Source organism: Verrucomicrobium sp. GAS474 (assembly GCF_900105685.1).
In the GTDB taxonomy this organism is placed as follows: Bacteria; Verrucomicrobiota; Verrucomicrobiia; order Methylacidiphilales; family GAS474; genus GAS474.
The window spans coordinates 399,835-455,425 of record NZ_LT629781.1 but is presented as its reverse complement, the minus strand read 5'-3'; the positions used below and the strand labels follow the sequence as shown (position 1 = coordinate 455,425).

Annotated in this window: 50 protein-coding genes (2 of these 50 running past the window's edge); 24 read left to right on the top strand and 26 right to left on the bottom strand. The window is 67.0% G+C overall.

Annotated elements, in window-relative coordinates; all coding sequences use genetic code 11:
• A protein-coding gene (mscL, locus tag BLU04_RS01975) for a large conductance mechanosensitive channel protein MscL (protein WP_093281545.1) crosses the window boundary here: on the top strand, positions 1-143 show its end. 346 nt of this gene lie to the left of the window's left edge; only the last 143 of its 489 coding nucleotides appear in the window; its start codon lies beyond the left edge, outside the window; its stop codon occupies positions 141-143.
• Positions 144-447: 304 nt separating this feature from the next.
• Here mscL and BLU04_RS01970 read toward each other — a convergent pair whose 3' ends face one another.
• The 8 genes from BLU04_RS01970 to BLU04_RS01935 form a co-directional block, all read right to left on the bottom strand.
• Positions 448-1,167 (bottom strand): ABC transporter ATP-binding protein, encoded by a 720-nt coding sequence (locus BLU04_RS01970; RefSeq protein WP_093281542.1) that lies wholly within the window; start codon positions 1,165-1,167, stop codon positions 448-450.
• Positions 1,168-1,181: 14 nt separating this feature from the next.
• The gene (locus tag BLU04_RS01965) at positions 1,182-2,423 is read right to left on the bottom strand and encodes an ABC transporter permease (RefSeq protein WP_093281539.1); all 1,242 of its coding nucleotides are present in this window, start codon (positions 2,421-2,423) and stop codon (positions 1,182-1,184) included.
• Positions 2,424-2,477: 54 nt separating this feature from the next.
• Positions 2,478-3,647, bottom strand: coding sequence for an efflux RND transporter periplasmic adaptor subunit (locus tag BLU04_RS01960; protein ID WP_157895031.1), 1,170 nt, complete (start codon positions 3,645-3,647; stop codon positions 2,478-2,480).
• A 44-nt stretch (positions 3,648-3,691) separates the two neighbouring features.
• Positions 3,692-5,215, bottom strand: a complete 1,524-nt coding sequence (locus BLU04_RS01955; RefSeq protein WP_093281534.1) for a TolC family protein — start codon at positions 5,213-5,215, stop codon at positions 3,692-3,694.
• Positions 5,212-6,876 carry a TolC family protein gene (locus BLU04_RS01950; protein ID WP_162274611.1) on the bottom strand — a complete coding sequence of 555 codons (1,665 nt, stop codon included), beginning with the start codon at positions 6,874-6,876 and terminating at the stop codon, positions 5,212-5,214. The genes BLU04_RS01955 and BLU04_RS01950 overlap by 4 nt, the downstream gene beginning before the upstream one ends.
• Before the next feature lie 227 nt (positions 6,877-7,103).
• Positions 7,104-8,108: a GDP-mannose 4,6-dehydratase gene (locus BLU04_RS01945; RefSeq protein WP_093281529.1), complete on the bottom strand. Its 1,005-nt coding sequence runs from the start codon at positions 8,106-8,108 to the stop codon at positions 7,104-7,106.
• 9 nt (positions 8,109-8,117) lie between these two features.
• On the bottom strand, positions 8,118-9,137 hold the full coding sequence (gene gmd, locus BLU04_RS01940) for a GDP-mannose 4,6-dehydratase (protein ID WP_093281527.1): 1,020 nt from the start codon (positions 9,135-9,137) through the stop codon (positions 8,118-8,120).
• Between the two features lie 264 nt (positions 9,138-9,401).
• The gene (locus BLU04_RS01935; RefSeq protein WP_093281524.1) at positions 9,402-9,719 is read right to left on the bottom strand and encodes a flagellar biosynthesis anti-sigma factor FlgM; all 318 of its coding nucleotides are present in this window, start codon (positions 9,717-9,719) and stop codon (positions 9,402-9,404) included.
• A 127-nt stretch (positions 9,720-9,846) separates the two neighbouring features.
• On the opposite strand from BLU04_RS01935, the gene BLU04_RS01930 reads away from it, so the two are divergent.
• Entirely contained in the window at positions 9,847-10,896 is a 1,050-nt protein-coding gene (locus BLU04_RS01930; RefSeq protein WP_093281521.1) for a hypothetical protein, read from the top strand.
• Between the two features lie 6 nt (positions 10,897-10,902).
• On the opposite strand, the gene dnaE is transcribed toward BLU04_RS01930, so the two are convergent.
• Positions 10,903-14,451, bottom strand: coding sequence for a DNA polymerase III subunit alpha (gene dnaE / locus BLU04_RS01925; protein ID WP_093281519.1), 3,549 nt, complete (start codon positions 14,449-14,451; stop codon positions 10,903-10,905).
• A 150-nt stretch (positions 14,452-14,601) separates the two neighbouring features.
• Between dnaE and BLU04_RS01920 the strand changes: the two genes are divergently transcribed.
• Complete coding sequence (locus BLU04_RS01920) at positions 14,602-14,775, top strand: DUF3311 domain-containing protein (RefSeq protein WP_093281517.1); 174 nt, start codon at positions 14,602-14,604, stop codon at positions 14,773-14,775.
• Positions 14,776-14,808: 33 nt separating this feature from the next.
• Complete coding sequence (locus BLU04_RS01915) at positions 14,809-16,287, top strand: sodium:solute symporter (protein ID WP_093281514.1); 1,479 nt, start codon at positions 14,809-14,811, stop codon at positions 16,285-16,287.
• Between the two features lie 312 nt (positions 16,288-16,599).
• On the opposite strand, the gene BLU04_RS01910 is transcribed toward BLU04_RS01915, so the two are convergent.
• The gene (locus tag BLU04_RS01910; protein ID WP_197673000.1) at positions 16,600-18,081 is read right to left on the bottom strand and encodes a TonB-dependent receptor; all 1,482 of its coding nucleotides are present in this window, start codon (positions 18,079-18,081) and stop codon (positions 16,600-16,602) included.
• A gap of 175 nt (positions 18,082-18,256) precedes the next feature.
• Between BLU04_RS01910 and pdxH the strand changes: the two genes are divergently transcribed.
• The 3 genes from pdxH (at position 18,257) to rfbA (ending at position 21,047) form a co-directional block, all read left to right on the top strand.
• Positions 18,257-18,946 (top strand): pyridoxamine 5'-phosphate oxidase, encoded by a 690-nt coding sequence (gene pdxH, locus BLU04_RS01905; RefSeq protein ID WP_231964889.1) that lies wholly within the window; start codon positions 18,257-18,259, stop codon positions 18,944-18,946.
• A gap of 68 nt (positions 18,947-19,014) precedes the next feature.
• Positions 19,015-20,112, top strand: coding sequence for a dTDP-glucose 4,6-dehydratase (gene rfbB, locus BLU04_RS01900; RefSeq protein WP_093281512.1), 1,098 nt, complete (start codon positions 19,015-19,017; stop codon positions 20,110-20,112).
• A 26-nt stretch (positions 20,113-20,138) separates the two neighbouring features.
• Positions 20,139-21,047 carry a glucose-1-phosphate thymidylyltransferase RfbA gene (gene rfbA, locus BLU04_RS01895; RefSeq protein ID WP_093281510.1) on the top strand — a complete coding sequence of 303 codons (909 nt, stop codon included), beginning with the start codon at positions 20,139-20,141 and terminating at the stop codon, positions 21,045-21,047.
• An 18-nt stretch (positions 21,048-21,065) separates the two neighbouring features.
• Here rfbA and BLU04_RS01890 read toward each other — a convergent pair whose 3' ends face one another.
• On the bottom strand, positions 21,066-21,803 hold the full coding sequence (locus tag BLU04_RS01890; RefSeq protein ID WP_157895030.1) for an RsmE family RNA methyltransferase: 738 nt from the start codon (positions 21,801-21,803) through the stop codon (positions 21,066-21,068).
• A gap of 105 nt (positions 21,804-21,908) precedes the next feature.
• On the opposite strand from BLU04_RS01890, the gene BLU04_RS01885 reads away from it, so the two are divergent.
• Genes BLU04_RS01885 through BLU04_RS01875 form a run of 4 tightly spaced genes read left to right on the top strand, consistent with a single transcriptional unit; the run spans position 21,909 to position 27,348 of the window.
• Positions 21,909-22,985, top strand: coding sequence for a hypothetical protein (locus BLU04_RS01885; protein ID WP_093281504.1), 1,077 nt, complete (start codon positions 21,909-21,911; stop codon positions 22,983-22,985).
• A gap of 19 nt (positions 22,986-23,004) precedes the next feature.
• A complete protein-coding gene (locus tag BLU04_RS16765) occupies positions 23,005-23,181 on the top strand; it encodes a hypothetical protein (protein WP_173862560.1) in 177 nt (58 codons plus the stop codon).
• Positions 23,182-23,223: 42 nt separating this feature from the next.
• On the top strand, positions 23,224-23,889 hold the full coding sequence (gene deoC, locus BLU04_RS01880; protein WP_093281502.1) for a deoxyribose-phosphate aldolase: 666 nt from the start codon (positions 23,224-23,226) through the stop codon (positions 23,887-23,889).
• Between the two features lie 33 nt (positions 23,890-23,922).
• Positions 23,923-27,348: a CPBP family intramembrane glutamic endopeptidase gene (locus tag BLU04_RS01875; protein WP_093281499.1), complete on the top strand. Its 3,426-nt coding sequence runs from the start codon at positions 23,923-23,925 to the stop codon at positions 27,346-27,348.
• A 71-nt stretch (positions 27,349-27,419) separates the two neighbouring features.
• Here the strand turns inward: BLU04_RS01875 and BLU04_RS01870 are convergent, their stop codons facing one another.
• Positions 27,420-28,532, bottom strand: a complete 1,113-nt coding sequence (locus BLU04_RS01870) for a carbohydrate kinase family protein (protein WP_157895029.1) — start codon at positions 28,530-28,532, stop codon at positions 27,420-27,422.
• Between the two features lie 146 nt (positions 28,533-28,678).
• Here BLU04_RS01870 and BLU04_RS01865 point away from each other — a divergent pair, with 146 nt between their 5' ends.
• Genes BLU04_RS01865 through BLU04_RS01850 form a run of 4 tightly spaced genes read left to right on the top strand, consistent with a single transcriptional unit; the run spans position 28,679 to position 31,097 of the window.
• Positions 28,679-29,059: a DUF423 domain-containing protein gene (locus tag BLU04_RS01865; RefSeq protein WP_093281494.1), complete on the top strand. Its 381-nt coding sequence runs from the start codon at positions 28,679-28,681 to the stop codon at positions 29,057-29,059.
• 19 nt (positions 29,060-29,078) lie between these two features.
• A complete protein-coding gene (locus BLU04_RS01860; RefSeq protein WP_093281492.1) occupies positions 29,079-29,498 on the top strand; it encodes a secondary thiamine-phosphate synthase enzyme YjbQ in 420 nt (139 codons plus the stop codon).
• A gap of 42 nt (positions 29,499-29,540) precedes the next feature.
• On the top strand, positions 29,541-30,542 hold the full coding sequence (locus BLU04_RS01855; RefSeq protein WP_093281490.1) for a zinc-binding alcohol dehydrogenase family protein: 1,002 nt from the start codon (positions 29,541-29,543) through the stop codon (positions 30,540-30,542).
• 39 nt (positions 30,543-30,581) lie between these two features.
• Entirely contained in the window at positions 30,582-31,097 is a 516-nt protein-coding gene (locus BLU04_RS01850; protein WP_157895028.1) for a hypothetical protein, read from the top strand.
• Here BLU04_RS01850 and BLU04_RS01845 read toward each other — a convergent pair.
• Positions 31,094-31,483 (bottom strand): hypothetical protein, encoded by a 390-nt coding sequence (locus BLU04_RS01845; protein WP_093281485.1) that lies wholly within the window; start codon positions 31,481-31,483, stop codon positions 31,094-31,096. The genes BLU04_RS01850 and BLU04_RS01845 overlap by 4 nt on opposite strands.
• 156 nt (positions 31,484-31,639) lie before the next feature.
• Here BLU04_RS01845 and BLU04_RS01840 point away from each other — a divergent pair, with 156 nt between their 5' ends.
• Positions 31,640-32,578 (top strand): DMT family transporter, encoded by a 939-nt coding sequence (locus tag BLU04_RS01840; RefSeq protein WP_093281483.1) that lies wholly within the window; start codon positions 31,640-31,642, stop codon positions 32,576-32,578.
• Positions 32,579-32,594: 16 nt separating this feature from the next.
• Positions 32,595-34,067: a PLP-dependent aminotransferase family protein gene (locus tag BLU04_RS01835; protein WP_093281481.1), complete on the top strand. Its 1,473-nt coding sequence runs from the start codon at positions 32,595-32,597 to the stop codon at positions 34,065-34,067.
• Between the two features lie 7 nt (positions 34,068-34,074).
• On the opposite strand, the gene BLU04_RS01830 is transcribed toward BLU04_RS01835, so the two are convergent.
• Together BLU04_RS01830 and BLU04_RS01825 are read right to left on the bottom strand one after the other, a co-directional pair.
• The gene (locus BLU04_RS01830; protein WP_162274610.1) at positions 34,075-35,046 is read right to left on the bottom strand and encodes a retropepsin-like aspartic protease; all 972 of its coding nucleotides are present in this window, start codon (positions 35,044-35,046) and stop codon (positions 34,075-34,077) included.
• Positions 35,047-35,667: 621 nt separating this feature from the next.
• The gene (locus BLU04_RS01825; RefSeq protein ID WP_093281475.1) at positions 35,668-37,452 is read right to left on the bottom strand and encodes a glycoside hydrolase 43 family protein; all 1,785 of its coding nucleotides are present in this window, start codon (positions 37,450-37,452) and stop codon (positions 35,668-35,670) included.
• 143 nt (positions 37,453-37,595) lie between these two features.
• Between BLU04_RS01825 and BLU04_RS01820 the strand changes: the two genes are divergently transcribed.
• Both BLU04_RS01820 and BLU04_RS01815 read left to right on the top strand, forming a co-directional pair.
• On the top strand, positions 37,596-38,282 hold the full coding sequence (locus BLU04_RS01820; RefSeq protein ID WP_093281472.1) for a glycosyltransferase family 2 protein: 687 nt from the start codon (positions 37,596-37,598) through the stop codon (positions 38,280-38,282).
• A gap of 28 nt (positions 38,283-38,310) precedes the next feature.
• A complete protein-coding gene (locus BLU04_RS01815; RefSeq protein ID WP_093281468.1) occupies positions 38,311-39,072 on the top strand; it encodes a phosphatase PAP2 family protein in 762 nt (253 codons plus the stop codon).
• On the opposite strand, the gene BLU04_RS01810 is transcribed toward BLU04_RS01815, so the two are convergent.
• Genes BLU04_RS01810 through BLU04_RS01800 form a run of 3 tightly spaced genes read right to left on the bottom strand, consistent with a single transcriptional unit; the run spans position 39,069 to position 41,103 of the window.
• Positions 39,069-39,431, bottom strand: a complete 363-nt coding sequence (locus tag BLU04_RS01810; RefSeq protein WP_093281465.1) for an EamA family transporter — start codon at positions 39,429-39,431, stop codon at positions 39,069-39,071. The genes BLU04_RS01815 and BLU04_RS01810 overlap by 4 nt on opposite strands.
• Positions 39,428-39,865, bottom strand: a complete 438-nt coding sequence (locus BLU04_RS01805) for an EamA family transporter (protein ID WP_093281463.1) — start codon at positions 39,863-39,865, stop codon at positions 39,428-39,430. The genes BLU04_RS01810 and BLU04_RS01805 overlap by 4 nt, the downstream gene beginning before the upstream one ends.
• Entirely contained in the window at positions 39,862-41,103 is a 1,242-nt protein-coding gene (locus tag BLU04_RS01800) for a GNAT family N-acetyltransferase (protein WP_093281460.1), read from the bottom strand. Before BLU04_RS01800 ends, BLU04_RS01805 begins: the two co-directional genes overlap by 4 nt.
• Before the next feature lie 218 nt (positions 41,104-41,321).
• On the opposite strand from BLU04_RS01800, the gene BLU04_RS01795 reads away from it, so the two are divergent.
• Both BLU04_RS01795 and BLU04_RS01790 read left to right on the top strand, forming a co-directional pair.
• Positions 41,322-41,939: an aromatic acid exporter family protein gene (locus BLU04_RS01795; RefSeq protein ID WP_157895027.1), complete on the top strand. Its 618-nt coding sequence runs from the start codon at positions 41,322-41,324 to the stop codon at positions 41,937-41,939.
• Positions 41,940-42,047: 108 nt separating this feature from the next.
• Positions 42,048-44,342 (top strand): ATP-binding protein, encoded by a 2,295-nt coding sequence (locus tag BLU04_RS01790; RefSeq protein ID WP_093281453.1) that lies wholly within the window; start codon positions 42,048-42,050, stop codon positions 44,340-44,342.
• 96 nt (positions 44,343-44,438) lie between these two features.
• Here BLU04_RS01790 and queA read toward each other — a convergent pair whose 3' ends face one another.
• Complete coding sequence (gene queA, locus BLU04_RS01785) at positions 44,439-45,494, bottom strand: tRNA preQ1(34) S-adenosylmethionine ribosyltransferase-isomerase QueA (protein ID WP_093281450.1); 1,056 nt, start codon at positions 45,492-45,494, stop codon at positions 44,439-44,441.
• Positions 45,495-45,583: 89 nt separating this feature from the next.
• On the opposite strand from queA, the gene BLU04_RS16795 reads away from it, so the two are divergent.
• Positions 45,584-46,378 carry a type II secretion system protein gene (locus BLU04_RS16795; RefSeq protein ID WP_093281447.1) on the top strand — a complete coding sequence of 265 codons (795 nt, stop codon included), beginning with the start codon at positions 45,584-45,586 and terminating at the stop codon, positions 46,376-46,378.
• A gap of 183 nt (positions 46,379-46,561) precedes the next feature.
• Positions 46,562-47,293, top strand: coding sequence for a hypothetical protein (locus BLU04_RS01775; protein WP_157895026.1), 732 nt, complete (start codon positions 46,562-46,564; stop codon positions 47,291-47,293).
• Between the two features lie 337 nt (positions 47,294-47,630).
• Here BLU04_RS01775 and BLU04_RS01770 read toward each other — a convergent pair whose 3' ends face one another.
• On the bottom strand, positions 47,631-48,452 hold the full coding sequence (locus BLU04_RS01770; protein WP_093281442.1) for a hypothetical protein: 822 nt from the start codon (positions 48,450-48,452) through the stop codon (positions 47,631-47,633).
• Positions 48,453-49,215: 763 nt separating this feature from the next.
• Positions 49,216-49,965 (bottom strand): hypothetical protein, encoded by a 750-nt coding sequence (locus BLU04_RS16210; protein WP_157895025.1) that lies wholly within the window; start codon positions 49,963-49,965, stop codon positions 49,216-49,218.
• A 109-nt stretch (positions 49,966-50,074) separates the two neighbouring features.
• Here BLU04_RS16210 and BLU04_RS01755 point away from each other — a divergent pair, with 109 nt between their 5' ends.
• A complete protein-coding gene (locus tag BLU04_RS01755; RefSeq protein ID WP_093281437.1) occupies positions 50,075-50,863 on the top strand; it encodes an SDR family oxidoreductase in 789 nt (262 codons plus the stop codon).
• Between the two features lie 56 nt (positions 50,864-50,919).
• On the opposite strand, the gene BLU04_RS01750 is transcribed toward BLU04_RS01755, so the two are convergent.
• The 5 genes from BLU04_RS01750 to waaF form a co-directional block, all read right to left on the bottom strand.
• Positions 50,920-51,204: a hypothetical protein gene (locus tag BLU04_RS01750; RefSeq protein ID WP_093281434.1), complete on the bottom strand. Its 285-nt coding sequence runs from the start codon at positions 51,202-51,204 to the stop codon at positions 50,920-50,922.
• A gap of 17 nt (positions 51,205-51,221) precedes the next feature.
• Complete coding sequence (locus tag BLU04_RS01745; protein ID WP_157895024.1) at positions 51,222-51,653, bottom strand: nuclease-related domain-containing protein; 432 nt, start codon at positions 51,651-51,653, stop codon at positions 51,222-51,224.
• A 97-nt stretch (positions 51,654-51,750) separates the two neighbouring features.
• A complete protein-coding gene (locus BLU04_RS01740; protein WP_093281429.1) occupies positions 51,751-52,887 on the bottom strand; it encodes a lactonase family protein in 1,137 nt (378 codons plus the stop codon).
• 31 nt (positions 52,888-52,918) lie between these two features.
• Positions 52,919-54,592, bottom strand: a complete 1,674-nt coding sequence (murJ, locus tag BLU04_RS01735) for a murein biosynthesis integral membrane protein MurJ (protein WP_093281426.1) — start codon at positions 54,590-54,592, stop codon at positions 52,919-52,921.
• Positions 54,589-55,591, bottom strand: the 3' portion of a protein-coding gene (waaF, locus tag BLU04_RS01730; protein ID WP_093281423.1) for a lipopolysaccharide heptosyltransferase II. It continues 41 nt past the right edge of the window; only the last 1,003 of its 1,044 coding nucleotides appear in the window; its start codon lies off the right edge, out of view; the stop codon is at positions 54,589-54,591. Before waaF ends, murJ begins: the two co-directional genes overlap by 4 nt.

The following is a 55,591-nucleotide window of genomic DNA, read 5'->3' as shown; positions in this document are numbered from 1 at the left end:
TCGAGGCCGAGATGCTGGTGCTGGCGAACCAGAAAGCGGAAGAGCCCTCCACGCCCGCGCCGACGGAGGCCCCGGCCCCCGCGCCCGATATCGTGCTGTTGACCGAGATCCGCGATCTGCTGAAGCAGCAGGCGAAGGGGTAGGGGATCAAAGAGGAAGGGCAGCCCTTCGGGACCGGGTACATGGCTCTGTACAGGTGGATGTAACCCGCGCGTTTAAAGATGCAAGAGGGGCTTCGCCCCTCCTGCACCGCCCCGTCTGATAGGCCTTGGTGTAGATAGGGCGCGATCCAAAAGGCTCGCCTCTCATAAGTCCACTCTACTCCGCTGGATCTAACCTCCTTGAGGGCCGAGCCATGGGAAGGAGCATCCAAGGAGCAATATCGCCTTCTCGGTGCTGAAGCCCTGTATAGGGTCGACCGCGCAGGTCCCGAAGCTGCCCCGCCCCCTATCCCTTCCGCTCGTTCCGGGTCGTATTCACGATCAGCCCGTCCTTCATCTCGTGGACCCAGTCGCACTTCTCGGCGATCTCGGGGTTGTGGGTGACGAGGAGGAGGGCCTTGTTTCGGTTGTGGACGACGCGGGTGAGAAGGCTGAAGACGCGGTCGGAGTTGAGGGAGTCGAGGTTGCCGGTCGGCTCGTCGGCAAGGAGGACGAGGGGGTCGTTCGCGAGGGCGCGGGCGATGGCGACGCGCTGCTGTTCGCCGCCCGAGAGGTGGCGGCTGGGGCGCTTCGCCTTGGCGCCGAGGCCGACTTCCTCCAGCAGCAGGACGGCGCGCTCCTCCATCTCGGCCTCGGTGAGCTTCCCGAGGCGGCGCATCGGGATCATGACGTTCTCGGCGGCGGTGAAGTCCTCCAGGAGGAAGTGGAACTGGAAGACGAAGCCGATCATCTCGTTGCGCTTCGCCGAGGCGACGTTGTCGTCGATGGAGAGGACGGGGACGCCGCCGATCTCGAGGTGGCCTGCGTCGGGGTTGTCGAGGAGGCCGAGGATGTAGAGGAGCGAGCTTTTCCCGCAGCCGGAGGGGCCGACGATGGCGTGGACGGAGCCGGGATCGAGCGTGAGGGTGACGCCGCGCAGGACGTGGATGCGCGATTCCTCCTCGCCGAGGTAGCGTTCCAGGGTCCGGGCGGAGAGGCAGGGAGGGTGGCCGGCGAGGAGGTCCATGGCGTGACTCTGTTTTATTGGCCGGAGCCGCGGAGGGTGTTCACGGGCGGGAGGGTGGCGGCGCGGCGGGCGGGGAAGTAGCTGGCGACGAGGACCGAGGCGAAGGCGATGAGAACGGCCCAGACGTAGTGGGAGGACGACCAGGCGACGACGAAGTGGTCGGTGTTCATGATGCCGCGCATGTGGAGGGGGATGAGGGAGATGGTGTAGGTGAGGGCGGCCCCGATGAGGCAGCCGACGGCGGAGCCGATCGAGGCGATGATGAGGCCCTGGAAGAGGAAGATGGCCTGGATGTCGCCGCGCCGGTAGCCCATGGAGCGGAGGATGGCGATCTCGCGGACCTTGTTGAGGACCGTCATGGTGAGGATGTTGAAGATGCCGAAGCCGGCGAGGAGGATGATGAGGGAGACGACGATGGCGGAGGAGAGGCGGAGGGCGTGGAAGATGGCGAGGTTCCCCTGCTCCCGGTCCTGCCAGCTGCGGGAGACGTGGAGGAACTGCTGCTCGAACTGGGCGGCGATCTGGGGGGCGCGTTGGGGATCGCGGAGGCGGACGACGATGGAGGTGATCTGGTAGGGCTTGTTCAGGATGCTCTGCGCGGTGGCGAGGTGGGCGTAGACGCGGGTCTGGTCGACGGCGTTGATGCCCGACTGGAAGATCCCCTCGATGGTGAAGGCGCGGGGATTCCCGGTGGTCCCGGCGACGTAGACGATCTCCCCCGCGTGGACCTGGAGCTTGTTGGCGAGGAGGGTGCCGACGAGGAGGCCGTAGGGGCGGTATTTGAAGCGGTCGATGTCGCCCTCGATGATCTGGCCCTTGAGGGTGGTGGCCTGCATCTGGGCGGCGAGGTCGATGCCCTGGAGCTTGACGACGTCTTCCTTGAAGTTCGTCCGGAGGGTGACGTTCCCCTCGACGTAGGGGGCGACGGCGAGGACAGAGGAGTACGATTCCAGGCAGCGGATGACGAGGCCCGGGTTGTCGACGCCGGAATAGTATTTGCGGGATTGCTGGCCGCTGACGGCGGCGCCGTCCTCCTTCTTCAGGAGGGGGTCGTAGCGGGGCTGGAAGCGGTCCCCGACGGTGACGGCGCCGGAGGTGCCGAGGACGGTCTCGATGAAGAATTTCTCGAATCCCTGCGTCTGGGCCTGGGTGCAGATGAAGAAGGCGACGCCGAGGATGACGCCGGAGAGGCTGAAGACGAGGGACCGTTTCCGGGCGGCGGTGAAGCGGAGGGCGATGTAGAGGGAGGGCTTCACGCGGAAGGGCGAGGGGGCGGGGCGGTCGGGAGAGGCATCAGATGCGGGGCGGGATCAATGGCCGGTGGCGTCGGGGTTGATCTCGAGGGCGCGGACGTGGTCGCCGGGGTGGAATAGGTCTTGGTCGGCGACGATGACCCTCTCTCCTTCCTGGATGCCCTCGAGGATCTCGGTGGTCTCCATGCTGCGGAAGCCGAACTTCACGTTGCGCGGGGAGACGGTGCCGCCGGAACCGACGACGAAGACCCGGCCGTTGCGGATCGCCGATGTGGGGATGAGGAGGGAGTTCTCCCGCTTGCCGATGATGACGTTCATCTCCCCGGTCATGCCGGCCATGAGGTTCGGCGGGGGATTGTCGAGGGAGAGGATGACGGTGTAGCGCTGGGTGGCGGGATCGGGGTAGGGGAGGACCGAGGTGACGCTGGCGAGGAGCTCGATGTCGGGGAAGGAGTAGAGGCGGAGCTTGGCCTTGAGCTTGTCGGTGATCCGGCCGACGTCCTCCTCGTTCACCTGGCCGCTGACGTAGGTGGTCGGCTGGGCGATGGTGAAGACGACGTTGCCCTCGGTGACGAGCTCGTTGTCCGAATTGGCGATGGCGGTGAGGACGCCGTCGATCGGGGACTTGATGAGGGAGCGGGCCATCTTGTCCTGGAAGTTCTTCAGGTTCTGGCGGTTGGTCTCGACGGCCTGGTCGAGGAGGATCTGCTCGCCCTTGACGAGGTCCTCCAGGCGCTTCACGTCGTTGCGGGCGCCCTCCATCTGGGCGGGGGCGAGCTGGGTCAGCTCGTTCAGCTTCTCGGTGCGGGCGAGGCTGGTGCGGGAGGCCTCGAGGGCGATGGCGTCGGCGGGGCCGACCTTCTGCTTCGCGAGGGCGGCGTCGAGGTCGATCTTGGTCTGGCTGATCTCCCGCGCGGTCGCCTCGTCGACGATGGTGGCGAGGACCTGGTCCTTGCGGACGTGGAGGCCGATCGACGACTGGCCGGGGGAGATGTCCTTCAGCTGGATGTAGCCGCTGTTCTGGGCGCGGACGCCGACGGAGGAGGTCCACTCGATCCGGACGGTGCCGTAGACGGCCGCAATGGCGGTGCCGCGGTGGACGCGGTAGACCTCGGCCGCGGGGCGGGAGAAGTAGGAGTAGGCGAAGAAGGCGACGACGGCCAGCAGCGCGATGGAAAGGGTCCGGAAGTAGGGGATCCGGGCGGTGAGGGAGCGGAGGAAGTTCACGACGTGGGGAGGGGTAGGGGAATGACGCGGCGGGGTGGGGAAAGTTACGGCGTGGCGGAGGTTCCGGAAGGGCGGGGCTTGGCGATGGCGGACGGGGCGGTTTTTTCCTTGCTTTGGGTCGGATCGGGGACGCCCTCCTGGGGGATGAATTCGAGATAGCGTCCGGTCACGGTGTCAAACTGGGCTACCGCCGTGTTGTTTTCAAGCAAAGCGTTGATGCGGTTGTACTGGGCGTTGAGGAGATTGGTCTGGGCATTGAGGAGGTCGAGGGAGACGGCGGTGCCGTTGGCGATCTGGGCCTCGACGACCCGGTAGTTCTCCTCGGCGAGGGCGACGGCGAGGGTGCTGCTGTCGACCATCGCGGAGGCGGTTCGCAGGGAGTCGGCGATCTGGCGGAGGTCGCGCGGAATATCGCTTTGGAGCTGCCGCAGGAGGATGCCGTAGCCTTCGCGGGTGGCCTGGTAGTCGACGACCGCGCCGCGGACGGCCCCCCCGTCGAGGATCAGCCAGCTGGCCCCGATGCCCTCGCCGAGGGTGGTGAGGGGGAGGCCGTCGGTGTGCTTCTTGAGGAGCCCCCGCGGAATGAAGGAGAGGCCGGCACCGAGGCTGACGAGGGGGAGCCGGGTGCCCTGGGTCATCTCGATGTCGCTTTGGGAGGAGGCCATGAGGAGCTTCAGGGCGGCGAGGTCGGGGCGGTGGGCGAGGGCGTAGTCGGTCTCGGCCTGGTAATCGATCCGGAAGGTGACCGATTCGAGCGTTCCCTTCGGCAGGGGAAGGCCCGAGTCGAGGTCGGAGCGGCCGGGGAGGGCGGCCTCGGTCGAGTCGGCATCGAGGTCGCGGCCCATGTGGGTGGCGAGTTCGATGCGGGCTTGGCGATAATCGCCCTTGGCAATCGAGAGGGTCGGCTCGATCTCGGCGAGGCGGAGGGAGGCGGTGTCGACCTCCTGCTTGCCTACACGGCCGACGGCGGCGGCCTGCTGCTGGAGGGTGAGGTTGGCCTGGAGGCGGGTGCGGATCGATTGCTGGACGGCGACGTTTTCCCGGGCGGCGAGGGCCTGGTAGAAGGCGAGGCGGAGGGCGTTCAGCTCCTTGGTCGTCGTGATATAGAAGTTCTGCTGGGCGACGGCGACGGTGATCCGCCCCTTGCGGAAGGCGGCGGGGGTGCTGGCGTCGAAAAGTTCCTGGTAGAAGTTCGATTGGAGGATGGCGAAAATGGAGGGCTTGTCCCCGATGTCGCCCCGGATGCCCCCGTAGAGGCGCGCGGTGAGGGTGGGAAGGGCGCGGGATTGGAGGACGATTTTCTGTCCGGTCGCGTTTTCAAATCCGGCGCGGGCGCTCCGGATCAGCGCGTTGTTGCGGAGGGCTTCCCGGTAGCAGTCCTCGAGAGTGAGGCCGGCCGTCCCCGCCGGGACCGCCGTGGCGGGGGCCGAAGCCGAAGGGGTCGCGGGGACGAGCGGCGGCGGCGTGGTCGCGATCTCCACTGCGGGGAGGGGGAAGGAAAGGAAAAAGGAGGCCAGGAGAAAGGCGAGCTCCGGCGCGGCGCGGCGGCGTTCCCGGAAGGTCTTCATGGTTGGGGCAGCGGCGGCTGGCCTTCGGTGGGCTTCGCCGCGGGAGGGGCGGTGCGGAGGGGGGGGGGGGACGGGGTCGGGCTGGGTGCGGCGGTTTTGGCAGGGGCGGAGAGCGTGGGGATTTCCTGGGTGGCCGGCGCGGTGGGGGGAAGGGTGTCGCTGACGATCTCGAACTGGCTGGAGAGGGAACGCTGGAGCTTGGCGGTGGCGGCGAGGTAGTCGTAGCGGGCCTTGAAGACGGTGGTCTGGGCGGTGGTGAGGTCGAGGCGGGCCTGAAGGATGTCGAGCTGGGTGCTCAGGCCGGCGTCGTATTGGGCGTTGGCGAGGATGTAGTTCTCGCGGGCGACGAGGACGTTGCGGGCCTGCGATTCGACGGTGTTCGCCGCCGTCTCGAGGCCGTTGAGGGCGCCGCGGACCTCCGACTCGATCTGGAGGCGGGTCTGGTCGCGGGAAGCGATGGCGGCCTCCATGAGGGCCCGGGTCGACTTCATTTTGCCGAAGGTCGCGAGGCCGTCGAAGATGTTCCAGTTGGCGGCGATGCCGACGGTGTAGCCGTCGTGGTAGTTGTTCGGATGGTCGACGTCGCCCGTGCTGGCGAGGCTGTATTGGCCGAAGGCGTTGAGGTGGGGAAGGATGTTCGCGCGGTCGACGATGAGCTGCTTCTGGCTGATCTCGATCTCGTTCTCGGCGGCCTTGAGCTCGGGCCGGGTGGCGAGGGCCTTCGCGACAGTGTCCTTCAGGCTGTAGGTCCGGGGCTCGAAGCCGAGGGAGCCGGTGACGCCGAAGGGGGCCTCGTCGACATCGGGCCGGAAGGGGATGTTCAGGAGCTGGCTGAGGGCGATGTAGTCCGACCGGACGGCGTTCTCCGCGTTGAGGAGGGCGGGGAGCTCGTTGGCGCGGGTGACCTGGGCGCGGAGGACGTTGCTCTTGCTGTTGAGGCCCGCGTCGAAGCGGTTCTGCTCGTTCTTCAGCTGCTTGTCGAGGAGGCCGATCGCCTGCCGGTGGACCTCGACGCTCGATTGGTCGAGGAGGAGTTGGTAGTAGGCGAGGCGGATCGAGAGGAGGGTGTCGTCGATGGCGGCCTGGTAGGCGAGGAGCTGGTTCGAGTGGCTCAGCCGGGCGATGCCGAGGCGGTTCGTGTTGGCCCCGGCGGAGAAGAGGCTCTCGGTGATCGTGAAGCCGTTGCTCCAGGAGGTGGCGGCGACGCTTCCGTTGTTGATGCCGATCGTCGCCCAGTGGTTTTCCTGATACTGGTAGGTGCCGCTGTAGCCCAGCTGGGGGAAGAAGGCGGCGCGGGCCTGGATGATGCTGCCGACGGCGGCCTCGATTTTTTTCTTCGCCTGGAGGAGGGTCGAATTCTGGCGGATGGCGATGTCGACGCAGTCCTTCAGGGTGTAGGTGGGGCGGCTCGAGATGAGGGGGGTGAGGACCGGCGCGGCGATGATCTTCGGCGTCGCGCCGGGGTCGGCGGTGGTCGCGTCGGGGATGACGATGACGGGGGGCGGCTCGGGGATCGGAGCCGAGTTGGCCGCATTGGCCGCCGTGGCGGCGCTGGCCGAGGGAACGGGGCCAGGAACGACGATGGGAGGGGCCGCCGTTGCGGTCGTCGAGGCCGCCGGGCTCGTCGCGATGGTGTCGAGCGGCTCGGCGGCGCGACTCAAGGGGGGAGAAAAGAAGAGCCCCAGCGCCAGCGCGACGAGGAGAGAACACGGGGATAATGCTCCGCCGAGGGAGGGAGGTTTCCTCGCGATCATCTATTTACCCTTAAAATGTAAAATCCTTCCGAGCACAATATGAATGAACAAATTACGCGGGTGAATGGCTCCGGGTCAAGCCTCTCTGTAAGAGAGGGGTCGATCGGGTTCCGGAAGGAGGCCCAGGGGAGCGATTAAGCCGATTTGGCCAGCGCGGCGTACTCGCTCTGCGTCATCTCGGCGATGATCTCGCCGAAGGTCCGGGAGGGGGTCCAGCCGAGGCGTTGCCGGGCGCGGGAAGGGTCGCCGACGAGGTTGGCGGCTTCGGCAGGGCGGAAGAAGGCGGGATTGACCTCGACGTAGGGCTCCCAATCGAGGTCGACGGCGGCGAAGGCCTGGGCGGCGAGGTCGCGGACGGAGTGGAGTTCCCCGGTCGCGAAGACGTAGTCGTCGGCCTCGGCTTGCTGGAGGGTGAGCCACATGCCGCGGACGTAGTCGGGGGCGTAGCCCCAGTCGCGGAGGGCGTCGAGGTTCCCGAGGGAGAGCTTCTTCTGGAGGCCGAGCTTGATCGAGGCGGCGGCGCGGCAGATCTTCCGGGTGACGAAGTTTTCCCCCCGGCGCGGCGACTCGTGGTTGAAGAGGATGCCGTTGCAGGCGTGGAGGCCGTAGGTCTGCCGGTAGATGGTGACCATCCGGGTGGCGAAGGCCTTCGCCGCGCCGTAGGGGGAGACGGGGACCCAGGGGGTCGCCTCGGTCTGGGGGGCGACGGCGGGCTGGCCGAAGAGCTCGCTGCTCGACGCATGGAAGAGGCGGGGCGGCTTGGGGAGGTCGCGGATCATCTCGAGGAGCCGGAGGGTCCCCATCGCGGTGAGGTCGCAGGTGCTCTCGGCGATCTCGAAGCTGAGGCCGACGTGGCTCTGCCCGGCGAGGTGGTAGATCTCGTCGGGGGCGATCTTCGCCAGGAGGCGGCGCAGGGGGGTCGGGTCGTCGAGGTCGGCGTAGTGGAGGAAGAGGCGCTGGCCGTAGATGGCCGGATCGGCGTAGAGATGGCCGAGGCGGGAGCGGTCGAGGGAGCTGGTCCGCCGGACGACCCCGTGGACGACGTAGCCCTTCCCGAGCAGGAGGTCGGCGAGGTAGGAGCCGTCCTGCCCGGTGATGCCGGTGATGAGGGCAGTCGGTGCCGTGGACGCTGCGCTCATGAGGTTTTTTTACCGTTCGACCGAGTCGATCTTCCCGGCCAGGCGGTTCTGGAGGGAATGGAGGTCGGCGTCGGCCATGAGCTTGGCGAGCTCCTCGAACTTGACCTTCGGCTCCCAGCCGAGCTTCTGCTTCGCCTTGGTGGCGTCGCCGATGAGGAGGTCGACCTCGGCGGGGCGGAAGTAGCGGGGATCGATCTCGACGTGCTTCTGCCAGTCGAGGCCGAGGTGGGCGAAGGTGACTTCGAGGAATTCGCGGACGGTGTGGGTCTCGTTCGTGGCGACGACGTAGTCGTCCCCCTGCTCCTGCTGGAGCATGAGCCACATGGCCTCGACGTAGTCCTTGGCGTAGCCCCAGTCGCGCTTCGCGTCGAGGTTGCCGAGGTAGAGCTTCTCCTGGAGGCCGAGCTTGATGGCGGCGGCGGCGCGGGTGATCTTGCGGGTGACGAAGGTCTCGCCGCGGCGCGGCGACTCGTGGTTGAAGAGGATGCCGTTGCTGGCGTGGAGGCCGTACGATTCTCGGTAGTTGATCGTGATCCAGTAGGAGTACATCTTCGCCGCGCCATAGGGGCTGCGGGGGTAGAAGGGGGTGGTCTCCTTCTGCGGGACTTCCTGGACGAGGCCGTACATCTCGCTGGAGGAGGCCTGGTAGAAGCGGCTCTGCTTGTTCAGGCCGCTGTCGCGCATCGCCTCGAGGAGGCGGATGGTGCCGGTGCCGGTGATGTCGGCCGTGTATTCGGGGGTGTCGAAGCTGACGCGGACGTGGCTCTGGGCGGCGAGGTTGTAGATCTCGTCGGGGCCGATCTTGGCCAAGAGGCGAGCGAGGCAGCTGGCGTCGGCGAGGTCGCCGTAGTGGAGGAAGAGGCGGGCGTGGCTCTCGTGCGGATCGGAGTAGATGGCGTCGAGGCGGGAGGTGTTGAAGCTGCTGGCGCGGCGGATGAGGCCGTGGACTTCGTAGCCCTTGGACAGCAGGAGTTCGGCGAGATAGGAGCCGTCTTGACCTGTGATGCCGGTGATGAACGCTTTTTTCATGTGATCCGTGGAAATAAGGGACGCAGTGTGTACTGCGGACGGGGAAGGGTGCAAGTCCTTATTGCTGTTCCACGGGAGCGGGCGGGCGCGCTCCAGGGCCGGAAAGAGAACGGCCCCTCCAGTCGCCATCTTGGCGGCCGGAGGGGCCTAGGACACCGCATGCAGGGCTGCGGGCCTAAAAGCGGGCGGGATGGAATCCCGTTCGGCATTTAGCGCCACATTGCCCCGAAATCCATTCCGGGACGATCGAGAAACAATTCTACGTTACGCGTCTTGCTCCGAGGAGAAGCCGCTCCCAGTCAGGTTGATCAACCCCTGAATCAGGGCGGGCGCAGGATAGTTTCCCTTAGCAATCGCCGCTTTGAGCTTCTTGATGGTCTCTTGATCAATGTTCACCGGGGATTGATTCCTGGCTTGCTTGATGTATTCGGCCGTCTTGGAGCCTTGGTCGGAGATTTGAACCTGGTCAACGGGGGTGGTTGATGCCTCCGCGACAGGGTTCCCGGATGAACTCGGACCGACGTAGGCTATCGCCGGGGTCTCCCCCGCCGCGCCCGTCACAGTTGGCCTGATTGCATCCATAGGGGTTACTTCGGCAGAAAGGGGTTCAAAGTTTAGCTTTTTTTAGGAAATCTTTCACCGGCCCTGGGGCGGGGGTACAGTTCCTGCTCGAAACTAGGCGTTTTCCCGGGTAAAAAGCGAGGGAATTATGAGTGCCCGCGCGTTCCATCCCACTTATGCCGAGGCTGATCCGGCTCTGGCTGCCTTCATCGCCCGTCTGCCGAAGACCGAAACCCACCTCCATCTGGAAGGGTCGGTGCCGTGGGAGCTGCTCCGGGAACTCGACCCGGCCAAATTCGCCGTGCCCCCTCCTTTCTGGCATCCCGACTTCCGTTACGAGAGCTTCGAGCAGTTCCTCGACCTCATCCTCGAATATGCCGCCCCCTGGTACACCTCGGCGGAGCATTACGGGAAGGCGGCGGAACTCGTTCTGGCCGAATGCCAGAAGCAGAATGTGAAGTACGTGGAGACGAGCATCCACCTCGCCGCCGTCGTCCACGCCTCGGGGAGCGGCCCCGAAATCATCGCCGCCGTGAAGGAGGCGGCCCGGAAGGCGGCCCCCGGGCTCGAGGTCCGGGTCTTCCTCGGGCTCTGCCGGGACGATTACGGCCGGTTTCCCAAGGAAATCGCCGAGGCGGTGAACTGGGCGGAGCTCGACGGCCTCGACCTCCACGGGGTCGAGACGATCCCCCTCCAGGAGTGGACCTCCGGGATCTGGCGGCAGGCGCGGGAGAACGGGAAGTTCACGAAGGCCCACGCCGGGGAATTCGGCCCCGCCTCCTTCGTCCGCGAGGCGGTCGAGGTCCTGGGAGTCACGCGGATCGAGCACGGCGTCCGCGCCGCCGAAGACCCCGAGGTCATGGCTCTCCTCCGCGACCACGGCGTGACGCTCGACGTCTGCCCGATCAGTAATTTGAAACTGAAGGTTGCCCCCTCGATCCAGGAACACCAGATCGGCGTCCTCCATCGGTCGGGCGTCCGCTGCACGATCAATACCGACGATCCGTTCTTCTTCGGCAACCGGCTGGAGGATGAGTACGCCGCCCTCGCGCTCGACGCCGGGTTCAGCCGCCGCGATCTGGCGACCTTGGCGCGGAACGGATTTGAGGCGGCGGTGGCCGGAGGGCTCCTCCATGCCGTCCAGGCCGTGCCGCACGTCGCCGCGATCGAGCGGCTGGTGGAGGAGGCGGGGGCGTAGGAGCCCCTACCCGCCCTCCGGCTTCCGCACGAAGGGCTTTCGCGCGCGGGGGAGGTCGCGGCTCGGCACGATCTCGTAGTTCGGGCCGCCGAGGAGGCTTTTCAGCGAGTCCATGAACTGGAGGCGGGGGGCGACGGTGAAGAGGTCGCTCGGCTCCAGGACGGTCGTCCGGCGGCTGCCGTTCTGGCCGCGGGTGCAGCGGAAGTAGAGGCGGGCGGGGCCGGGGTGGTCGAGGATGAGCTGGTGGAGGCTGTCCCATTTCACGAGGTCCCAGCCGTCGAGGTCGATGTCGATGGTGAGGCCCTTCAGCAGCTTGCTCTCGGCCTCGTCGAGGGAGTAGTAGTCCTGGACACGGAGGCTCGGGTCCTCGCCGCGGAAGGTGACGTTGGCGGTGAAGACGACGAGGTCTTTCGCCGCCGGGGGCTTCTCCATCTTCTCGTAGAGGCCGCCCATGAGCATGAACTCGATCTTCCCGGTCTGGTCCTCGAAGGTGACGATGGGGAGGTTGTTCCCGGTCTTCTTGCTGATCTTGACCTCGAACTTCGTGATCATCCCGGCGACGCGGACGGGGGTCCCCTCCTCGATTCCGGCGAGCTTGTCGACGGTGGTGGTCTGGAAGGGGCGGAGGCGGGGGAGGTGCTTGTCGAGGGGATGGCCGGAGAAGTAGAAGCCGAGGAGTTCCTTCTCGTAGCCGAGGAGGTCTTCGGAGGGATATTCGGGCTGGTCCTGGACGCCGCGCCCCGCCGAGGCGGCGTCGAGGGCGGGGGCCTCGTCGAGCATGTCGAGGAGGGAGGTCTGGCCGCTCGCCTTTTCCTTCGCGGTGCTCGAGGCGGCGCCGAGGGCTCCGTCGAGGGAGGCCTCGGTGGTGGCGCGGTTCTTGCCGAAGCTGTCGAACGCGCCGACGCGGACGAGGCTCTCCATGAGGCGCTTGTTGAGGAGGTGGGGATCGACGCAGAGGCAGAAGGTCTTGAGGTCGGTGAAGGGGCCGCTCTTTTCCCGCGCGGCGACGATCTGCTCGATCGCGCCGGAGCCGACGTTCTTCACGCCCGCGAGGCCGTAGCGGATCGCCCGCTTCTTCTTTCCCTCGATCTTCTCGACGGTGAAGGGGCCGAAGCTGGCGTTGATGTCGGGCGGGAGGACGGGGATCCCCATCTTGCGGGCCTCGTCGACGAATTCGGCGATCTTCTCGTTCTTGCCGAGCTCGTTCGACATGAGGGCGGCGAGGAACTCCTCCGGGTAGTTCGCCTTCAACCACGCGGTGTGGTAGGCGAGGACGCCGTAGCAGGCGGCGTGGGCCTTGTTGAAGCCGTATCCGGCGAATTTCTCGAGCGTGTCGAAGAGGGTGTTCGCCTCCTCGGCGGGGATCTGGTTGGTCTCGGCGCAGCCCTTCACGAAGAGGGCGCGCTGCTTCTCCATCTCCTCGAACTTCTTTTTTCCCATCGCGCGGCGGAGGAGGTCCGCCTGGCCGAGGGAGTAGCCGGCGAGGATGTTCGCCGCCTGCATCACCTGCTCCTGGTAGACGATGATGCCGTAGGTTTCCCTGAGGCTCGCCTCGAGGAGCTTGTGCGGGTACTCGAGCGGGACGCGGCCCTGCTTGCGGTCGCCGAAGAGGGGGATGTTCTCCATCGGGCCGGGCCGGTAGAGGGCGACGAGCGCGATGATGTCCTCGATGCACTTCGGCTTCACCGAGGCGCAGGCGCCGCCCATCCCCTTCGATTCGAGCTGGAAGACGCCGACGTTCTGGGCGGCGGAGATGAGGTCGTAGGTGCGGGCGTCGTCCAGGGGGATGTCGGCGGGGACGATCTTCTTCCCGAGGTTCTTCTCGACCATCTTCAGGCAGTCGTCGATGACGGTGAGGGTCTTCAGGCCGAGGAAGTCCATCTTCAGCATGCCGACCTCGGAGAGGTGTTCCATCGACCACTGGGTGACGACGCCGCCGCTGTCGTCCCGCGTCAGGGGGACGTTGTCGGTGAGGTCGCCGTCGGCGATGACGACGCCCGCCGCGTGGACGCCGACCTGCCGGGTGAGGCCCTCCAGCGCCATCGCGGTGTCGAGGACCTGCTTCGCCGTCTCGTCGTTCGCGTAGGCGTTCTTCAGGTCGGGGCTTTTCTCGAGAGCGTCGGAGAGCTCGATGTTGAGCTCGTTCGGGATCATCTTCGCGAGCTTGTCGGCGTCCCCGTAGGAGAGGCCCATGACGCGGGAGACGTCGCGGAGCGCCATCTTCGCGCCGAGGGTGCCGTAGGTGATGATCTGGGCGACGGAGCGTTCCCCGTACTTCTGCCGGACGTATTCGATGACCTCGGGGCGGCGGTTGTAGCAGAAGTCGACGTCGATGTCGGGCGGCGAGACCCGTTCGGGGTTGAGGAACCGCTCGAAGAAGAGGGCGTAGCGGAGGGGGCAGAGGTCGGTGATGCCGAGGGCGTAGGCGATGAGGGAGCCGGCGGCGCTGCCGCGCCCGGGACCGACGGGGATGCCCGCCCGCTTCGCGTAGTCGATGAAGTCCCAGACGATGAGGAAGTAGGCGGTGAAGCCGGTCTTCGCTAGGACGTTCAGCTCGAAGTCGAGCCGCTCCCAGATCTCCTTCATCCGCTCCGGGGTGTCGGTCTTCGGGTCGGTGTAGCGCTTCTTCACCCCCTCGATGCAGAGCTCGCGGAGATAGCCCTCGGCGGTCGCCTGGCCCTCGGGGAGGGGGTAGGCGGGGAACTTGTTCTTCCCCAGCTCGATCTTCAGGTTGCACTTCCCGGCGATCTCCAGCGTCGATTCGAGGGCCTCGGGGAGGTCGTGGAAGAGCGCCGCCATCTCGTCGGGGGACTTGAAGTAGAACTCGTTCACCGTGTAGCGCATCCGCTTCTCGTCGGTGAGGAGGGCGCCGGTGCCGATGCAGAGGAGGGCGTCGTGGGCGGCCGAGTCGTCCTTCGTGAGGTAGTGGACGTCGTTGGCGGCGACGAGCTTCACGCCGAGCTTCTTCCCGAGCGCGACGAGGTGCCTCAGCACCTGTTCCTGGCCGGGGATGCCGTGGCGGTGGATCTCGAGGTAGAAGTCGCCGGGGGCGAACATCGACTGGTATTCGAGGATCGCCTTCTCCGCGTGCTCGACCTGGTCCTGGAGGAGGTGCTGGGCGATCTCGTTCTTCAGGCAGGCGCTCGTCCCGATGAGGCCCTCGGCGTGCTCGCGGAGGATCTCCTTGTCGATCCGGGGCTTGTAATACTGGCCCTCGAGGTGGGCCGAGGAGACGAGGCGGATGAGGTTGTGGTAGCCGACCTCGTTCTTCGCGAGGAGCATGAAGTGGGTCGAGGCGTCGCGGGCGCTGTTCGCCTTCCGCTCCCGCCGGTCGCCCGGGGCCATGTAGACTTCGCAGCCGATGATCGGCTTCACCCCCGCCTTCAGGCAGGCCTGGTAGAAGCCGATCGCGCCGAAGAGATTGCCGTGGTCGGTCAGCGCCAGGGCGGGCATCCCGAACTCCTTCGCCTTCGCCGCGAGGTCGTCGATCCGGCACGCCCCGTCGAGGAGCGAGAACTCCGAATGGACGTGGAGATGGACGAAGGAGGAGGACATGGGAAGGAGGAAAGAAGGGGCTATTCAGGGTAGGGCGAATCGGCCCCCAAGACAAGGCCCGTTCCGTCCGGGATTCAGTCACCCGTGTCGCGCATCCACAGTTGCTTTTGCCCGCGAAGAGAGCTTAGCTCAATGCCAGAAGTGTAAAACATGAAACCGCTCCATCTCCTCCTCCTGATTCCCTGCCTGGCGATCCTCTGGGTTTCCTCCTACAACCTCGACGCGCCCCGGCTCCTCGGTTTCCCCTTCTTCTATTGGTCCCAGCTGGTCTGGATCCCGATCACCTCCCTGGCGATCTATCTCTACGACCGGAACGCGAAGTAAGGTCGCCACTCCCTTTCCTCTTTTTCTCCTCCCATGAATCCCGTCTCCCTCTCGGTCTTCGTCGCCTTCTTCCTCCTCGTCACCGTCCTCGGCTTCGTCGCCTCCCGCTGGCAGAAAGCCGATCTCACCCAGTTCCATGAATGGGGCCTCGGCGGGAAGCGATTCGGCGTCTGGATCACCTGGTTCCTCCTCGGCGGCGACCTCTACACCGCCTACACCGTCATCGCCGTCCCGGCGCTCGTCTATTCGGTCGGCGCGTACGGGTTCTTCGCGGTGCCCTACACGATCCTCATCTATCCCTTCGCCTTCCTCGTCATGGCCCGGCTCTGGACCGTCTGCCACGAGGGCGGCCACATGACGGCGGCCGACCTGATCCTCGGCCATTACAAATCGCGCCCGCTCGAATGCGCCGTCGCCCTCACCGGGATCGTGGCGACGATGCCCTACATTGCCCTCCAGCTCGTCGGCATGCAGTCGGTCTTCGCCGCCCTCGGCCTCGGGACCGGCCATATCCCGCTCTTCATCGCCTTCGTCGTCCTCGCCCTCTACACCTACAGCAGCGGCCTCCGCGCCCCGGCGATGATCGCCTTCGTGAAGGACATCATGATCTATGTCGTCGTCTTCGCGGCGGTGGCGATCATCCCGGCGAAGCTCGGCGGGTACGGCGCGATTTTCGACGCCGCCGACGCCCACTTCAAGGCGGGTGCGGCCAGCGCGAAGACCGGCCTCCTCCTCCATCCCGCCCAGTTCCTTCCCTACGCCACCGTCGCCCTCGGCTCGGCCCTCGCCCTCTTCATGTATCCCCACACGATGACGGGCGTCCTGAGCGCGACGAGCGCCCGGACGATCCGCAAGAACATGATGCTCCTCCCCGCCTACTCGGTCGTCCTCGGCCTCATCGCCCTCATGGGGTACATGGCGATCTCGGCGGGGATCACGGTGACGCCCGAGACGAAGAACGACATCGTCCCGCTCCTCTTCAAGCAGATGTTCCCGGCCTGGTTCGTCGGCTTCGCCTTCGCCGCCATCGCCATCGGCGCCCTCGTCCCCGCGGCGATCATGTCGATCGGCACCGCCAATCTCTTCACCCGGAACATCTGGAAGCCCTTCATCCATCCCGGCATGGACTCGCAGGAGGAGGGGCGGATCGCGAAGCTCGCCTCGACCGTCGTGAAGGCCGGGGCCCTCCTCGTGATCCTGCTCATGCCGACCCAGTATGCGATCGACTTCCAGCTCCTCGGCGGCGTCTGCATGCTCCAGATCCTCCCCGCCGTCCTCTTCGCGCTCTATTCCAAGGGGAAGTTCCGGATGAACGGCGCGGCGCTCTTCGTCGGCTGGCTCGTCGGCATCGTCGTCGGCATCTCGCTGGCCTACTCCGTCGGGCTGAAGCCGATCTATTCCTTCCACATCGGCGGCGGCACCTACGGGGCCTATATCGGTATCGTCGCCTTGGCGGCGAACTTCATCGTCAGCTTTGCCGGATCGGCGTTGGCGGGGAAGAGGGCGAGCTAGAACTGACCTTTGGAAAGGGGTCGCGAAGGGGGTGGTGAGTGCTCCTTCGGGATCGGGTACAGACCCTGTACAGCTGGAGGCGATCCGCACGGGTTAGACGACGCAAGAGGGGCTTGCCTCCCGGCCATGCCAGTTAGTTTCCCCTGAGGAACGAGTGTCGCTACCGCGACGGCAGTCCCCGTCAGATGGGCCTGAACTGTTCGGAGCGACACCGCATTAGGTCGTCCACTAGAGCATGTCCGCTAGTTCCCCTGTCCGCTTGGGAGGAACCACGCGTCTTAGTGCTGGGGAATGTGGAAGCCCGCTTCTGCGCTACGGGCAATTCTTCGTCCCCTCCGGCACCATCGGAATCCCGTTGGCGCCGAGGATTCCCTCGCTGAACTGGGGGGCCGCGCCGGGGAGCCGCCAGCCGAAGTAGGCGTTCTCCTTGATCATCGCGGCGACCTGCGGGGTGACGTGGTCCTCCCACGTGACGTCGCCCTCGCGGATCTTCCGGGCGACCTCGTGGGAGGAGAAGAGCATGTCGGGGATGCGGTCGGTGCGGACTTCCTCCATGTAGCCGTTGTTCAGGAGGTGACGGTAGAGGTCGCGGACGGTCTCGGGGAGGACGATGTTCTCGATGCCGACGATCTCCCCGCTCCGCCCGACGCCGGGATAGACGTAGAGGCGGAGGAGGTTGCGGAAGAGCCGCCCGAAGGCCTCCAGCGTGCCGCCGGAGAGCTCGGCGTAATACTCCTCGTTGAAGAGCTCCCGCAGCAGCGGGATGCCGAGGACGATGCCGATCATCTCCTTCGTGTAGCGGTTGAGGAAGGCGCTCAGCTTGTAGAACTCGGCGTAGTTCGAGATCATCACCGTCTTGCCGAGCCCGGCGAGGATGTCGACCCGCTCGAGGAAGTCGTTGGGGTCGACCTGGCCCTGGTTGAGGAGGTTGTTCATCGTAATCTCGACGATCTCGATGACCTTCTTGTCCTTGTTCACCGGGTCGGAGCTGAACTGGTTGTGCGCCTTCTCGAGCATGTCGAGGTTGACCTTCGTGATCGGGCGGAAGTTGCCGCGCTCCAGGATGATCGCCTTCTTGTAGAGGATCTCCGAGGGCTGGAGGGCGTGGCCGTCCGGGCCGAAGATGGCGGCCTGGGAGAGGCCGAGCTTCACGAGGTGGAGGGAAAGGAGGCGGTTGTCGAGGCCGGCGAAGTCGGGTCCCTTCACCTTCAGCATGTCGATCTCGATCCGCTCCGAGGAGAGGCCGTCGAGGAGCGACTCGACGAGGGCGTAGGGCCCGCGCGAATACTGGAACGCGCCGTAGACCATGTTCACGCCGAGGATGCCGAGGGCCTCCTGCTGCTGGAGGTTCTCCTTGTCGAGCATCCGGACGTGGAGGATCAGCTCGTTCGGCGCGCTGCGCGGGGAGAGCTGGTAGCGGATGCCGAGCCAGCCGTGGCACTCGTCGCCGCCCTTGAAGCCCCGGGCGCGGACGGTGTCGGAGAAGGTGAAGAAGGTCGTCTCGGCGCCGCGCTTCTCGTTCAGGCGCTCGACGAGGAGGTCGAACTCGTGGTGGAGCATCTGCTCCAGCCGCTCCTGGCTGACGTAACGCTGGCAGGGGCCGTAGATGGCGTCGCTGAAGGTCATGTCGTAGGCCGACATGCTCTTCGCGATGGTTCCCGCCGCCGCGCCGACGCGGAAGAACCACCGCGCCACTTCCTGACCCGCGCCGATCTCGGCGAAGGTGCCGTATTTCCTGGGATCGAGGTTAACCTGAAGCGCTTTTTCGTGGGTCGTGAGGATGTCTCGGGCCATGGCCGGGGAGTGTGAAGGGATTCCCGCGAGGACGCAATAACAGGAGCGTGACAAACCGGCGACTAGGTAACATTGCGGAGGAGAAGGGGAATATGGGTTGTACGGGAAACCCGGAAGCGGTCGCTGCCTGATTTTCCCCCTCGCGCGGTCTCCATTCCGGGGTTAAATTGGTTCCATGGTGAATCCGATGCCGAACGACTCCAGCCCCGCCACGCTCAACGACATCGCCGTCAGTTCCCTCCGCCGCGATTATGTCCTCCGGGGCCTCGCCGAGGACGACCTCGACGCGAATCCGTTCCGCCAGTTCGCCCGCTGGTTCCAGGACGCCATCGACGCGAAGATCCAGGAGCCGAACGCCATGATCGTCTCGACCGTCTCCCCCGAGGGGCAGCCCCGGGGCCGGATCATGCTCCTGAAGGAATTCAACGAGCAGGGCTTCGTCTTCTTCACGAATTACCAGAGCGAGAAGGCCCGCCACCTGACGGCCAACCCCCGGGCGGGGCTCACCTTCAGCTGGCTCGACCTGGAGCGGCAGATCACCATCGAGGGCCGCGCGGAGAAGATCAGCCGCCCGGAGACCACCGCCTACTTCGAGAGCCGCCCCCTCGGCAGCCGGATCGGGGCGTGGGTCTCGAACCAGAGCGAGGTGATCCCGAGCCGGGAGGCGATCAACAACAAGCTGGCCGAGGTGAAGGCCCGCTTCGCCACCGGGGAAGTCCCCGTCCCCGACCACTGGGGCGGCTACCGCCTCGCCCCGGTCAGCATCGAGTTCTGGCAGGGGAGGACGAACCGGCTCCACGACCGCCTCCGCTACCGCCGCGATTCCCTCGGGAAGCCGTGGAAGGTCGAGCGGCTCGCCCCTTAACGGGAAAGGGGGCGTTCTTTTCCGACTCCCTCTTTACGGCGTGCTCCAATTCCTGTAAGGAACGCCCCATGTCTTTGAAGAATGCGCCTCGCCGCCTGCTGGTCACCGGCGGATGCGGCTTCATCGGTTCCAACTTCGTCCGGGAACGGCTCGCCGCAACCGGTTCCGGTGCCGACACCGACCTCCTGGTCAACCTTGACCTCCTCACCTATGCCGGGAACCGGGCGAACCTCGCCGACCTGGAGGGCGATCCCCGGCTCCAGTTCGTCCAGGGGGACATCGGGGACCGCGCCCTCGTCGCCGATCTCCTCGCCTGCCATCGGATCGACGCCGTCGTCCACTTCGCCGCGGAGTCCCACGTCGACCGCTCCATCGACGGCCCCGAGGCCTTCGTCCTCACCAACGCCGTCGGCACCTTCCGCCTCCTCGAATCGGCCCGGGCCTACTGGAACGGCCTTGCCCCCGAGGCGAAGGCGGCCTTCCGCTTCTTCCATGTCTCGACCGACGAGGTCTTCGGCTCCCTCGAGCCCGAGGATCCGCCCTTCCGCGAGACGACGCCCTACGCGCCGAACAGCCCCTACGCCGCCTCGAAGGCCGCCTCGGACCACTTCGTCCGCGCCGCCTTCCACACCTTCGGCCTGCCGACCCTCGTCTCCCACTGCACGAACAACTACGGCCCCTACCAGTTCCCCGAGAAGCTGATCCCCCTCATGATCCTCAACGCCCTCGACGGGAAGCCCCTCCCGGTCTACGGCGACGGGACGAACGTCCGGGACTGGCTCCACGTCGCCGACCATTGCCGCGCCATCGACCTCATCCTCTCGACCGGCGCGCCCGGCGAGGTCTACAACGTCGGCGGCCTGAACGAGGTGAAGAACCTCGACCTCGTCCGCCGCCTCGCCGCCACGCTCGACACCCTCCGTCCCCGGGCCGACGGGAAGCCCTACGCCGACCAGATCACCTTCGTGAAGGACCGCCCCGGCCACGACCGCCGCTACGCCATCGACTGCGCGAAGATCAAGGCCGCCCTCGGGTGGACGCCGCAGGAGACCTTCGAGACCGGCCTCGAAAAGACGATCGCCTGGTACCTCGAGAACCGCCCCTGGGCCGACGCCATCACCGAGACCCGCTACGCGCGGGAACGGCTCGGCGGCGTTTCGGTTTAGTAAATCTCCCCTCCTTCCATTACTATATGAGCGCCCCCCTCGCCGCCGCCCCCGCCCGCCGGGGCATCATCCTCGCCGGGGGTTCCGGCTCCCGGCTCTTCCCCCTCACGCTGCCGTTCTCGAAGCAGCTGATGCCGGTCTACGACAAGCCGATGATCTACTATCCCCTCTCGGTCCTCATGCTGGCCGGGATCCGGGAGATCCTCGTCATCACCACGCCGCACGACCGGCCCCTCTTCGAGCGGCTCCTCGGGGATGGCTCCTCCTACGGCATCGCGCTGAGCTACGCCACCCAGGACGAGCCCCGGGGCCTGGCCGACGCCTACCGGATCGGGGCCGACTTCGTCGGGACGAATCCCTCCTGCCTCATCCTCGGGGACAACCTCTTCTACGGCGCCTACCTCACCGACATGCTCGTCAACGTCTCGGCCCGGACGGCCGGGGCGACGATCTTCGGCTACCACGTCGTCGACCCCCGTTCCTACGGCGTCGTCGAGATCGACGGCACCGGGACGAAGGCGCTCTCCCTGGAGGAAAAGCCGGAGAAGCCCCGCTCCAACCTCGCCATCCCGGGCCTCTATTTCTACGACGGAAACGCCCCCGCCTACGCGCGGGAGATCACCCCCTCGCCGCGCGGGGAAATCGAGATCACCGACCTCAACCGCCGCTACCTCGCCGAGGGGACGCTCCACGTCGAAGTCCTGAGCCGCGGCACCGCCTGGCTCGACACGGGGACCCACGAGAACCTCATCGAGGCGGCCGACTACATCCGGGCCGTGCAGAACCGGCAGGGCCTGAAGGTCGCCTGTCTCGAGGAGATCGGCCTCTTCCGGGGCTGGATCGACCGGGAGACGATCGCGAAGAACGCGAAGGCGTACGGCAAGTCGTCCTACGGGGAATACCTGCGGATGATCGCGGCGGAAGGCGTGCGCTAAATACGCGGCGGGAGCGCCCTACTCCAGCTCGTACTTCAGGATGCCGAGGCTGTAGAGCGCGGCGGTCTCGGAGCGGAGGACCAGATTGCCGAGGGAGACCGGGAGGAAACCGTTCGCCCGGGCCTCGCCGATCTCGGCGGGGGTGAAATCGCCTTCCGGCCCGATCATGATCACGACGGTGTGGGGAGCCTTGCCGGAGGAGGCGGCGAGGGCCTCGCGGAGCGTTTCCTTCAGCGGACGGGCCTCGGGCTGGAGCGAGGCGATCAGCTTCAGCGGGGCCTTCTGCACCTCGGCGAAGAAATCGCGGGGCTTCCGCAGCGGGGCGATGGCGGGGAGCCAGTTCTGGCCGCTCTGCTTCGCCGCCTCGGTCACCGCGTCCTGCCATTTGGAGACCTTCTCCTGCGCCGCCTCGGCGTCCCCGGCGCGGGAGACGACGCGGTCCGACTGGAGCGGGGCGATCTCGGCGACGCCGAGCTCGGTCGCCTTCTGGAGGATGAGGTCCATCGCCCGGTTCTTCGGCACCGCCTGGGCGAGGACGATCTTCGCGGCGGGGGCGGGGCTCTTCGAGGAGGTCAGCTTCTTGAAGTGCCAGAGCTTCCCCTTTTCCTCGGTCAGCTTCACCTTCCATTCCTCGCCCCGCCCGTCGAAGGCGGTGACGAAATCGCCGGCCACGTGGCGCATCACGCGACCGCAGTGGTGGGACTCGGCTTCGTCGAGGTGTCCGGCTTCCAGGTCGGGGCAATAATAGCGGTCCATAAAGAGGGGGGGTTTTATAACTGAAAGGGGAAGGGGGGGCAAGGGCATCTCCGTGGGGCGTCCTTTACTTCATCCGAGGGGACCGCTACGCTCCCGATCCTTCTCATGAGAGTCCTTGTCACCGGAATGATTGCCGGGATGGCCGATGCGGCCTATCTCGAAAAAGTCGTCCAACTCGGCCGGCAGAACGGCCGGGAGATCCATGTCTTCGACGCCGTCCGGGAATTCACCAAGGCGGGGCGCAAGCCGATGGAGCGGCTCCTCGGCACCACCGATTACGTCTTCGAGCTGACCCGCGAGCGGGAGTACGAGAAGATCGGCTTCGAGATCGAGAAGAACAAGCTGAAGGACGTCATCATCCGCGCCCCCGCCACGGTCGAGTGGAACCGGATCAACCGGAAGTTCAAGGACCAGCGCGTCATCAAGGAATTCATCCGGCCCGACTGCATCGTCACCCTCATCGAGGCCGAGTGGGTGATCAAGCGCGAGATGGAGCGCGAGGAGACGGGCGACCTATTCCACAATCCCAATTCGTTCCTCACCGCCCTCAAGGCCCGCCACCACACCCTCTACGAGATCCTCTCCTGGATGAACGAGGAGGTCTCCCTCTCCGAGGACTGGGCGCGGAACATGGGGATCCCCCACTACGTCATCGCCGTCGGGGAGCCCCCCGATTGCCTTTATAAACTCGTGGTCCATCCGAAGCCGTGGGTCGTCTACGCGAGCTACTCGATGACCTACGCCACGCCGGACAAGCGGCAGGTGGTGAACGACGTCATCCGCCGCCTGCGGGACTACGCCGTCGTCATCGATCCCCAGACCGTCGAGATCAGCACCAGCCAGACGGCGCAGATCGACCGGGAGCTGATCTACTCCTACACCGTCCACCGGGACCTCCACTGGTATGTCGGCAAGGTCGACGCCGTCGTCGCGATCCATCCCTATCCCGAGCGGCCCCCGCTCTCCGCCGGGATGATGGACGAGCTGGGTCACGCGCGGGACTACATGAAGGCCCGGTACATGATCTTCCCGAAGGGGTTCTCCCCCTTCACCACCGATAGTTACATCGAGAAGGGCCACCTCTTCGAGAAACCCGAGGAATTCTTCGCCTACCTTGACAACGCCGAGAAGCGGCCGAAGTTTACCGACGACTTCCACCGTCAGGGCGAGATGGGGTTATAGCTCGAATAATCCAAGGCCTATGGAACCCCACCTCACCCAGACGATCGGCGTCACCCTCGGCGCGGTCATCGCCGTCGTCGCCTCGTGGGACCGGAACCGCTCTATCCTCTGGGCGATCCTCCACGGCTTTCTTTCGTGGTTTTACGTCATCTGGTTCGCCTGCACCCGAGATTACCAGGAAGAAGAGCGGAAGTAGTCGGCCGCGGGCGGGTCGAAGTTCTCTTTTAAAAACAACATCATGAAAACCGAAAACCTGAACGAACTGATCGACCACACGCTCCTCGCCTCGACGGCGACGCGCCACCAGATCACCCACCTCTGCGACGAGGCCCGGGAATACGGCTTCTTCTCGGTCTGCGTGAATCCCTACTGGATCGCCGACTGCCGGAAGCTCCTCGCCGGGTCGGCGGTGAAGGTCTGCACGGTCGTCGGGTTCCCCCTCGGCGCGACGCTCAGCCTCGCGAAGTTCGCCGAGGCCCGCGCGGCGATCGAGGCCGGGGCCGACGAGCTCGACATGGTCATCAACATCGGCGCGGCGAAGGAAGGCCATTGGGACTTCATCGAGCACGAGATCCACGAGATCGCCTCGATCGCCGGCGCGGCCCCCGGCCATGGCCGCCTCGTGAAGGTGATCCTCGAGACGGCGGCGTTGACGCCCGAGGAGATCGTCCTCGGCGCGAAGCGGGCCGAGGCGGCGGGGGCGCAGTACGTGAAGACCTCGACCGGCTTCGGTCCGGGCGGCGCGACGGTCGAGGCTGTCGCCGCAATGCGTGGGGCCGTCGGCTGCCACATCGGTGTCAAGGCGAGCGGCGGGATCAAGACCCGCGTCCAGGCCGAGGCGCTGATCGCCGCCGGGGCGACCCGCATCGGCTCCTCCGCGAGCGTTGCGCTGGTGACAGGGTAGCCGTTATGGGGTAAGGTCTCGGGACTTTACCCCATGACTCCCTCCCTTTTCCGTCGCCCCGCCGCCTGGATCGTCCTCGCGGCGCTTTCGTTCCTCTGCCTTGGATTCGCGGTCCGCTATTTCCCCGTCGCCTTCCCGATCCTGACGATCGACCTGCGGATGGACCGCGCCCAGGCGCTGAAGAAGGGAAAGGAACTCGCCCTCCGCTTCGGCCTCGCCCCCGCCGCGACGCGGGAGACGGCGGCCTTCGACAGCGACGACGAGGTGCAGAACTACGTCGAGTTGGAGGCCGGGGGCAAGGAGGCCTTCCGCGCCCTCATCGCCGGGGGGAAGTACGCCCCCTACCAGTGGATCGTCCGCCGCTACCATGAGGGGGAGGAAAACGAGGTCCGCCTCTACTTCACGCCCGACGGCACCCCCTACGGCTTCCATGAGAAGATTCCCGAGACGCGGCAGGGCGCGGCCCTCCCGGGCGACATCGCCCTCGCCCTCGCGAAGACGGCGGCGGCCCGGGACTGGAACGTCGACTTCTCCGTCTACGGCGAGCCCGAGGCCTCCCACGAGACCCGTCCCTCGGGCCGCGTCGACCACACCTTCGTCTTCGAGCGGCCGAAGGCCGACCAGATCGGCGAGGCCCGCTTCCGCCTCACCCTCATCGTCAGCGGCGACCGGCTGACCTGCGTCGAGCATTCCGTCGACGTCCCCGAGGCCTTCACGAAGCGGTACGAGCAGATGCGCTCGGCCAACGAGACGATCTCCTCCGCCGCCCGCTACGTCACCGTCCTCCTTTACGGCGTCGGCGGCTGCCTCTTCGGCGTCTTCATCCTGATGCGGAAACGGCGCGTCCTGTGGAAGGCCGGATTGGCGGCGGGCGCCTTCGTCTCGTTCCTCCAGGTCCTCGCGGCGTTGAACCAGATGCCGCTCCACTGGATGGGCTACGACACTGCGCTCTCCCGGACGAACTTCGTCTTCGCCGAGATCGTCCAGCCCCTCTTCGACTCCTTCTTCCTCGACGCCCTTCTCTTCGGCGCCTCCTACGTCGCGGCGGAGAGCCTCACCCGGCGCGCGTTCCCCCACCATCTCCAGTTCTGGAAGCTCTGGCGCGGCGACGTCGCCGCCTCGCCCGAGGTCCTGGGCCGGACCGTCGGCGGCTACCTCATCGTCGGCTGCGACCTCGCCTTCGTCGTCGTCTTCTACCTCGTCACCGGGAAATACCTCGGCTGGTGGAGCCCGGCGGAGACTCTCGTCGACCCGAACCTCCCCGCGAATTACCTCCCGTGGTTCAACCCCCTCGCCGAGGCCCTCCAGGCCGGGACGTGGGAGGAGTCGCTCTTCCGCGCCGTCCCCCTCGCCGGGGCGGCCCTGATCGGGACCTGGATCGCGGAGAAGCGTCCCGCCTCCCGCATTCCGTGGCGGACCCTCTGCATCGGGATCGCCTTCGTCGTCCAGATCGTCATCTTCGGCGCGGGCCACGCCTTCTATCCCGTCCAGCCCGCCTACGGGCGGATGGTCGAGCTGATCGTCCCGGCGGCCCTCTTCGGCTTCCTCTACCTCCGCTACGGCCTCCTCCCGGCGATGATCGCCCACTTCTTCTACGACGCGGTGATGATGTCGCTCGCGCTGATGACCTCGTCGCTCCCCGGCGTCTGGCTCGACCGGCTCTTCTTCGGCCTCCTCGTCTTCCTCCCGCTCTGGGTCGTCCTCCGCGCCCGCCGCCGCTACCCCCTCGGCCTCCTTGCCGCCGACGCCTGGAACAAGGCCTGGCATCCGCCCGACCACGCCTACCCGGTCCCCGTCCCCCGCACGGAGGAATTCAGCCACCCCCTCCGCCGCCGCATCGTCTCCCTCTGGCACGGCCTCGGCCTCGTCGGCCTCGCGCTCTGGGCCTTCTCCTCCCTCGGCGGCCTCCAGAACGTCGCCTCCCGCATCGAGGTGAAGCGGGACGGGGCCGAGCTGGCCGCCCGGGCCGAGCTCGTCCGCCGCGGCGTCGCGCTCGATCCGAAGGAAGGCTGGACCCTCGTCTCGACGGTCCGCGCGGGCAACGGCGACGCGGGTGACTTCGCCTGGCGCGCCGGGAAGCCCTCCGATTATCCGATCCTTGAAAACTACTTCCTCGATCCCCCCGCGTGGATCGTCCGCTTCGCCCGCTTCGCCGACCGCATCCCCGTCGCCGACCGCGTCGAGGAATACCGCCTCCGCGTCGCGCGCAAGGGCGAGGTCGTCGCCTTCGAGCACATCCTTCCCGAGGCCCGGCCCGGCGCGCGGCTGAACGAGGCCGAGGTCCGCGCCCGCGCGGCCGACGCCCTCCGCGCCCGCTACGGCGTCGATCCGACCCTCCTCCGCCCCCTCGTCGCCGACGCGAAGCGGCAGCCTGCCCGCACCGATTGGCGCCTCGTCTACGCGGAGCCCGACCTCCTCCGCTATCCGCTGAAGGAAGGGGAGGGCTGGTACGTCGTCCGCGTCGCCGGGACCGAGGTCCGCGATGTCCGGGGCGCGATCCACGTCCCCGACGCCTGGAGCCGGAAGGAGGAGGACCGCCGCTCCCCGCTCGCCGCGCTGGGCAAGATCCTCGGCGAGATGCTGCGGAACGGGATGGTCGTCGGCCTCGTCGTCGCGATGGTCGCCTGGAGCCAGGGCCGGGGCGGCTTCGTCCCCTCGGCGCTGGTCCGGTTCGGCGTCGGCGTCTTCGTCCTGAAGGCGGTCCTGCTGGCCGTCGAATGGCCCTCGATCCTCGCCGGGTTCTCGACCTCGGAGCCGGTCCGCAACCAGGCCTTCTCCGCAATCGGCGGGCAGCTGGTCCACATCTTCTTCGTCGCGCTCTCGATCGGCGTGGCGGCGGGGTACTTCGAGTCCCGCCATCCCCTCCCGCGCATCGACGGCGCGAAGCCCGAGCTGCGCCGGGCGATCCTCGCCGCCCTCGGCTTCGCCTGCGCGTGGGTCGGCCTCCGCGCCGTGACGGGCGGCATCGACAGCCGCCACCTCACCCCGCCGCTGGCCGATTACGGGCCGCTGGCCAGCTCCCTCCCGTGGTTCACCGCCGCGGCGGGGCGGCTGATCGATATCCTCTACACCGTCGCCGAGGTCTTCTGGATCCTGGCGCTGGCCGATTACGTCCGCTCCCTCGGCACCCGCTCCGACCGGGCGGCGCGGTGGAGCGGCCTGGGCGCGGGCCTGGTGATCGTCGTCGGGACGATGGCCTACCTCGGCTCGGGCGGGCTCGGGACGTTCCGGGAATGGGCCCTCACCGGGATTGCCTCGGGGCTTCTCCTGTGGCTCGCCTACGTCACCTTCCTCCGGCTTCACAGGGCGTGGTTGCCGTTCGCGTTCCTTCTCATCGGGGCCTTCGGCCTGCTGAAGCAGGGCTTCCTCTATGCGTGGCCGGGCGCGTGGGGGTGGTTCGCGGGCGTCCTTCTATTCGCCACGGTCGGCTGGCGGTGGTCGAAGCAGATGACGAAGTAGGATCGGCAAGGACGACAAAAAACGCCGCCTCCGTTTCCGGAGGCGGCGTTTTTTTTGACGCGTGCGAGCGCCTAGAGCGTCTGCAGGAACCGGACGAGCTGCTCGCGGTTCGGGCTTGTGGCGTGGCGGACGTAGAAGCCGCTGCTGGCGACGGCGAGCTGGATCGAGTGGGGGAGGGCGAGGCCCAGGAGCCGACCGATCACGAACCCGGCGTTGAAGTGGTCCCCGGCGCCGACGGTGGTCTTCGGCTTCGCGGTGTAGGGGCCGTCGAGGATCGCCTCGCCCTGGGCGTCGGCGGCGGCGGCGTACTTCGTCGGGTGGATGACGACGGTGTGGAGGACGAGCTTCTCGCGGATCGCGGCGGCGAGGGAGGCGGTCCCCTTCGGCGTCGCGGGGGCCTTCTTCAGGCGGAGGACGCGGGCGACCTGGTTGGCCTCCTCCTCATTGAGGCCGAGGATGACGTCGTGCTGTTCCTGGAACTCGGAGATGATCTTCAGCGCGGCGAGGAGGTCGGCGTCGATCCGCTTCGAGGGGTCGCCGAGGTCGAAGAAGACGAGCTTCCGGCCCGCGCCCTTCGCGGGAGCGTAGTCGGAGAGGAGGCGCTTCCAGATGGCGGAGAGGTGGGGGAGGGTCGTCCAGTTGACGATCCCGATGAAGTGGGCGTCGTTCCAGACCTTCTTGAACTTCGCCTCGGTGAGGCGCTTCTTGATGTTGTCCCAGCTGACTTCGTTGACGCTCTCGTTCTGGCCGAGGACGATCTTGCCGTCGGGGAACTCGAGGGTCCGGGTGAGGGCGGGGTTGGCGATGGAGTAGACCTTGGCCCGCTTGGCGAATTCGGCGAAGACGGGGTGGACCGCCGGGTAGCCGCACATGCCGATGTAGTGGACGGGGGCGCCGAGGGTGCTGAGGGCGAAGGCGGTCAGGGGGCCGTTGCCGCCCATGCGGACGGCCTGCTCGACGACCTCGACCGAGGCGCTCTTCCCGGCGGCGGCGGAGATCGCGGTGCCGAAGGGCTTGATCCCGGCGTAGGGGGTGAACTTGGTGGGGGATTGACGCTGCTCGACCGCGTGGTAGATCTCGTCGACGAAGCCGTCGAAGCCGAGAAGGCACTGGTATTTCAGCAGTTGGGCCCGAGAACCGATAAGGCGTTCCGCTGTCTGCCGCGCCACACGAGAATCTGTCATAAGGGCGGTTAGGCTAGCAGGCGGGCGGCCCCATTGCAAGCCGCCAACCGACATATCTCCCTTATATCTCCGCGATCCATCTCCGCGATCTCCGCTCCTTTTTACCGCATTCTCAAAGGGGCTGAACTATTCTAAGCTTCCTTCCCATGAAGTCTTGCACCCCCTCGCGCCGCCTTGCCGCGGCCTCCGTCCTCGGTTTTCTCGGCGTCGCCCTCGGCGCCTTTGGAGCCCACGCGCTTGCCCCGGCGCTGCTGGAGCGGGGGATGACCGAGGCGTGGAAGACGGCGGTCCTTTACCACCTCGTCCACGTCGCCGTCCTCCTCGCCCTCGTGCGGGAGGAGTCGGTTCCCGACCGGGTGCGGGGCTGCTTCGTCGTCGGCATCGTCCTCTTCAGCGGCTCCCTCTACGCCCTCGGCCTCGGCGCGCCGAGGGGGGCGGGGATCGTCACCCCGCTCGGCGGCCTCTGCTTCCTCGCCGGGTGGGTCGGCCTTTTCGTGACGGCGCTGCGCAACGGGAACAAAGAATAAATCGTCACCGCCTTCCGCCATGCCCGCCCTCACCGAATCGTTTGCCCTCCCCACGCAGGGGAAGGGGACTTATGACCTGACCGCGCAGGTCGCCCGGCTCGTCGCGAAGAGCGGCGTCAGGACCGGCCTCGCCACGGTCTTCCTCGCCCACACGAGCGCCAGCCTCGTCATCTACGAGAACGCCGACCCGACGGCGCGGGAAGATCTCCATCGCTTCTTCGAGCGCCTCGTCCCCGACTCGGGCAACGACTACCTCCACACCGACGAGGGCCCCGACGACACGACGAGCCACCTGCGGATGGCCCTGACGCGGACCTCCGAAGGGGTGCCGGTCGCGGGGGGGCGGCTCTGCCTCGGGACGTGGCAGGGGATTTTCCTCTTCGAGCACCGGTCGGCCCCCCACCGGCGGACGGTCTGGGTCTCCGTCGTCGGCGAATAGAAATATTGGGAAGCGGGCCGGTTTTATGCGACGGTACGAGGGATGAAAGCCCTGGCCTACCGCACCGCCCACGCCCTCGCCGATTTTGCCATCGAGGAGGTCGATCTCCCGCTCCCCGAACTCAAGGAAGGAGACGTCCTGGTCCGTGTCCGGGCGTTCTCGGTGAACCCGGTCGACACGAAGGTCCGCGCGAGCCGGAGCGCCGCCGAGGGCTCGCGCGGGGTCGTCCTCGGTTGGGACGGGGCCGGGGTGATCGAGAAGGTCGGGAGCGCCGTCGCCGGATTCAAACCGGGCGACGAGGTCTTCTACGCCGGGGCGCTGATGCGCGACGGCTCGAACGCCGAGTATCAGGCCGTCGATCACCGGATCGTCGCGCCGAAGCCCGCGAACCTTGGTTTCGCCGAGGCGGCGGCCCTTCCCCTCACTTCCCTCACGGCGTGGGAGGCGATGCTCGAAGGCGGGATCGAGTTCACCCCGCAGACGAAGGTCCTCGTCATCGGCGGGGCGGGCGGCGTCGGTTCCATGGCGATCCAGATCCTGAAGGCGGCGACCCCCGCGCGGGTCTTCGCCACCGCCTCGCGGCCGGAGACGATGGCCTGGTGCGAGCGGCTGGGGGCCGACCACATCCTGAATCATCACAACGACCTTTCCGACGAACTGGCCCGCTACGGCGTCGAGCCCGGGACCCTCGACGTCGTCTTCGGGACGACCCAGTCCCGGCGCTACCTGAAGGTCATCCCGGAGCTCCTCCGCCCCTTCGGCCATTTCTGCCTGATCGACGATCCGGAGACGCTCGACATCGTCGGGTTCAAGCGGAAGGCGATCCGCGTCCAGTGGGAGTACATGTTCTCGAAAACCTTCTTCGGCTACCGCCCCGAATCGCAGGGGACGATCCTGCGGGAGGTCGCCCGGCTGGTCGAGGCGGGGAGGCTGCGGACCACGGTGAACAAGGTCTTGAAGGGCCTCACGGCGGCGAATCTGCGGGAGGCCCACGCGCTGCTGGAGGCGGGCGAATCGGTGGGGAAGATCGTCGTTGAGGTGTAGATTGATTTCCGCCCCGTTCGGGGGCATAGTGACCCTCCCGTGATTTTCCGCCAAGACAACAGCATGACCTGGAGTCGCCTCCTCGACCTCCTCGGCGAGGCCCTCGATTCCGCGCCCGATTTCGCCCACACCGAGGACGATCTCACCGACATCCTCCTTTCGGCCGAGGGCGCGCTGGAGGAATTCGACGATGCCGCCGCCGAGGGGGTCCGCGCCGCCGTCCGCACCTACGCCCGGACCGGGGAATGGCCGGAGCTGACCGCCGAGGAACAGACCTGCCTCCGTTACCGCCTCTCCATCGCCGGCGATTACGCGGCCTTCGTCGCCGAGGCGTCGAAGAACCCGCTCCTCCACATCGGCCAGCCCGAGATGGAGGAGGAAGACCTCTTCGAGTGGGTCCTCTGCGCGATGTGGCGCGACTACGGTTTCCCGCTCCTCCGCGATCTCATCGAGTCATTCGCCCGCGGGCGCGAGGGGATCGGCGACGAGGACACCCCTCCCGGCGGCGAGGAAGGCGACGCCTTCGGCGAAGAGGACGAGGACGAGACGAACTAGGCGTCTTCCCTCGACCAGCCCGACCACTGCCGCACCCACTTCATGTAGAGCAGCGTCCCCCAGCTGACGCTGAGGAACATGAAGAGCACCTCGTAGCCGTAGAAGCAGTAGAGGAGCGCGGCGTCGATCCCCTTGAGGTTCCCCGTGGCGGAGAGGAGCGCCGGTCCGGCCAGGAGCGCCGGGAGGGAGAGCGGCAGGACGATTCCGAGGGCGAGCCAGCCGAGCGGGCGGCGGTCCCGGTTCGGATAGCGGGCGAGGAAGGTGACCCCGGCGAGGAGGAGGAGGAGCCAGCCGCCCCAGGCGAAGGTGATGCTGCAGATCAAGCCGAGTTTCCGCGCCAGTTCCGGGTCGACCTCGATTTGGGCGAGGATCAGGGAGGAGTTCATGCCCTCATCGTGCCCCGGCGCGCGTCTTTCCGGTAGCGACAGTCCCGGGGAAACCCGACCTATACAGTTTCCATCGGGGCTGCCGCGTACTGTGCAGATGGAAAAGAGGGGGAACTGTCCCTGTCTCCCGCCTCCGGCTTCCCCCACGATGGGAGGATGGCCTTTTCCCCCTCCCGGTCCGCCGCGCTCCTCACGGGCATTCCCGAGGGGGTGCTGGCCGTCGTCCTCTTCAGCCTCACCGTGCCGACGATGCGGATCGCCGTCCGGGAGCTCGATCCCGTCATCGTCGGGATCGGGCGGATGGCGTTGGCGGCGATCCCGGCGGCCCTCGTGCTGGCGGCGGTCGGCTCGCCCCGGCTGACGATGCGGCAGATCGGCTCCCTCCTGGCGGCGACGGCGTGCCTGGCGTTCGGCTTCTCGTGGTTCTCGGCGCGGGCGCTACGCGAGGTGTCGAGTTCCCATGCCGCCATCGTCATCGGCGTCATCCCGCTGGTGAACGCCCTGTGGGCCTCGCTGCGGAGCGGGCAGCGGCAGACGGGGCTTTTCTGGACGGCGGCCCTGGCCGGCAGCGCGATCGTGACGGGCTACGGGCTGGGCCGCTCCGGGGCGGGCCTCCACCTGGGGCGGGCCGACCTGCTCCTCCTCCTCGCGGCGCTCACCTGCGGGATCGGCTATGCCGAGGGGACCCGCCTGGGGCGGGAGATCGGGACCACGGCGCTGACGTGCTGGGTGCCGATCGCGGCCTTCCTGCCCGGCGTGGCGCTCTGCCTCGGGCGGCTGCCGGAGCATCCCGGCGCAGTCTCGACGGCGTGCTGGCTGGCGCTCCTTTACAATGTCCTCTTCAGTTCGCTCATCGGGATGCTCTTCTGGTATCGGGCGCTCGCGAAGGGAGGGATCGCCCGGATCGGGCAGATCCAGCTGGCCCAGCCCTTCGTGACGCTGGTCTTCTCGATCTTCCTGCTGGGGGAGCGGCCCCTCTCCGGCGATTGGCTGGCGGCGGGTGGGGTGGTCGCCTGCATCGCCGTCGCCCAGATCGGGGCGCGGAGGACGGCGGCGGGGGTGTCGCTGCCGGGGGAAGCCGTCGTCCCGGCGTAATCTGTATCGTCTTCCGATGAAAAAGGAGCATCCTGTGCAGGTGAACGGGAAAGAGAACGGAAAGGGCAACGGGCAGCCCCGCTACCTCGTCCTGGCCGACGAGGTCCAGACGATGATCGAGGCGGGGACCCTCCGTCCCGGCGATCGGATTCCCTCCATCCGCCACCTCAGTGAACGGTACCGCGTCAGCATCCCGACCGTCCTCCACGCCTACACTGTCCTGGAGGACCGCCGCCTCGTCGAGGCGCGGCCGAAGTCGGGCTTCTACGTCCGCGCCCGCCTCTCCTCGGGGACCGAGGTTCCCTCGTTCTCCCGCCGCATCCCCTCGCCGAAGACCCTCTCCCGCTTCGCCCCGCTGATGGCGCTGGTCGACGACGTCGCCAATCCCCGCCTCGTCCCGATGGGGGGCGCGAACCCGAGCCCGGCCCTGCTTCCCTCGGAGAAGCTCGCCCGGATCACCGGGGCGATCGCCCGGCGGCAGGCGCGCGCCGTCGTCCAATACGATCCGCCTCCCGGCTGCCCGGCGTTGCGGCGGGAGATCAGCCGCCGCTCGGTCGAGTGGGGGACCTACCTGCCGCCCGAGGACTTCCTCCTGACGAACGGGGCGACCGAGGCCCTCCACCTCGCGCTCCGCACCGTGGCGAAGCCGGGCGACACGGTCATGGTCGAGTCGCCGATCTATTACGGCATCCTCCATCTCCTCAGCCGCCTCGGCCTGCGGACCGTCGCCGTCCCCTCCAGCCCCCGGGAGGGGCTCCCGATCGGGGCGGTGCGGAAAGTCCTCGAACGGGAGAAGGTCGCCGCGCTGATCGTCATCCCCAATTTCAGCAACCCCCTCGGGAGCCTCATGCCCGAGGCGGCCCGGGCCGAGCTGGTCGCCCTCGCCGCGCAGCGGCAGATCCCGATCATCGAGGACGACATCTACGGCGACCTCTCCCATCGGGGGGAGCGGCCCGCCTGCCTGAAGTCGCTCGACGCCGACGGCGGCGTCCTCCTCTGCGGCTCCTTCTCGAAGACCCTCGCCCCCGGCTACCGCGCGGGTTACATCGCCGGGGGGCGCTGGCACCGGGAGATCCTCGAGGCGAAGGTGGCACTGACCTTCGGGGGCTCGCCGCTTCCCTCCCTGGCCATCGCCGAGTTCCTCCGCAACGGCGGCTACGACCACCACCTCCGCCGTCTCCGCGCCACCTTCCGGGAACAGATCCTGCGGATGCGCGAGGCGGTGGCGGCGGCCTTCCCCCGGGAGGCGAAGATCAGCGATCCGCAGGGCGGCTTCGTCCTCTGGATCGAGCTGGCGCGGCAGGTCGACTCGATGGTCCTCTTCGAGAAGGCGCGCGAGGCGGGGATCAGCATCGCCCCCGGCCACCTCTTCTCCCCGGCCGCCGAGTTCCGCAACTGCATCCGCCTCAGCTGCGGCCATCCCCGCACCCCGGCGATGGAGAAGGCCGTGGCGACCCTCGGCGAGCTGGCGAAGCGGATGTCGGGATGAAGGCTTCCTACTCTTCTTTCTCGGGCCGCGGGTGGAGGTAGAGGCGGTCGTTCCCCATGTCGAGGAGGGAGTAGAAGCGCCCGACGAGGTCGTAGCCGAGGAGGCCGTCGATCTGCTTTCCCCTCCGCCCGTCGGCGTCGGGCTTGTTCTCGAAGAGCTTCGCCGCGCCCGAGGTGATCGTGATCGGCGCGAAGGCGCGGGAGCCGAGCTCCATCGTCTTCGGCGTCACCCGCTGCTGGAGGACGGGGTTCCCGTCGATGCCGAGGCTGCGGCCCGTGCCGACGGTCTTCCCCGCGTCGAGGTGGAGCCGGGCGAAGTCGTCGCTGACGAGGGTGAAGGCGGCCCCCGAATCGAGGAGCATCCGGGCGGCCTGCCCGTCGAGCGTCAGCGGCAGGTAATAGCCCTCGCGGTAGGGGCGGAGCTTCACCGAGAGGAACTGCTCCGCGCGGCAGGCGGCGTCGAGGCGCCGGGCCGATTTCCCGTCGGGCCGGAAGAAGAAGAGCGCCGGGGCGTAGCCGAAGATGACGCGGTTCTTCTTCATCGTCTTCCAGCCGAGGAGCCCGTCGAATTTCACCGGGCTCATCTTCAGCGGGAAGGGGGCGTCGGAGATGAGGATCGGCTCCGAGGCGAGCTCGCTCCCGGCGATCTTGAAGCTGCGGAGGCTGGCGATCGCGGCCTTCGGGTCGGCGAGGCCGTTGATCCCCGAGATCGGGCCGAAAAGGCGGTTCGTCGGCACGTTGGCCCGCAGCGCCGCCTCCCGGGTCAGGATCGTCATCGGGGAGCCGGTGTCGATGCAGAGGGTGAGGGGGTGGCCGTTGATCTCGACCTTGATGAAGGCGGCGTTCGTGTGCGCGGCCCGGACGACCTCGGCCTCGGTGAAGCCCTCCCCGCTCAGGAGGTCGCGGAGCGAGGCTTCCGCCGGGGACGAGAGAAGCATCCCGAGGCAGAGGAGGGAAAACAGGCGCAGGCCGGTTTGCATGGCTTGATTGGAGCAGGTTTTGGGCTTGGGACCAATTCCCATTCAGGGCGTCTTGGTTTTGCTGGAACGGGGAGGGGGGAAAGGGGTCGCGGCGGAGGGGCAGCCCTTCGGGACGGGGTACATCTCCCTGTGCGGCTGGATGCCGGACGCGCGTTTAGAGATGCAAGATGGGGCTGCGCCCCTCCTGCACCTCCCCCTCTGATGGGCCGTGGTGTAGATAGGGCGCAATCAAGAGGCATATCTTCCATAAGCCCACTCTACTCCGCTGGATCTAACCTCCTTGAGGGCCGAGCCATGGGAAGGAGCATCCAAGGATACAGGCCTATCTCCTCGGTGCTGAACCCCTGAAGATATCTCTCCCATACGCTTCTCTCCCGATAGGAGTCTAGGCGTATGGGTGCCGCTACCCCTTCAGTACGTACCCTCGGGCGTACTGGAACCATCCGATTTTAATCCAGTTCGGAGACAAGGCGCAGGGGGAAACGCGTCCGCCTAGCTAAGGCCCTCAGAACAGGAGGTCACGGAGGGGCGAAGCCCCTCTGTGGCGTTAAAGCGGGTCGCCTCCAGCTGTACAGGGTCGCCCCCGCCAGCCCCGAAGGGCACCCCCCACCCCGCGCCCCCCTAAGGCATCAAATTCTGCGAAGAAAACGCCCCCGCATCCGGATGACTCGGCCCATAAAACGCATACCGGAACGGCCCAAAATCCGCATACCCCGGCTCCTTCTCCTTCTGCTCCTTTCCATTCCAGGTAAAGAGGGCAATCCGGGTGCCCCGGTTTTCCCCCCAGCCGAAGCGGAAGGCGTCGCCCAGGGGGGTGTAGTTCCGGCCGTCGAAGCTGTAGGAGAACGTCGCCGAAGGGGGGATCGACTCCCGTTCCCGCTTGTCCGGGGAGGGCTGGGCGGCGGAGATCGAGGCGCGGAGCCAGACGGCCCCGGCGCTCACCTCGGGCCCCGCGTCGGTGCGGCGGGTGAGGGTGTTCGCGAACTCGACCTTTCGCACGCCGCCGTTCCGCACCACGCCGAGGGTGGCGACATATTTCCGGTCCCAATAGAGGGCGAGCCCGGCGATCTGCCCCTCCGTCATCCCGCCCGCCTCGACGCGGACGGCGATCTCCCCCGGCCCCGGTCCGAGGGTCCGCTGGGTGAGGACGTTCCCGACGCGGAAGAAATCGGAGGGGTTGAGGAACGACTGGATGAGCTGGACGAACTGGCCCGGATCGAGCTTCGGCTGGAGCGAGAGGGGAAACGGCTTCGCCGCCTTCAGCCGGAGGTGGCCGGGATTTTCGGTGAGGGACCAGAGCGCGGGGCGGGGGGCGCCGTTCCACTCCCATTGGGGGGCGAGCTGGGGCTGGGAGAAATCGTCGTCGGTCTGCGGGGGATGGGGCGGGACGGCGGGCAGGGCCGGTTTCGGCGAGGTCCAGGCGAGGGTGCCGATGCCGTCGGCGTCAGCGTCTCCGGGAACGGGCCAGCCGTCGATCCACGAGACGGGGAGGAGGTGGAGGGGGCGGCCCGCGTGGTCGCCCTCGCCGTCGTTGCCGTAGGCCCGCTGCCGGGCGAGGAACCACCACGTTCCGTCAGCCCCGTCGACGAGGACGCCCGCTCCCGGTTCCCGGTCGGCGGGCCGGTTCTTTGGCGTATGGAGGATCGTCCGCCGCTCCCAAGGGCCGGTGGGCGAGGGCGCGCGGAGGGCGCTGACGACGGTTCCCGACTCGCCGGGGAGCGGCTCGTCCCGCAGGAGGTAGTAGGTCGCGCCGATTTTACGGAGGCGGCCTCCCCGGAAGTCGGAAAGCGCGTCGGGGAAGAGGACGGTTCCCGGCGAGTCGACCGAAAGGCCGTCCGGGTGCATCGGGAAGATCTCGGTCTTGCCGACGGCGCTGGTCGCCAGGAGCCACGCTTTCCCGTCGTCGTCCCAGAACGGGGAGGGGACGATCCAGCCGCCCTTCATCATCATCTGCGGCGGCGTCCACGGGCCCGCCGGATCGGTCGCCGTCGTGACGAAGAGGCCCTGGAGGGGCGGGGTGAAGTAGAGGAGGAACTTCCCGTCGTGATAGCGGAGGGCGACGGAGGCGATGCCGAGGCCGTAGGGGATCGTCCGGTCGCGGCCCAGGAGGGGGCCGACGCCGGAAAAATCGGCCAGGCCGTGGCCGACGTAGTCCCAGTTCACCAGGTCGGTCGAGCGGAGGAGGGTGATGCCGGGGAGGTAGTGGTAGGTCGGCGTGGTGAGGTAGAAGACGCCGCCGACCCGGATGACGTCGGCGTCGCCGAAGTCCCCGTGGAGGACGGGGTTCTTGTAGGTCCCGTTCCCCTGGTCCCCCCACGGGCCGAGGTTCCCGGTGTCGGCCCGCAGAGGGAGGCCGGAGGCGAGCAGGACGGCCCCGAGTACCCATCCGTGGAGAAGGAGGCGCATAGAAAAAGAAAGAGGGAGGGTAGAGCGAATCTGCGCGCAGTACAAGACCCGAGGTCGGGTCGCGGGGCTGGAAGGGGGGATCAGCCCCCTTCTTTCCCGCTTGCTGCCCCTCCCCCTTCCCTATTACCCTGCCCCTTCCCGCCATGAAGCTTTCCATCATCATCCCCTGCTTTAACGAGAAAAAGACGATCGAACAGGTCGTCATCCGCGTGAAGGCGCAGGTGCCCGACGCCGAGATCATCATCATCGACGATTGTTCGACCGACGGCACGCGGGAGATCCTCCGCGAGAAGATCACCCCCCTCGTCGCGAAGGTCCTCTACCACGACAAGAACCAGGGCAAGGGAGCGGCCTGCAACAACGGCTTCCAGGCCGCCACCGGCGACATCGTCCTGATCCAGGACGCCGACCTCGAGTACGATCCCGTCCACTATCCCGCCCTCATCGCCCCGATCGAGGAGATGGGCGCCGACGTCGTCTACGGCTCGCGCTTCATGGGGAGCGGCGCCCACCGCGTCGTCTACTTCTGGCACTACATGGGGAACGCCTTCCTGACGCTCCTCTCGAACATGTTCACGAACCTCAACCTCACCGACATGGAGACCGGCTACAAGGCCTTCCGCCGCGAGGTCATCCAGTCGATCGAGATCGAGGAGAAACGCTTCGGCTTCGAGCCCGAGATCACCGCGAAGCTCGCCAAGAAGCGGGCGGTCTTCTACGAGATCGGCATCACCTACCACGGCCGCACCTACGATCAGGGGAAGAAGATCGGGTGGAAGGACGGCGTCCGCGCGATCTACGTGATCGTGAAGTACAATCTCTTCGGCTAGGCCCGGGCGCGTCCGGGAGGCTCTCCCCATGCGTTCCCTCCGCGCCCTTCTCTCCGACGGCCGCGCTCTCATCGCCACGGCGTGGGAGCGGCGGGGCGGGATTCCCGCCGAGACGCGGATCGTCGCGGCGATCCTCTTCGTCCTCGTCTTCAGCACCGCCTTCGCCCTCGATTTCCACGTCGCCCGGCTGATCTCGGCCCTCGGCGAGGCGGCTCCCGGCCTGCGCCCCGTGGCGGAGAAATTCAGCTTCTGGGGCGATTACCTCACCGGGACCTTCATCGTCTCCTTCTCCCTGATCTTCGCCGGGATCGGATTCGACAAGGCCGCGTGGCGGCGGGCCGGTCTGGCGGCCCTCCTGGCGGCGAGCCTCGCGGGCATCCCCGGCAGCACGCTGCGGCTGACGCTGGGCCGCCCCCGGCCCGCCGCCGAGGAGGCCGACGCGGTCGCCCGCCTCCATCTGGACCAGGCCCCGGAGCCTTTCCTCTCCTTCCATCGCCGCCTCCGGCCCGAGGCGCTGCCCGACGGCTTCTACGGCCCCCGGCCCACCTCGCTGATGCAGGGCTTCCCCTCCGGCCACGCGACGACCTCGATGGCGACGGCGGGTGCGCTCCTCATCGCCTATCCCCCGCTCGGCATCCCCGCGATGGCGGCGGCGGCCGGCGTCTGCTGGTCCCGCGCCTGGCTGGGCCGGCATTATCTTAGCGACCTGCTGGCGGGGACGGTCCTCGGCCTCGGCGTGGGGCTCCCCCTCGGCGCGGCGGCGCGGCGGTTGGGACGTTCGGGCCGCTAGCTCAGCGAAACCAGGAAAACGCCGCCGGTGATCAGCGCGATCCCGACGGCGAGCCGCCAGGTCATCCGCTCCCGCAGCACGACGATGGCGGCGATGCTCAGGATGGCCGAGCCGACGGCCTCGAAGGGGTAGATGAAGCTCAGCTCGTGATCGCCGAGGAGGCCCATCCAGAGGAAGAACCACGCCGTCATCGCGCCGATGGCGAGGGCGAAGAGGGCGGCCTGCTTCAGCCGGGACCAGTCCGGGCGGGGATGCATCGCCATCTTCAGGCCGATCTGGCCGACGACGAGGCCGAGGAGGGCCCCGGCGAGGCGGAGCATCGCCGTCGCATCGAGGCCGCCGGGGGCCGCCGGGCTCACAGCTTTTCCTCCAGGGTCATGAGGGGCTTCGCGATGGTCCAGACGCCGACGAGGACGAGGGCGATGCCGCTCCAGCGGAGGAGGGAGATGCGCTCGTGGAGGAAGAGGGCCGAGCCGAGCGGGACGAGGACGTGGACGATGTTCATGAGGTTGAACGCCACGACGAGGGGAAGCCGGCTGAGGACGCGGAGCCAGCAGACGAAGCTGCCGATGTAGCAGAGGACCGAGACCCAGACCCACGCCGAGGTGAGGCCGGTGAGGCCGCTCCAGCCGAGATCGGGAACCGCCGCCGCGCCGCGCCGCAGGAGGAGTTCCGAGGCGGTGACCAGGAGGGCTCCGAGGAGGAGATGAAAGTAGGGCGTCAGGACCGGCACCGGGATGGCGGCGGAGGCGCCGTCACCGGAATGCGTTTCCCCGGCCCCCGGCCCGCTCACAACTCGTGCGCATTCGGGAAGGTGCGCACGATCGGTTGGTGGCGGACGGGCTCCAGGTAGGAGAGGAGCTTGCGGAAGAACGGATTGATCCACTTGTTCGTGTGGGTCACGTAGAGGTCGAGCGGGGAGAGCTCGCAGCGGAAGTGGTACTTCGGCTCGTAGTTGAGCGGGCCGCTGTAATAGCGGGTGATTTTTTGGGTGAGAGCCCAGGAGACGACGTCGCGCCAGGTGACGAAGTAGAGATGGAGGTCGAGGGCGACGGAGTAGTCGAGCCCCATGCAGCAATCGTAGATCTCGCCGTCGCTCTCCCCGGCCCGGTGGACGAAGCAGAGGCTGAAGGCGACGATCTTCCCCTTCCGCTTCCAGAGGAAGAAGCGGGTGCGGTCGCCCATCCGCTTCCCGATCTCGCGGAAGTAGGAGACGGTCAGCTTCTCGAACTGGAAGCGGGAGCGGCCGTGGACGGCCTCGTAGAGGGGGTAGATCTCGTCGACGCGGTCGCCGATGTCGGAGACGACTTCCATCTCCAGCGGCTCCTCCTCGGTCTTGCGGAATTTCTGGCGGAGGTTCTTGCGGGTCTTCTTGCTGAGCCGCGTCTTCATGTACTCCTCGAAGTCGGGGAAATCGAGGGAGAGGTGGACGGCGGGGAGGCTGGCGACGCGCTGGTAGCCGCCCGCCGTGAAGACGGAGAGGGCGGAGCGATGGCGGGAGGGGAAGTCCTTCAGGACGATGATGTCGGTGTCGAGCCGCGCGGCGACCGAGGGGAGGGCCTCGTGGAGGGCCTCGGCGATCCAGCGGCGCTCCGATTCGGCATCGGCACCCAGTTCCCCCTCGCCCGCGCTGCACCCGATCATGAGGGTGTTCAGCTTCGCGAAGCGGGGGAAGAGATAGCGGACGGCGTCGAAGCAGCGGCGGATCGCCGGGGGCAATCCGGCGGCGAGGTCCTGGTGGACGACGAAGATCGGCTGGACGCTGCGGGGACGGCCTCCGGCGTCCTCGATGACGAGGTAGCGGTAGGTGAAGTTCTGCGGGAGGGTCTCCTCGAGGAGGGGATAGTAGCGGTGATCGAGGCAGAGATGGGCGAAGCTCTTTTCCCACAGGTCGGCGGGGAGGGAGCGGGCCTCGTTAACAAGGCGTACCAAGCCGTGCCGCGTCCGGAAGGAGGCGACGCTGGGGCAAGATCCCGGGGTGAAGGCCACGCCGCTCTGGGCGTAGAGCAGCGAAGGAAGGACGGCGGACATAGGAGGGAACGAGCGCGAAGGGGAAGAAGCTGGGCTTAAGCAGCGTTTATTGGAAAGGTTACGAAAAAACGTGGTGGCCACTCTATCTCTTTCCGCCCTCCTTTTTCAATGGGTAATTCGACTCAACAGGGACAGGGTAAATCGCTGGTTTGGAAAAGGTACCGAAGTGTGAAATACTTGAGCAGATTCCCCATCCCTTCCAGCCCCTCATTGCCGCCGTGACGCCTCCCGCCCCCTCTCCGATTCCGCCGCCGCCCGCTCCCCGGCCTCCCTTCGACGCCGTCGCTGCGGCGTTCTTTGCGGTGAAGGCCTCGATCTCCGCCGTCCTCGCCTACTCGATTTACATCTCCCTCGGGCTTCCCGGCGCGGCGTGGGCCGCGCCCGTCTCGGCGGTCCTCGTCACGCAGCCGACGTTCCAGCCCTCGATCCAGGCCTCGCTCTCCCGGTTCTGGGCGAATATCCTCGGCGCCCTGATCGGCTCGATTTCGGTCCTGTTGCTGGGGCCGACGCCGTGGGCGCTCGGCCTCGGGTTGGTCGTCGCGGGGTTTCTCTGTCAAGCCATCCGGCTCGACGAAGGCTTGCGTCCGGCCTACGTTTCGGTTGTGATCGTGATCTTCACCGGGGGGGAGAAGGTCTGGGTGGGATCGTTCGATCGCGTTCTGGCGGTCCTCGTCGGGTGCGTGGTCGCCCTGATCGTCGGGGCTTTCTGCGATCTGCCGTTGCACCGCCTCGCCGAATGGGTCCACCGCCGGTGGAAAATCCGCATCCCGGGATTGCCCTTGAGAAAAATCGAGCCGGCCGGAGAGCCCTCTGGCCTTAAAAATGCTCAGGAATAGGGTACCGCCAGCCGACGAGGACGACCGAATTGCTTTCACGAAAGCGAAGCCGAAAGAGCAGAATCAGGACAGAGCCGAGAGCAGAAAACCGCAGCCGACACGCCGTTTGTGAGCAATCCCAACCCCGAACCCCCCGAAATCCATGACGCCGGAAACGACGGCGGCCAGGGCCCGATGGACGACATCGAGTTCGGGTCGGCCCCGGTCTCGGTCATGTCCTCGGGCCTCCGCCTCGGGACGCTCGCCGAGCCGGTCGGGACGCTGCCCGCCGAGACGCCCCTCCGGGACTGCCTTCCCTACTTCGAGCGCGAGGGCCGGGAATACCTCCCCGTCGTCGATGCCGAGGGGCGGCCCTCCGGCCTGATCTCCCTCACCGCCGTCGACCGCCTCCTGGAACGGACCGGCGACGAGTCCGTCGGCCACGAGCCCGTCGGCCTCCACCTCCTCATCGGCGTCGTCCAGGCCTCCGAGGAGACGCCGATGACCGAGGTCCTCGACCTCACCCTCGACCGCACCGGCGAGTCGATGCACTACGACCTCCTCGTCCTCAGCGAGGAGGGGGGCTACGTCGGCCTCGTCACCCTCCGCAGCCTCGTCACCGTCCTCTCCCGCCAGATCCTGACCCAGGTGCAGAACCTCGCGCGGAAGGAGGACATGCTCCGCCAGGCCCTCCAGCAGCAGTTCCGCCACTCCGTCGAGATGCGCCGCGCGCAGAAGCGGGACCAGGAATTGCAGGAGAACCTCCGGCAGGCCGCGCAGCAGCAGTTCCGCATCTCCCTCGACCTCCGGCGCTCCCAGGCCCGCTACCACATCCTCTTCGAGAACAGCGCCATCGGCTTCGCCCTGCTGAACACCTCGGGCGAGACGCGGACCTACAACCGCCATTTCTCCGGCCTCCTGAAGCTCCCCTATCCGCCGCAGGAGAAGGTCGTCGACGTCGGCGACTTCATGCCCCTCTCCGCCCGCGCCGAGTTCCTCTCCACCCTCCAGCGGCTCGAGTCGCGCGAGGAGGGCTCCCCCTCGCTGATGCTCGAGCTGCCGATGGAGCTGGCCGACCGCCCCGGCGTCGACGTCCGCTTCCAGTATGCCCTGAGCTGGATCGCCGATTCGTCCCAGGTCTGCCTCTGCGTCCAGGACGTGACCGAGGAGCGGCAGCTCCAGAAAAAGATCCTCCAGCAGGAGAAGGACGTCCTCCTCGACTCCCTTCTCGGCGGCATCGCCCACGAACTCAACAACAAGGCCCTCCCCCTCCTCGGCTACAGCGAGCTCCTCTCCAACGAGGCGACCGCCGGGGCCGACGCCGACCCGGCGAAGATCATCCACTACACCGAGGTCATCAAGAAGAGCAGCTCGGAGTTCTCCGCCATCGTCCACCAGCTCCTCCAGCTCGTGAAGCCGGGCGGGAAGCCGACCCCCGTCGACCTCTGCGGCGTCCTCCGGGAGACCGCCTCCCTCCTCGCCTTCCAGATCGCCGACGCGAAGGTCTCGATCATCGACCGCCTTCCCGCCGAGCCCGTCCCGATCCTCGCCGACGCGGCGCAGATCAAGCAGATCTTCGTCAACCTCCTCGTCAACGCCGTCGACGCCATGCGGACCTCGTTCCAGAAGGAGCTGGTCCTCGCCATCCGGATCGAGGGGAACCAGGCCTTCGTCGACGTGACCGATTCGGGCGTGGGCATCCCGCCGGAGATCCTCCCGCGCATCTTCGATCCCTTCTTCACCACGAAGGCCGCCGAGACCGCCCGGGGCCTCGGCCTGAGCGTCTGCCGCAGCCTCGCCCGGCAGTTCGGCGGGGAGATTTCGGTCGAGAGCGCCCCGGCGAAGGGGAGCTGCTTCACCGCCCGCTTCCCCCTCACCACCCGCGCTTTGAGTAGTCCCTCCGGCGGCGGGAACCTCGCCCCACCCAAGATCGCCTCTATGCCTGCCTCCCCCGCTCCCGCGGCCGGACCCGCACCGGAAGGTTCCTCCCCCGGGGAGCCGCCTCCCGCTCCCGCCCCGACCCACGCTCCCGCCGCGCCCCGGATCCCGGAGGTCCTCGTCGTCGACGACGAGCCGAACGTCGGCAACCTCGTCAGCGAGATCCTGAAGCGGAAATTCAAGGCGAACGTCCGCCGCGCCATGCACGGGGAGGAAGCCGTCGCCGCCCTCACCGAGGTTCCCGAGGGCTTCGACCTCATCGTCTCCGACGTCCGCATGCCGTTCCGCAACGGCATCGAACTCTTCCGCTGGATCGCCGCGAACCGGCCCCAACAGACCTCCCATTTCTTCTTCATGACCGGCCACGACGGGACCAACGAGATGAGCGAGGAAATCGCCCGCTCCAACGTCCCCGTCCTGCGGAAGCCCTTCCCCATCGACACCCTCGTCAAACTCGCGCACGAGCGGATGCGCGTGGCGGCGTAGAGCTGGGCTTCAGCCATCGCAGTTTCCCAGCGCATCTCTCGCGATAGGAGTCAGGGCGTATTGGCCCCGTCTCCTATCGGGGAGCGGAACGCCCCCCTACAGAATCAGCATCGCGTCCCCGTAGCTGAAGAACCGATATTCCTTCGCCACGGCCTCCCGGTACGCCTCCAGGATAAACTCCCGTCCTGCGAACGCCGAGACGAGCATGAGGAGGGTCGATTTGGGCAGGTGGAAGTTCGTCAGCAGCGCCCCGACGTGTTTGAACCGGTAGGGCGGGTAGAGGAAGATCTCGGTCTCTCCCCGGCGCGGGCGGAGGGACTCGACGCTCTCCAGGACCCGGGCGCTCGTCGTCCCCACGGCGACGATGCGGCGCTTCGTCCCGTCCTCGCGCTTCACCTTTTCGGCGAGGCCCGCCGGGATCTCGAACTCCTCGCGGTGCATGACGTGGTCGGCCAGCTTCTCGACCTTCACGGGGCGGAAGGTGCCGAGGCCGACGTGGAGGGTGACGAAGGCGTGGTCGAATTTCGCCAGCATCTCCGGCGTGAAGTGGAGGCCCGCCGTCGGCGCGGCGACGGAGCCCGCCTGGGCCGCATCGGCGTAGACGGTCTGGTAGCGGACGCGGTCGTCGATCGAGGGGATCGCCGAGGCCTCTGCCTCGAGCGCCTTGCGGCGCTTCAGGATGTAGGGCGGGATCGGCATGTCGCCGTACTCGTCGAGGGGGAGGTCGTCGAAGAAGCGGAAGACCCGCTCGCCGCTTTCGAGGGTCTTCAGCACCTCGGCCTCGATCGTCCGCTTCCCGTCCCGGCTCCGGAAGGTGTGGCGCATGCCGGGCATCGCCCGCTTCGCCGGCTTCACCAGCGCCATCCAATGGCGGGGGCTCGTCTCCTTCAATAGGAGGATCGAGAGCGCGCCGTCGGCCGAATCGAGGCTCGCGGGCATGACGCGGCTGTTGTTCAGGACGAGGAGGTCGTCGGGCCGGAGGAAGGTCGGCAGGTCGGAGAACTGCGCGTGGGTGATCGTCCGCGCCGCCCGGTCGAGGACCATGAGGCGGGAGGCGGCCCGGTCGGGCGTCGGCCACGCGGCGATCCGCTCCGTCGGGAGGTCGAAGGAGAAATCGTCGGTCAGGAGATCGGTGCGTGAGGGAGTGGTCATTTGCTTGAGCGTACTGAATCGAAACCTTGACGTTTGGGGAGGGCGAAACTACAGTAACATCCTCAATCCATCAACAGGAGACCTCCCCGATGCTTCTTATTCGCCAAGTCCGCCGCCAGTCGTTCACTCTCGTTGAACTTCTCTTCGTCATCACCATCATCGGGATCATCGCCGGTCTCGCCTTCCCCGCGATGGGCAACGTGATGACCAAGGCGAACCTGCTGAAGGCCGTCTCCAACGGCAAGAACATCTGCACCGCCGCCCAGACCTCCGCCTTCGACGCGAACAGCACCGGCTCCGCGAACTACGGCTGGCCCGCCGACGTCGGCACCTTCCCTTCGGCTCACGATTACTTCATCCTCCTGACCAAGAACGACTATCTGAAGGTCACCGACATGAAGATCCTCTCGGTCCCCGGCATCCAGGCCTTCCCCGGCCAGGACCCGACCCAGCTCTCGGCCCGCTACGTGGCCTACGGCCTCGGCAACGTCGGCGAGAACGACGACGGCTCCGCGATCTTCCTCTTCACCAAGAACTGGAAGCCGACCCGCACCAGCGGCTCCGCCCTGAACCCGACCGACAAGCCCTTCGGCGAAAAGGGATTCGTCGTGATCCACAAGGGCGGCGACGGCAACTCCTACAAGAAGCAGGACGCCACCGGAAAGCTCCCCGACAACTCCCTCGGCACCGTTCCGGTCGCCTCCCCCGCCTTCATCTTCGAGCCGCAGGGTGCCGCCCCCGGCAACGCGGCCGGCGCTCCCGGCGGCGGCGGCGTGACCCCCGATCTGGCTCCCGATTCCCCCACGCCCGCCCTGGCCCCGGAAGCCCCCGCTGCTCCCGCCGCCCCTGCGGCTGACGCGCCCGCCCCCTCGGCCGCTCAGTAAGGTCATTCATGCACTGAGGAGGCTAGGTGGATCTACCTAGTCTTCTATAGGCATAAATGGTGCGTTCTTGGGAGCCCTGTTCTCCTAGAAAAGACTTCCCTCTCTGAAAGAGGGTCGCCTAGGATCAGCCCTGCCTTCGGCCCTTTTTCTGTAAAACAGGGTGCCTCCGGCTCTGACTTTACCATGCAAGACGTAGGAACCCCCGCCCCCGGAGGCGCGAGCGCAGGAACCGGGAAAATCCCGGTCCTCCGCACCGACATTATTTTGGCCGATTTCGTCGGCTTCTCGACCCTCGACGATGCCGGGCAGTTCGTCTCGATGAGCGTCGTCAGCCGTCTCATGGGCGGGATCATGGACCGCCTCGCCGTCCAGTCCTTCGGGAAGAAGGTCGACATGGCGATCGGCTGGGTTCCGACCGGCGACGGTTTCTACATCATCCTGAACCCGAAAGTCATCGGGACGGCCATCTTCGTCGCCCTCTCTTTGCGCCAGGCGCTCATGACCCGGGTGAACCAGACCGTCGGCCTGAAGGGAGTCCGCTTCGCCGTCCATCACGGCACCGCGATCCCCTTCGACGACGTCACCGGAAAGCGGAACTACATCGGTACCGGCCTGAATGACGCCGCCCGCCTCCTCTCCCTCAAGCCCGAGGAAATGGTGATGGCGCGGAGCTTCCATCGGGACGACAACTTCCTCATCGCCTCCGAAGCCGCCCTCGACCACTTCGAGATGGCCTACCCGCCCGAGGAGATCCAGACCTTCCTCGATATGAACGGCTGGCGGAAGTCGGTCAAGTTCCGGCTCACCGACAAGCACGGGAAGGTCCATCCTTATTCCTTCATCGATATTCACCGGGATGCGTCGATGAATATTCCTCACATCGTCAATCCGTTTTCCCCGGCGGGGTTGATGTAGGGGCCTGGGGCGTCGTGGGGCGGGGCGGCCCTTCGGGGCTTGCGGGGTCGACCCTGTACAGCTGGAGGCGATCCGCTTTATAGCCCAAGAGGGGCTTTGCCCCTCCTGGAACCTCCTGTTCTGAGGGCCTTAGCTAGGCGGACGCGCTTGGGCGGCGCCTCGTCTCCTCACTGGATTAAAATCGGATGGTTCCGGTACGCCCGAGGGTACGGGTTGCGGGGGGAGACGGGGCCAATACGCCCTGACTCCTATTGGGAAGAGGTGCGCTGGGGGAGAAAGCTGTGTGCACTAAAAAAGCGCGACCCTTTCAGGTCGCGCTTTTTTAGTGCTTGGGCGCTTACTTGGCGGCGACGGCGGGGAGGGCCTGGGCGGCCTTCACTGCGTTGACCCAGCTGCCGAAGAAACGCTGCTTGCAGGCGGCGGCGAAGAGCGCCGGGTTCTTCTGGCGGACTTCGGTGCTGGTCAGGGGGGTGCCCTGGTCGGCGAGGTCGCGGATGTCACGGGCGATCATCTCGTTCGTCCAACGCTTGCGGCGGCGGATCTGGTCGTAGTCGAGCCCGGCGCGGCGGACGGCCTCGCCCCAGCTGCCGAAGCGGCGGCGGGCGGTGGCGATCAGCGAGTTCGCGGTCTCGTCCATCTTCTTCGAGGAGAGGTCGGCCCCCTGCTCGCTGAGGCGGCGGATTTCCTCGATGATGTTCTCATCTTCCCACGACTTGTAGCGGTAGATTTCCTCGGCGGCGAGGCCGGCGGCGGAGAGGGCGTCCTTCCAGGAACCGAAGTGGTTCGGACGGATCGCGGCGTAGACCATCGGGGCGTACTTCGAGAGCATCATGCCGCGGAAGGAGAGGTCGGCCCCTTCGGCGTGGAGCTGCTGGACGGTGAGGACGATCCGTTCCTTCGACCAAGCGCGGTATTTGCGGACGTCGTCATAGGCGATCCCGGCGGCCTCGACGGCTTGGCGCCAGCTGCCGTAGTAACGGATGCCGGCGGCGAGGAGCTCCTGGAAGTTCTGCCGCATGTGGTGGGAGTAAAGGGGCTTTCCGGCGGCCTGCCAGATGCGGATCTCCTCGAGGACCCCTTCCTGGGTCCAGCTGCGGTTGCGGTTCGAGTCGAGAAGGGAGTTCCCTTCGGTGGCGGCGGTCGTCTTGGTGGTTTCCATAGTAGTAGGTATCCGGTTTTGTGATCGGCAGTTGCGGTCTGGTCTGTTTTTGTTCTCTAACTAATCAATTCAGGTTGTTTTCCTTTTGCTGCTCTTTCGCGAATCCCCTCCAGAGAGACCCCTTTCGTATCGATCGAAAGACTGAAAACGTGCTAACCTTATAAACTCAATCCTAAGAAATTCGTCCAGTACGTCAAAACTTCAATTGTTACGTCTTTTTGCCACAAGGGCCGATCCGTCATAATTCCAGCACGATGTATGCCAACGGGCAAATTATCCTAAGCCTTACGTTGTGGCCCCCTGTGTCACCGCTTAGGCGACAGGGCGGCGTAACCCCTTTATGTCCTGTGTTGATGCCCTTTCCCGGGCAGAATCGGCAGCCCAATCAAAAAGCCTCAAATTAAAGCTTCGACCCCCTGAGAGTATTCTATCCCAAAGAGGACGCCTTTGCAAGATAGGGGATTCAAGAAAGACAATGTAAGCAAAATAAGGGATGCAGCCGGGCTCCCTCGCCTTGGGGGGCGGGATTTGGTCTTTGGGGAGGATTTCCCGCTTGGATGCCAACCATTCCGGTTCATCCTGGGAGACCACTGCGATGAGAGAACTCCTCGGAATGATTCAAACGGGCCTCGGAGTGATCCAGACTCTCTTCGTTCACCTCTTCGGCCGTGCTTTGCTTCAAGGGCTCCTGTTGCTCGTGGGCCGATGGTTCGTCAAGAGCGGCTCCCAGTCCGATAGGACGAAGTAACCCTCGTCCGGCGGCTCAGTAGGACGAGACCACGACGTTGGTGACGACGTCGTGGGTGAAATAGATCTCGTACTTCTTCTTGGTGGCGACCTTGGCGGCGGCGTCGTTCGCGAAGACGGTCCCGAAGGTGAGGTGGGACGCCGCGCTGCTCATGGCCTCGGAGCTGAGGTCGCCGACGGGGCTCAGGGGCTGGTAGGTCCACAGCTCGTCGCTCGACGAGTCGGGATCGCCCTTCAGGGCCTGCACCTGGTCCTTCGTCATGCCAAGCTTGATGCCCCAGGCCGCGCGGCCCTTCTTCGCGACGGCAGTGGCGTCGCTGCCGGTGCCGGCGGGGGCGGCGGAGGCAACGGAAGGGGAGGCGGCGGGAGGAGCCGGGGGGGTGGCCCCAGCCGCAGGGAGGGCGGCGGGCGGGGCCTGGAGGGCCTTCAGCTTTCCGTCGTAGGCGGCGAGGGAAGCGGGCTCGACGAGGACCTGGAACTTCTCCGTGGTGAGGGGGAGGAGGACGGCGGTCGCCTTGCCGTCGGCACCGTAAACGACGGCGAACTCCTGCTGCCCGGCCCGCTCGACGATGGTGACGTCCTTGCCGACGGGCAAGACCGCCTTACTCAGGAGGAAGAGCCCGGGGCGGGCCGGGATCACGAGCGCCACGCGGCTCGCCAGTTGGAGCACCGCGTTGACTTGCGCCAGGGGGTCATCCTGGGCCTCGGCCTTGCCGATGAAGCCGACGCACAAGAAGGCGAACGCGAGGACGTGGAGGACTTTCATGGGGTGGTTGGTTCCCCCTACGGTACCGGAAATGGGCGATATTGTCGACGCCGATGGAGAGGGGCCGCGCCAAAGTGGACTCGGGGACGTATTCTGCTATCTTGCGGTCATGAATTTGCAATTCACCGGAAAGACTGCACTCGTCTCGGGCTCCACCAAAGGGATCGGCCACGCCATCGCCGCCCGCCTCGCGGCGGAAGGCGCGCGGGTCATCGTGAACGGGCGGACCGAGCAGGCCGTCGCCTCCGCCCTCGAGCAGATCCGGAAGGCGACGCCCGAGGCCAAGGTCGAAGGCTTCGCGGGCGATCTCTCCACGGAGAAGGCGACCGGGGAACTCCTCCGCCTCTTCCCCGAGGTCGACATCCTCGTGAACAACCTCGGCATCTTCGAGCCGAAGCCGTTCGAGGAAATCCCCGACGACGATTGGCGGCGGTTCTTCGAGGTCAACGTCCTCAGCGGCGTCCGCCTCAGCCGTTCCTACCTGCCCGCGATGAAGAAGAAAAACTGGGGCCGCGTCATCTTCATCAGCAGCGAGAGCGCCATCCAGATCCCCGTCGAGATGATCCACTACGGCATGACGAAGACGGCCCAGCTCGCCCTCTCGCGCGGCCTCGCCGAGGACTGCGCCGGAACGGGCGTCACCGTGAACTCCGTCCTGCCGGGGCCGACCCGCTCCGCGGGCGTCGAGGAATTCGTCAAGGAACTGAGCGGCGGCAAGCCGTTCGACGTCTTCGAGAAGGAGTTCTTCACGAACGTCCGTCCGAGTTCCCTGATCAAACGCTTCGCCACGACGGAGGAGGTCGCCGATCTGGTCGGCTTCGTCTGCAGCCCCCTCGCCTCCGCCGTCAACGGCGCCGCGCTGCGGGTCGACGGCGGATGCGTCCGCTCCTGCTTCTAGGAAGCGCGGGGAAGGTGCCTTTGGGATTCGGGATGCTCCGCATTCTGGCCAACCGTTCAGCCTTGAAGCCGTTTCTGGAGCAACTCGGCATAGGTCCACAGGACCGATGAGCCCGGCTCGCTCGCCCGCTTCGTCAGCGTCTCGATGAGAAAGCGTTTGTTCATCACGCGAACGCCTTTGATCGGCTCGAGGTAGGGAACAAAGGCGTCGGTGAAGACGACGAGGGGATGGATCCAGGTTTCCTCGGCGGCGACTTCCTCAATCGTCTCCCTAAGCCAGTAGGTGTTTTGGAGGGCTTGGCTGACGAAGTTCTTCTCGAACTCCCTGCCATCGCCTCGCAATTCTCCCTGCTCGACGGTTACCTTTGTTTGTGGGACTTGGTCTCGATGAGGAAGAGATGTCCTCGTCGATGCAATACGATGTGATCGATGTTTCCGAACTTGCTTTTGACGTCATGCAGGACGCGCCATTCCTCTTTGGGTAGAGCGTCTAGCAATGAGCCTACGAGCTCTTCACCGGCTGCGCCTTGGTTGGCTCTGAGTTCTTCGGAATGGAGCCCTTCCATCCGTTCCACTCTGCCGTTCGTAAACCGACTCAGGCCGACGAGTACCAGAACGGACAACCCGGCATCCCAAATCCAAGCTCCCGCCGTTCCCTGAAACTCGAAAATGCCGAGGAGATCGACGAGGAGGGCAAGGACGATGACGATCATGCCGGTCACGCCCAGGGATTTCCGGTCCCAACGCCGCTCCTGCGCCCTCTCTCGGGTTGAAGCACCGGCTTTCTTCATCGGCACACAGTGAGCCACAAAGGGGTCGACCTGGCGAGCTTTGACAGGGGCCTTGGAGTGCGTTCGCTACGCCTCTCTCATGGGGGCTGGGGCTCCCTTACGGGGCAAAAACCAACGCCACCGGGGATCCGACGCTTTGCCGTTGGCCGGTGGGAGTCACGGCTCCCGTCTCCGGGTCGATCTTGAAGACGCTGAGGGAGTCGTCGTATTGGCCGGCGACGAGGAGCCAGCGGCCGGAGGGGTCGATGGCCATGCCGCGGGGGCCTTTGACGTCGAGGGGGATGTTGCCCATGGCTTCGAGCTTGCCGTCGGTTCCGATGTGGAAGAGGGCGAGGGTCTCCCAGCCGCGGTTCGAGACGTAGAGCCATTTTCCCGAGGGGTGGGCGAGGATCTCGGCGGAGCCGGCGACGGCCTTGGTCTCGACGACGGCGGGAGGGTCCATGTCGACAGTCTGGATCGGGTTCAACGCGCCGGTGGCGGGGTCGCGGGAGAAGGCGGTGACGTTCATCTTCATCTCGCCGTTGACGTAGACGAAGTGCTGGTCTTTGGAGAAGGCGAGGTGGCGGGGGCCGCTGCCGGGGGGGACTTTCGCGAAGGGGAGGTGCGGGGTGAGGGCGCCGGTCTTCGCGTCGAAGGCGAAGAGGCCGACGTCGTCGCCGCCGAGGTCGCAGGCGTAGGCGAAGCGGTTGGAGCGGTCGAGGTAGACCGAATGGGCGTGGGACGATTTCTGCCGCCCGGCGTCGGGGCCGGTGCCGGTGAAGGGGAAGGTGGAGACGGGGGCGAGGGGCTGGGCGGGGGCTTCCCCGAGGGTGTCGAGGACGGTGAGGACGCCGCTGCCGTAGGAGGCGGCGAGGAGGAAGCGGTCGGCATCGTCGATGGCGAGGTGGCAGGGGTTGCCCGCCGGCTCGGGGACGGCCTGGATGAAGTGGAGGAGGCCGCCTTCCTCGTTCCCGCCGACCCAGAAGGAGGCGATGCCCCCCTTCGCCTCGAGCGCGGCGTAGAGCCGCCGCCCGTCGCCGGAGAGGACGAGCCAGGAGGGATTGGCCGCTTCGGCGGCGAGGACGGGAGCGGTGAGCGCCCCGGTCTCGGTGTCGAGGGTGCCGCGGTAGATCCCCTGGCCGTGCCCGGAGGGCGGGGTGGTGTAGGTGCCGACGTAGAAGGGGAGCGAGGCGGCGGGGACCGATGCGGAAATCAGGGAGGTCATGAGGAGAAGGAGGAGGGTGCGGACGATCATGGGGGGCCTTGGGAACGTTAGCACACTCCGCCTACTTCTTCCTCTTCAGCTTCCGCTTGATGAGGGCGGCGGCTTCGTGGAATTCGTGGAGGCCGAAGAGGATGCTGCCGAGGCCGTAGGCGGTGACGCCGGTGGAGAGGGCGAGGAAGAGGCAGAAGGCGCCGCGCCAGACGGTATCGAGTTTCCCGAGAGGCTCGTTCTGCCACCCGGCGGTGAAGTGTTCCGCGGCCCACGCGCCGAGGCCGCAGAGGGCGGCGGCGGCGAGGACGCGGAGGAGGAAGCCGGTCCACTCGACGGCGGGGCCGATGTCGATCCGCTTCCGCAGGGCGAGGAAGAGCTGGCCGAAGTTGAGGAGGGCGACGCACGAGGTGGTGAGGGCGAGCCCGGCGTGGCCGAAGTGGAGGATCTTGATGGCGGCGAGGTTCAGGACGAGGTTCGCGCCGATGCCGATGAGGCTGACGCGGAGGGGCATGGTCCGCTCGCCGAGGGCGTAGAAGCAGGGGACGAGGATCTTGATGGCGGCGTAGCCGGAGAGGCCGATGGAGTAGGCCTGGAGGGCGGCGGCGGTCTGGGCGGTGTCCCGCGCGGTGAAGTGGAGGTGCTGGTAGATGAGGCGGATGATCGGCTCGGCGAGGACGGCGAGGCCGACGGCGGAGGGGATGGTGAGGAAGAAGGCGAGGCGGAGGGAATTCCGCGCGGTCTGGCCGAAGCCCGCCATGTCGTCCCGCGCGAAGGCGCGGCTGATGGCGGGGAGGGTGGCGGTGGCGAGGGAGACGCCGAAGACGCCGATGGGGAACTGCATGAGGCGGAAGGCGCAGTTCAGCCAGGAGCGGCCGCCGTCGATCTGGGAGGCGAACTGGCCGTTGACGAGGACGTTGATCTGGACCGCCGCCCCGGCGATGACGCTCGGCCACATGAGGGACCAGACCTCGCGGAGGCGGGGGTGGCCGGGGTTCAGGGTCCACTTGAAGCGGTAGCCGATCTTGACGAGGCCGGGGATTTGGATGGCGAGCTGGGCGAAGCCGCCGAGGAGGACGCCGAGGCAGAGGCCGTAGAGGGCGCGCTCGCTGAAGTGGGGATGGGCCCAGTTTTCCCGGGCGACGGGATCGCAGGCGTAGGCCCCGGCGATGCCCCCGGCGACGGAGACGATGTTGAAGACGGTGGAGGCCGAGGCGGGGAGGCCGAAGACGAAGCGGGCGTTGAGCATCCCCATGGCGACGGAGGCGAGGGAGACGAAGAGGATGAAGGGGAAGAGGAGGCGGGTGAGGTTGACGGTGAGCTCGAATTTCCCGGGGACGGCGTGGAAGCCGTGGCTGGTCATCTCGACGATGAGGGGGGCGTCGATGATGCCGAGGAGGCAGATGCCGCCGAGGAAGAAGAGGGCGGCGCTGAAGATGAGGTTGGCGAGGAGCCAGGCGGGGGGCGGCCCCTCCTTTTCCCACGTCCGGGTGAAGAGGGTGGTGAAGGCGGTGGAGAGGGCGCCCTCGGCGAAGAGGTCGCGGAGGAGGTTCGGGATCTGGAAGGCGGCGAGGTAGGCGTCGAGGAGTTTCCCGCCGCCGAACATCGCAGCGAAGATCTGTTCCCGGATGACGCCGAAGAAGCGGGAGACGATGACGGCGAGGCCGACGATCCCGGCGGCGCGGCGGGTGCCGGTCGGCTGGTAGCCCGGGGGCGGGGTCGGAGGAGGGGGAGGGGCGTCGCTCATGGGGAGGAGGGAGTGGGGGAGAGGAGGTCCTCGCAGGCCGCGACGACGGCGGGGACTTCGAGGCGGGTCATGCAGGGGAAGTCGATGGGGCAGGTGCGCAGGAAGCAGGGGCTGCACGGGACGTGGGCGCGGAGGACGCGGACCCGGTCGGTGACGGGGCCGGTGAGGGCGGGCTCGGTCGAGCCGAAGAGGGCGATGCCGGGGGTGCCGAGGGCGGCGGCGAGGTGCATCGCGCCGCTGTCGTTGGTGACGACGAGGCGGGCCCCGGCGACGGCGGCGAGGAAGTCGGCCAGGGGGGTGTGGCCCGTGCGGTCGATCGCGCCGGGAAGGGCGGCGGCGACGACGGCGGCGGCGGGGGCGTCGCCGCCCGCGCCCATGACGATGGCGGGGGCGAGGCCGGGATGGCGCTCGAGGAGAAGGCGGCCAACCTCGGCGAAGCGTTCGGCGGGCCACCGCTTCGCGGGGCCGTAGGCGGCCCCGGGGCAGAGGAGGAGGCCGGGGGCGGGGAAGGCGCTTTCGGGGACGTTCAGCTTCGGCAGGGGAGCGGCGGCGGCCTCCTCTTCCGCCCCGGGCGGGAGATCGAGGAAGGTGGCGAGATAAGACGAAACGAGGCGGAGCCAATCCCATTTCTGGTGGAGCCGCGAATGGTCGAACTCCCGGCGGGGCAGGGCGCGGTGGAGGGCGAGGCGGCGGAGGGGATCGCCCCAATCGCCGAAGCCGGAGACGGGGCCGATCCCGGCGAGGCGGGCCTCGACGGCGGTGCGGGGGGAGTTGGGGAAGAGGAGGGCGGCGTCGCACCGCGCCTGGCGGAGGAGGGGGACGGTGGCGGCGTAGCTGCGGGGCCTGGGCAGGGGGATGACTTCGTCGATGCCGGGGAAGGCGGCCCAGAGCGGGGCGAGGTGGGCGGGGGTGGCGGCGACGAGCTTCGCCTCCGGAAGGGAGCGTCGCAGGAGGGCGACGGCGGGGAAGGCCATGACGCCGTCGCCGAGCCAGTTCGGC

What these genes read in the sequence shown, in the direction of transcription:
- BLU04_RS01970 (WP_093281542.1), bottom strand. Translation starts at nt 1,167, where the DNA reads ATGGACCTCCTCGCCGGCCACCCTCCCTGCCTCTCCGCCCGGACCCTG.
- BLU04_RS01955 (WP_093281534.1), bottom strand. Translation starts at nt 5,215, where the DNA reads ATGAAGACCTTCCGGGAACGCCGCCGCGCCGCGCCGGAGCTCGCCTTT.
- BLU04_RS01945 (WP_093281529.1), bottom strand. Translation starts at nt 8,108, where the DNA reads ATGAGCGCAGCGTCCACGGCACCGACTGCCCTCATCACCGGCATCACC.
- gmd (WP_093281527.1), bottom strand. Translation starts at nt 9,137, where the DNA reads ATGAAAAAAGCGTTCATCACCGGCATCACAGGTCAAGACGGCTCCTAT.
- BLU04_RS01935 (WP_093281524.1), bottom strand. Translation starts at nt 9,719, where the DNA reads ATGGATGCAATCAGGCCAACTGTGACGGGCGCGGCGGGGGAGACCCCG.
- BLU04_RS01930 (WP_093281521.1), top strand. Translation starts at nt 9,847, where the DNA reads ATGAGTGCCCGCGCGTTCCATCCCACTTATGCCGAGGCTGATCCGGCT.
- dnaE (WP_093281519.1), bottom strand. Translation starts at nt 14,451, where the DNA reads ATGTCCTCCTCCTTCGTCCATCTCCACGTCCATTCGGAGTTCTCGCTC.
- BLU04_RS01920 (WP_093281517.1), top strand. Translation starts at nt 14,602, where the DNA reads ATGAAACCGCTCCATCTCCTCCTCCTGATTCCCTGCCTGGCGATCCTC.
- BLU04_RS01915 (WP_093281514.1), top strand. Translation starts at nt 14,809, where the DNA reads ATGAATCCCGTCTCCCTCTCGGTCTTCGTCGCCTTCTTCCTCCTCGTC.
- BLU04_RS01910 (WP_197673000.1), bottom strand. Translation starts at nt 18,081, where the DNA reads ATGGCCCGAGACATCCTCACGACCCACGAAAAAGCGCTTCAGGTTAAC.
- pdxH (WP_231964889.1), top strand. Translation starts at nt 18,257, where the DNA reads ATGGTGAATCCGATGCCGAACGACTCCAGCCCCGCCACGCTCAACGAC.
- rfbB (WP_093281512.1), top strand. Translation starts at nt 19,015, where the DNA reads ATGTCTTTGAAGAATGCGCCTCGCCGCCTGCTGGTCACCGGCGGATGC.
- rfbA (WP_093281510.1), top strand. Translation starts at nt 20,139, where the DNA reads ATGAGCGCCCCCCTCGCCGCCGCCCCCGCCCGCCGGGGCATCATCCTC.
- BLU04_RS01890 (WP_157895030.1), bottom strand. Translation starts at nt 21,803, where the DNA reads ATGGACCGCTATTATTGCCCCGACCTGGAAGCCGGACACCTCGACGAA.
- BLU04_RS01885 (WP_093281504.1), top strand. Translation starts at nt 21,909, where the DNA reads ATGAGAGTCCTTGTCACCGGAATGATTGCCGGGATGGCCGATGCGGCC.
- BLU04_RS16765 (WP_173862560.1), top strand. Translation starts at nt 23,005, where the DNA reads ATGGAACCCCACCTCACCCAGACGATCGGCGTCACCCTCGGCGCGGTC.
- deoC (WP_093281502.1), top strand. Translation starts at nt 23,224, where the DNA reads ATGAAAACCGAAAACCTGAACGAACTGATCGACCACACGCTCCTCGCC.
- BLU04_RS01875 (WP_093281499.1), top strand. Translation starts at nt 23,923, where the DNA reads ATGACTCCCTCCCTTTTCCGTCGCCCCGCCGCCTGGATCGTCCTCGCG.
- BLU04_RS01870 (WP_157895029.1), bottom strand. Translation starts at nt 28,532, where the DNA reads ATGACAGATTCTCGTGTGGCGCGGCAGACAGCGGAACGCCTTATCGGT.
- BLU04_RS01865 (WP_093281494.1), top strand. Translation starts at nt 28,679, where the DNA reads ATGAAGTCTTGCACCCCCTCGCGCCGCCTTGCCGCGGCCTCCGTCCTC.
- BLU04_RS01860 (WP_093281492.1), top strand. Translation starts at nt 29,079, where the DNA reads ATGCCCGCCCTCACCGAATCGTTTGCCCTCCCCACGCAGGGGAAGGGG.
- BLU04_RS01855 (WP_093281490.1), top strand. Translation starts at nt 29,541, where the DNA reads ATGAAAGCCCTGGCCTACCGCACCGCCCACGCCCTCGCCGATTTTGCC.
- BLU04_RS01845 (WP_093281485.1), bottom strand. Translation starts at nt 31,483, where the DNA reads ATGAACTCCTCCCTGATCCTCGCCCAAATCGAGGTCGACCCGGAACTG.
- BLU04_RS01840 (WP_093281483.1), top strand. Translation starts at nt 31,640, where the DNA reads ATGGCCTTTTCCCCCTCCCGGTCCGCCGCGCTCCTCACGGGCATTCCC.
- BLU04_RS01835 (WP_093281481.1), top strand. Translation starts at nt 32,595, where the DNA reads ATGAAAAAGGAGCATCCTGTGCAGGTGAACGGGAAAGAGAACGGAAAG.
- BLU04_RS01830 (WP_162274610.1), bottom strand. Translation starts at nt 35,046, where the DNA reads ATGCAAACCGGCCTGCGCCTGTTTTCCCTCCTCTGCCTCGGGATGCTT.
- BLU04_RS01825 (WP_093281475.1), bottom strand. Translation starts at nt 37,452, where the DNA reads ATGCGCCTCCTTCTCCACGGATGGGTACTCGGGGCCGTCCTGCTCGCC.
- BLU04_RS01820 (WP_093281472.1), top strand. Translation starts at nt 37,596, where the DNA reads ATGAAGCTTTCCATCATCATCCCCTGCTTTAACGAGAAAAAGACGATC.
- BLU04_RS01815 (WP_093281468.1), top strand. Translation starts at nt 38,311, where the DNA reads ATGCGTTCCCTCCGCGCCCTTCTCTCCGACGGCCGCGCTCTCATCGCC.
- BLU04_RS01800 (WP_093281460.1), bottom strand. Translation starts at nt 41,103, where the DNA reads ATGTCCGCCGTCCTTCCTTCGCTGCTCTACGCCCAGAGCGGCGTGGCC.
- queA (WP_093281450.1), bottom strand. Translation starts at nt 45,494, where the DNA reads ATGACCACTCCCTCACGCACCGATCTCCTGACCGACGATTTCTCCTTC.
- BLU04_RS16795 (WP_093281447.1), top strand. Translation starts at nt 45,584, where the DNA reads ATGCTTCTTATTCGCCAAGTCCGCCGCCAGTCGTTCACTCTCGTTGAA.
- BLU04_RS01775 (WP_157895026.1), top strand. Translation starts at nt 46,562, where the DNA reads ATGCAAGACGTAGGAACCCCCGCCCCCGGAGGCGCGAGCGCAGGAACC.
- BLU04_RS01770 (WP_093281442.1), bottom strand. Translation starts at nt 48,452, where the DNA reads ATGGAAACCACCAAGACGACCGCCGCCACCGAAGGGAACTCCCTTCTC.
- BLU04_RS16210 (WP_157895025.1), bottom strand. Translation starts at nt 49,965, where the DNA reads ATGAAAGTCCTCCACGTCCTCGCGTTCGCCTTCTTGTGCGTCGGCTTC.
- BLU04_RS01755 (WP_093281437.1), top strand. Translation starts at nt 50,075, where the DNA reads ATGAATTTGCAATTCACCGGAAAGACTGCACTCGTCTCGGGCTCCACC.
- BLU04_RS01745 (WP_157895024.1), bottom strand. Translation starts at nt 51,653, where the DNA reads ATGAAGAAAGCCGGTGCTTCAACCCGAGAGAGGGCGCAGGAGCGGCGT.
- BLU04_RS01740 (WP_093281429.1), bottom strand. Translation starts at nt 52,887, where the DNA reads ATGATCGTCCGCACCCTCCTCCTTCTCCTCATGACCTCCCTGATTTCC.
- murJ (WP_093281426.1), bottom strand. Translation starts at nt 54,592, where the DNA reads ATGAGCGACGCCCCTCCCCCTCCTCCGACCCCGCCCCCGGGCTACCAG.